The sequence below is a fragment of the Chryseobacterium sp. DT-167 genome, from assembly GCF_058310155.1.
The window spans coordinates 57,672-115,342 of the sequence record NZ_JBZEEQ010000005.1 but is presented as its reverse complement, the minus strand read 5'-3'; the positions used below and the strand labels follow the sequence as shown (position 1 = coordinate 115,342).

Sequence of the window (57,671 nt, the reverse complement as noted above, 5' to 3'; positions counted from 1 at the left end):
CAAACCACAAAAAACGGAAGCAAAAATCAAATACATTCTCGATAATTTTTATAAAAATGCTCCCGACGGTCTGATCGGAAATGAAGATTGCGGACAGATGAGTGCATGGTTTATTCTGAGTTCTATGGGAATTTATGCTGTAACTCCGGGGAAACCTGAATGGGAAACGGTGACACCTTATTTTGATGAAATTAAATTACATCTCGAAGACGGATCTACGAAAATTATCACTAAAAACACTCCTAAAAGCGAACTAAAATATTTAGGTTTTGAAAATGTAAAAGCTGCTAAAGATTTAAAATATCCTGAACAAACGGCTTCTCCGGTAATTGCTGCAGACCGACTTTTTGATTTTACCACGCAGGTGAAAATCACTCCGCTGAATGAGAAGGACAAAGTGTATTACATGACGTTGGATGAAAATGACGCCAATGTGAGAAAAACTTTTAAAGTCTACAAAGAACCTTTTACCATCAGCAAAACGACGCAGGTTTCAACCTATGCAGAAAGAAACGGTGAGAAAAGCGGAATCACAACTGCCAATTTCAACAGAAGACCCAATCATTGGGATATTACCATTAATGCTAACGTTAATCCGCAATATACAGCAGGCGGAAAGTTTGCCTTGATTGATGGGATCAACGGTGACGTAAACTGGCGAAAAGGCGAATGGCAGGGTTACCAGGGACAGACTGTGGAAGCGATCATTGATTTTAAATCTCCTCAGCAAATCAGCAATATTTCATCAACGTACCTTCAGGACAGCAGAGCATGGATTTTAATGCCTAAAAAAGTAGAATATTATGCTTCAATGGACGGTAAAACTTTTATTCTTCTAAAAACTTTAGAAAATAGAATCGATCCAAGAGACACAAATGTTCAGATTACAGATTTCTCGACTGAAGTTCTACCAACCGAAGCCCGATATCTTAAGGTAAAAGCTTATCACTTCGGTAAACTTCCGGAATGGCATCAAGGCGCAGGAGGAGAAGCTTATATTTTTGTGGATGAGATTTCCGTAAAGTAAAAACGGAATTTTTTAAAATAAATCAACCTCTTTCGATTTGGAAGAGGTTTTTTGTCTTATGAATATTCAACATATAGTTTGTCATTCCGGAGGAATCTCAACAACGTTTATATTTAAATAACAACGTAGAGATTCCTCCGGAATGACAAACAAACTGTAATATTTACATTTTATTACTAATCGTGAGCAATCATATTTTGTAATCGCAAATTGAATTGAATAGAAAATTAAAGGATTAAATTTAAATAAAATCAATTCATCCTCTCCGACCAATTCAACTCTTCAGGAAGTTCTTTATCTGAAAATTCGATATGAATCACTCTTCTTTTCTTTCCATTCGTTGTTCGGTTCGAACCATGTAGAAGCAAAGGTTTCATAATCATAATTCCTCCTTTCTCTACATTACAGATATTTTCTGTTTCCACACTCCAATCGATGGTTTCCGGTCTGTAAATTCCTTTTGAATGAGATTTCGGAACGACTTTTAAAGCTCCATTATTTTCATCGGTATCGTCTAAATGAATTCTTATGGTAAAAATATTTTCAAGAATATGTAAAGGCGGCTGTACGGCAAACTGATTTTGTTTTGTCGTCCAGGGTCCGAAGTTTTCCAGTTCAACTTTTTTATCTACAGAAATGGTCAGATCCTGATGATAAGCCACGTACCAGTTTGATTTTTCAGGTTTATCAAAGTAAATACTTTTCACAACAAAATAATTTACTCCAAAAATTTCTTTAATGATTGCTTTTAAATTTTCATTAAAAATCAAATCTCTTACGTCAGGAATTTCTTTTAAAAACTGACGTATCGCAAAAAGATCTTCCGACTTTCTGAAGGTATCTTTTGAAGTATCAATATTTTGAATGACTTCAATTATTTTGTCAATTTCTTTCTCAGAAAAAACATTGCTGATAATGGAAAATCCTTTATCAGCAATTGTATTTTTATGTTGTGGTAAATTCAACATTTTTATTTAAAGCTTAGTGTTCTTAATTAAAATTGAAGAGTGTTCAAATTAGTCATTACCAATTACACATTACTTATATCTTTACATATCTCCGCCATGATTATCAAGCTGTCCTTCCCATTTTGAAACCGCTGAAGTTGCTAAAGCATTTCCTAAAACATTGGTCATACTTCTTGCCATATCGCAGAAGTGATCGATTGGAAGAATTAAAGCGATCCCTTCCGGCGGAATGCCAAACATTGAACAGGTTGCTACAATGATTACCAAAGAAGCTCTCGGAACTCCGGCAATTCCTTTTGACGTTAACATTAAAACCAAAAGCATGGTAATTTGTTGTCCGACAGACATTTCAATTCCGTAGATCTGAGCGATGAAGATTGACGCAAACGTCATGTACATCATACTTCCATCCAGATTAAATGAGTAACCCAAAGGCAAAATAAACGACACGACTCTATTGTTACAGCCAAATCTTTCCAATTCTTCAACCAATTTAGGGAAAACAGCTTCCGAACTTGTTGTAGAAAAAGCGATTAATAAAGGTGATTTTATTCTTCTTAATAATTCAAAAAGACGATTTCCTAAGATCAGATATCCAACTATTAAAAGTACTATCCAAAGAACTGCTATTGCAAAGAAAAAGTCTCTGAGGTAAATAGCGTAGACTTTAAAAATCTCAAAACCATTAGTCGCAACAACTGCTGCAATCGCTCCGAGAACTCCAAGCGGTGCAAACCACATAATGTAGCCTACCATCTTTAGGATTGCATGGGCAATCACGTCAAATAATTTGATAACAGGCTGCGCATATTCATCACCTAAATTTGCCAAAGCAACTCCAAACATAATCGAGAAAACCACAATCTGAAGAACTTCATTCGTTGCAAAAGCTTCAAATAAACTTTTAGGAATAATATGTTTCACAAAGTCTTCCATAGAAAAGCCTTTGCTCGATTTTAAAAGTTCATCAACAGAAGCAGCATCCTGGATCGGAAGCTTTGTCACATGACCAGGCTCAAGCCAGTTCACCAAAATCAAACCGATGAAAAGCGAAACCAGTGAGGCAGAAATAAACCAAAGCATCGCTTTTGTACCTACCCTTCCGATCATTTTGATGTCGCTCATTTTGGCAATTCCAACTACTAATGTGGTAAAAACCAGAGGAGCAATGATCATCTGAACCAATCTGATGAAAACGGTTCCGAGCAGTTTGATATTATCTGAAAATGGTTTTGCGCTTTCAGGATATTGAATGTGTACAAATCCTCCAATTGCCACACCTACGATAAGTGCAACAATGATTGCTATGAATAATTTATTCTGTCCTTTCATATATTGAGTTCAACTGCCACAAATATAATGGTTTTTCAATTGAAGCCTAAACTTATGTTAAAATTGCGTAAAATTCACCAAACAAAAATTAATATGCAGATAATGAAACATTTAAAGTAAAACCCTGATATATTTATTCTTTTTTTAGGCAAATGGTATAGATTTTATTATTACATTTGAGTCTAATTAAAAACATTAAATTAAATCAATTATGAAAAAAACAATCGCAATGTCTGCCTTAGCTTTGGCAGTATCGTTTGGATCTATTTCGTGTAAAAAGAAAGTTTCTGATGCTGATCTGCAAACTTCAGCAACGACAATTGTAGCCGCTAATCCTTCAGCAACTGTAGAAGTAAAAGAAGGTGTTGCTCATTTAGGAGGAACATTTGCTTCGCAAGCTGAAAAAGATGCAGCTATTAAATCTCTAAAAGAAATCAAAGGTGTAAAAGATGTACACGATATGGCAACTATTGCTCCAGCGGTAACGGCTCCTGATCCTGTAACTACTACAACTGCTGTAGATCCTATGGTTCAGCAGAAAGTAAAAGATGCTTTGAAAGATTTCCCATCTGTAAACGTAGAAGTAGTAAACGGAGAATTGACGCTTACAGGAACTGCATCTTCTGCTCAGGCTAGAAAAATCAAAGAATCTGTGGATGCTTTGAAGGTTGGAAAAGTAAATTATAATTACACTGTAAAATAATTAGAGATGAGCACATTACAAGATAAATATTCAAGTGTAGTTTCTGCAGCTCAGTCTGCGGGGGTTTCAAATTTGCAGGTTCAGGAGCAGGACGGAATTCTTTATGTTTCAGGGAACGCCTCTAATACTGCAGCAAAAGATGCAGTTTGGAATGCTTTAGGGGCTATCGACTCTACTTATTCAGCTTCAGACATCAACATTGATGTACAGGTAGCTGGTTTAGCAGCAGGAGCAACTTTAACCATTGCTACAGAAGATTCTAACCTGAACATCAGACAAGAACCTTCTACGGAAGCTGCTGTTGTCGGTAAAGCAGCAAAAGGTTCTTCAGTAACATTAGTGGAACAAACTTCTGACGACTGGTGGAAAGTAAAAACTGCTGACGGACAGGAAGGTTACGCATACTCAAGATATTTAAGAGCATAAGTTTCTCAAAAACTCACGCTTTTTAGAAATATTTAACATTTGACATCCCCGATTGGGGATGTTTTTTTTATACTTTTGCGCCATCAAAAAAAATTAGATGAAGAAAATTTTATTATTGCTGTTCTTTGTTTTCAACGCAGTTATTCTCAATGCACAAAAGTTAAACATCGACGGAAAAGTATCAGACTTTGAAAAAAAACCTGTAGAAAATGCTACCGTTTATCTTCTTAAACAAAAAGATTCATCAATCATCAATTACACTGCGACCAATCGGGAAGGAAAATTTTCTCTGAAAGCTGATGAAGTACAAGAGCCGACCGTTCTGAAAATCGATGCTGATAAACTTATTTCTTTTTCTAAAAACTATGAAACAATTACACAATCATTGTCTTTAGGAGATATTGAACTGGAGAAAAATGCAGTCTTCAGTATAGAAGAAGTCAAAATATCTGCTTCTCCTGTTAAAATCAAAAAAGATACGATTGAATTTAATGCCTCTGCAATCAAAGTTCGTCCGGACAGTAAGATTGAAGAGCTTTTAAAGCAAATTCCGGGAGTGGAAATCAGCAACGAAGGGAAAATTACCGTTAACGGAAAAGAAGTCGATCAAATCATGATCAACGGAAAGCCGTTCTTTGACAAAGACGGAAAAATTGCTTTACAGAATCTCCCTGCAGACATTATTAAAAACATTCAGTTTACAACGACCAAAACAAAAGAAGAAGAACTCAGCGGTAAAACTGCCAAATCGAATAATACAACCATCAATTTTAATATAGATGAGAAAAAAAACAAAGGCCTGATCTCAAGACTTACACTGGGTTATGGTTCAGACAAACGATATGAAGGTAGCGGGCTTTTAAGTTATTTTAAAAAGGATACCAAAATAAGTCTGCTTGCATCATCCAACAACATCAATTCTCAGGGATTTTCTAATGATGAGGTTTTTGACAGTATGGGACACGGCAGAAATTCTTGGCTGATGCAGGGTGGAAGCGTTATGACCGTTGGCGGGACAACATTTTATAATCAGGGTGGAAGCGGAAATACCAAAGGAATTCAAAGATCAACCACAGTAGGTTTCAATTACAGCGATAAACTGTCTAATGATACTGATCTTGAGACTTTCAGTCTGATGCATTCTGATAATAATCTTGAAACGAGATCTAAAGTTTCACGAACTACCCTTCTTCCCGATTACACTCTAAAAACCAACTCGGAAAGCAAGGGTGAAAATGATAACAGACAGTATAACTTTGATACATCCGCAAGAATAAAACTGGATTCTCTGACCAGTATTTATATTTCTCCCTCATTTTCAAGAAGCGAAGGTTTTAATTTTAACAATTCAACATCAAGCACTTTAAGAGATAATCTTCTTCTGAATGAAAGTGATGCATATACAAGTACAGATTCTGAAAGCAATTCATTCACTCCGAACATTTATTTTTCTAAAAAATTTAAGAAAAAAGGACGGTCTGCATATGTCAATATGAATTCTACGATCTCCGAATCAAAAAAAGATCAATTAAACAAATCTCAAACTTTATTCTACCAAACGGGAGAGCCCAACGATATTAGACATCAACTTTCAAAAAACAAAACTCAAACAGACAGCTACAGATTCAGCGCGGGATATTCTGAACCCTTATCTGACTCGACATCAATAAGTCTTAACTTAAACTATGAAAACAGTGCTGACCGAAATCTGAGAGATGTAAGTGATTTTGATCAGAACACCGGTCAATATTCCAATTACAATATCGGATTATCCAACAGGATGAATCAAAAAATCGATAAAATCAGTCCGGAAATAGTCTATGAAATCAATAAAAACAAACTGAATTTGTGGGCAAATGCAGATCTTGATATTTCAAATATGAGAGTTAATTCCGTATTTGACGGAAAACAGTATGATCTTCAGAAAAACTTTGCACTTCCTGGCTACAATTTTAATGTACAGTATCAGTTTTCGCAAAACAAAAGATTAAGCTTTTACAATTACTCAAATTTTACAATTCCTACTGCTGAGCAACTTACTCCTTATATAGATTTTGTTAATCCTTTAATCGCTTATCAGGGTAATCCTGATCTTAAAAACTCATGGAGAAATCAGGCTTATCTCTATTTCAACAATTTTAACATGGTAAAAAACATCAGCTATTATGTAAATCTTAATTTCACCTATGGTAATAATGATGTGGTAAACTATTCGTATTTCGATGATTCCGGGAAACAATTTGTAACCTATGCCAATGTGAGCGGAAATAAAAACGTCAACTTCGGGGGTGGTTTTTCCAAAACTTTTAAATGGAAAGAAAATAAGCTTACGCTCAATCCAAGATTCAGCACAAGCTACAGTTATAATCGTGGATTTATTAATTCTGTACAATACACCAGTGATTCTTATTCAATCAGTCCAAATTTTAACATTACCTATGAAATTAAAGACAAAATCAATATAAAACCATCGTACAGAATCAGTTATAACTTTTCAGATTACACCAACTATGATATCGGAAGAGTGCAGACTACAAATCAGGTTGTAAAACTTGAACTTACCAACTATATTTTTAAAACAAAACTGGTCTTTGGCAACGATTTTGAATACAACACCAACTCAAACATAGCTTCTGGTTTCAAAAGAGATTTTTACTTCTGGAATACGAGTTTGGGATATTCATTTTTCAACAAACAGCTGACTGCAAAAGTGAAAGTATATGATGTTCTGAATCAAAATCAAAGTGTAAGAAGAACGATTATGCCTGCTTATTTTGAAGACCGTGAAGATCTTATCCTGAAACGTTATGTGATGTTTTCACTGACGATGAAGCTTAATAAGTTTGCAGGCAAAAAAATGGAAACCAAATAACGACCAAACCCACTTTTATATATATTTGAAATGATCAGGAGAAATTCTGGTCATTTTCTTTTCATAGATTAACGGAGACATTTATTTTAATAAATTAGCAACAAATTTCCACTATGAAGATTCCTTTTTCAATTGTATTTACTTTTTTTCTTATTTTAGGAAAATCTCAAAACCCAACACAGGCAGACAGTTTTGTGAAAGATAATTTCACCAAAAAAGAATTTTACATTACAATGCGTGACGGTGTAAAACTTTTCACAGCTGTTTACATTCCGAAAGATATTTCAAAAAAGCAAAAATATCCGATTTTAATGCAGAGAACCTGCTACAGCATTGCTCCTTATGGTGAAAATGAATACAGAACCAGGCTCGGTCCCAATCAATATTTAATGAAAGACAAATATATTTTTGTTTTTCAGGACGTTCGCGGAAGATATATGAGCGAAGGAACTTTCATCAACATGACTCCGCAGGTTGAGCGTAAATCGAAAAAAGACATCGATGAAAGCACCGATACATATGACACCATTGATTGGCTGATCAAAAATATTAAAGACAACAACGGGAAAGTAGGTCAATACGGAACTTCATATCCCGGATTTTACACAGCAGTTGGAACTTTGGCGCAGCATCCGGCTTTGGTGGCTTCTTCACCACAAGCTCCGATTTCAGATTTCTGGAATGACGATTTTCTTCACAACGGAAAATTTATGTTAGCTTATTTCAGAACATTCCCTGTTTTTGGAGTTCAGAAAACAAAGCCTGAAAACAAAGCTTGGTATTCTGATTCTATGATTAAGTCGACTTCAGAAGACGGTTTAAAATTCTATAGAGAATTAGGCACTTTGAAAGACGGATATGATAAATATTATAAAAATAATTTCTTCATGACCGAAATTATGAATCATCCGAATTACGATGAATACTGGCAAAAAAGAAATCTTCTCCCTCATCTGAAAAATGTAAATCATGCGGTAATGACTGTCGGAGGCTGGTTTGATGCTGAAGATCTTTCGGGACCTTTAAATATTTATAAAACTATTGAAAAGGCAAGTCCGAAAGCTAAAAACACAATAGTAATGGGACCTTTCTCACACGGCGGATGGTCAAGAGAAGAAGGAAAACATTTCCATAACCAAATTTATTTTGGAGACAGCATCGCAACGTATTATCAGAAAAATATCGAGACTAAATTTTTCAATCATTATTTAAAAGGAAATACAAAACAGGATGCAGGTTTACCTGAAGCTTTGATGTATGACACCGGAGCCAAAGCATGGAAAGAATTTGCACAGTATCCTCCGAAAGACGCTCAGAAAGTCAATTTCTATTTAGCAAATGGAACTTTAAAAAACACAGCAGGACAAGGCTCTTCAGAATATTACAGTGACCCAAATAATCCTGTTTTAAGTTCTGATAATCTGAAAGACTTTAACGGTTTTACCCCGAGAAATTATATGTCGGAAGATCAGAGATTTGCAGTCGGGAGACCTGATGTTTTGACTTTCACCACAGATGTTTTGACAGAAGATATAACTTTTGCAGGAGAAATTTTAGCTAAATTAAATATCGCTTCAACTTCTACTGATGCAGATTTTGCTGTTAAATTAATCGATGTTTATCCAGAAGATTTTAAACCTGTTGAGAAAAAAGAAGGCATCATTTATGGCAATTATCATCAGATGGTAAGAAGCGAAATTATGCCTGCAAGATTCAGAAATTCGAGAGAAAAACCTGAAGCTTTAGTTGCTAATCAGAAAACTGCAGTGAATTTCAGATTGCAGGATGTGGTGCATACATTTAAAAAAGGTCACAAAATTCAGATACAAATTTCTTCAACTTGGTTTCCGCTTTTCTCGGTGAATCCCCAGAAGTTTTTAGATAATCCGAACATGGCGACAAAAGAAGATTATACAAAAGCTTTTATCAAAGTCTTTGAAGATTCTACGATTGAAGTTGAGGTTTTGAAATAACTCTAAAAGCTGTTCGTTTTGAACAGCTTTTTCATGTTAGACTTAACCACAAAGTTTGTCATTCCGTAGGAATCTAGACTATTTTCTTAAATAAAGTTGTTGAGATTCCTGCGGAATGACAAACTAAACGTTTATTGAATGTTATAAATTCTTTCGCTTAAACACTACTCTTCAATCGTTCTGAAAGTTAAATTCACTCTCGGGGTTTTCACTTTTGTAGTCGGTGGAAGTCTGTGAAGCCAATTTTCCTGAGTCGTTCCTTTCATCACCAATAAACTTCCGTTTTCTAAAAATATTTCTATTTTTTCTTTGGATGTTTTATGTTTAAATAAAAACTTTCTTTCTGCACCGAAAGTTAAAGAAGCAATTGCCCCGTGTTTTTTAAGATCTTTTTCGGCATCACTGTGATACGCCATTCCTTCGCTGCCGTCGTGGTATAAATTCAGAAGGCAGGAGTTGTAAGTTTCGCCGGAAACTTCTTCACATTTTTGTTTTAATTCTAACAATTCGGGAGTCCAGAGTTTGGCATATTTTGTTCTGTTTGAATAGGTGTATTCAAATTGTTTTTCGCCAAACCATGCAACTTTTCTTTTGGTGATAATCAGTTTTCCAAAAATCACAGCTTCATCATTTTCCCACGGAATTTCACTGAATAAATACTGATAATATTTTTCGCATTCAGCATCAGAAAAGATCTTTCCGTAATACTCAACTGTTCCGTCTTTAGGTAGAATGTTGATAGGGAAATCTTGTATTTCGTCAAACAGATTGAGCATTATTTTATGTTTTTAACCTAAAAATTAATTGATTATTTCTAGACTTCGTTTGTCATTTCGTAGAAATCTAAAATAATATTGCTAAGATTCCTACGGAACTGTTAATTTTTTAAATAAAATCATCAGAATAAACCTGCGAACTTTCCCACCCAATCATCAACTGTTTCCTGTCACTTCCCCACATATAACCACCGATTTTCCCGGATGATTGAATCACCCGATGACAAGGAATCAGAAACGCTACAGGATTACTCCCAATAGCAGTTCCAACAGCTCTTGAAGCTTTTGGATTTCCAATTTTATCCGCTAAATTTCCGTAGGTTGATAATTTTCCCATCGGAATAGTAAGTAAACTTTCCCAGACTTTGAGCTGGAAATCGGTCCCTTTGAGATGAAGTTTTATGGTGTTAAGTTTCGACCAGTCTTCACTAAAAATCGATAATGCATTTTGTTGAAACTCATCCTTTTTTTCAAAAAAAGATGCATTGGGAAATTTATTTTGTAAATCTCTCAATGCATTTTTTTTATTTTCTTCGAAAGCCATATAACAGATTCCCTTTTCAGTGGAAGCCGTAATGATTTTCCCAAACAGACTTTCGGAAAAGCTGTAATTGATATGTAATTTTTTTCCTCCGTTTTTATATTCTGCAGGAGACATTCCTTCGATTTTCACAAACAAATCATGTAATCTGCTTGTACTTGAAAGTCCGGTCTCAATTGCAGCATCGAACAACGTGGCTTTTTCATCTTTCAGTAAATTTTTGGCATGTTCAAGACTGATGAACTGCAAAAATTTCTTCGGACTTGTTCCTGCCCAATCTGTAAATATTTTCTGAAAATGTGCCGGACTTAAATTTACTCTTTCAGCAACCTCATCCAAATTTGGCTGATGTCTGAAATTGCTTTGAATAAATTCTATCGCTTTGGCAATTCTCTGATAGTCTATTTTGTTTTGTATGGACATTACTTTTATTTTATATCACAAATTTCCAAAGAAATCCTGAATAAAAAAATCCGTTTCCTGCGGAATTTTAGTCTCTGTTGATGTGATAATATGCCAACATTTTATAATACAGTTTTGCTGCTAAAAATGCGCTTGGCTTTGAATACGCAGAATCCATCAATTCAACAATATCAAAGGCGACAACATTACATTTTTCGAAAACTTTTCTTAATAATTCCAATGTTGGATACCATTGTAAACCACCTGGTTCCGGAGTTCCTGTTGAAGGTGCGATTGACGGATCAAAAGCATCCAAGTCGATTGTGATGTAAACATTTCCTGAAACTTTTTCTAAAACATCATTTACCCAGTTTTCATTATTGGCAATTTCGTGGGCGAAGAATACCCTTCCTTCAGGTAAATATTCAGCTTCTTCAATATCCATAGAGCGAATTCCGACCTGAACCAGATTATGTTTCTGATTTGCTTCAAAAACCGCACAAGCATGATTAGAAGTAGAACCGTGGAACTCAGGACGAAGATCTGTATGAGCATCCAGCTGTAAAACCGTAAGATTTTCAAATTTTTCTCCAACCGCACGAATCGAACCGATAGAAACAGAATGTTCTCCACCAAAAAGCGTAAACAATTTATCTGTTGCCAAAAGCTCTTTTGTTTTCTGATAAACGGCTTCTGTCATTGCTTCAGGTGTTGAATTTTCTGAAACTTCTCCCGCCATATAAACTCCTTCAAGATAAGGCTCAGTTCCTGTTTCGATGTCGTACAATTCCATATTTTCGGAAGCATCTAAGAACAATTCCGGACCTTTGTCGGCACCTTTTCCCCATGTTGACGTTCCGTCGTAAGGAACTGTTACCAAAACTACTTTTGAATTTTCTAATGAAGCATTTTCTTCAGGAATTCCTGCGTATGTTTTCATATTTATTATTGAAAGATTAAATGATTTAACTATTAAAATATTTGTAGCAAAGATAAGAAGAAGTTGGGAGATAGATGGAAGTTGGAGGATGGAAGCTGGGAGTTTTTGAAGTGGATAAATTTAAATTACCAAATTTAAACTTCCATCATCACGCTTCGGGCTTCCAGCTAAATTTCACTACTTTTGTAAAAAATTCAAAACATGTCCTTAAAAGCTGTGCTGTTCGATATGGATGGCGTTATTGTAGATACAGAACCTTTGCACAGAAAAGCATATTTCAAAACTTTCAATCAATTGGAAATTGAAGTTTCAGAAGAACTTTACACTTCTTTTACAGGAGCTTCTACAAAAAGAGTTTGCGAAACGTTAATCAGCCAATTTAATCTTTCTCAAACCTTTGAAGAGATCGCAGAAATCAAAAGAGCGCACTTCAAAGATTATTTTTACAACGATGAAGAATTTGATCTGATTCCGGGAGTAAGAAAATTGATTCAGCATTATTACGAAAACGGAATTACCCTGATTCTCGCATCTTCAGCAACGATGACGACCATCAATATGGTTTTTGAGAAATTTGAATTGGAAAAATACTTCAGTGGAAAGATCAGCGGTGCTGATTTAAAAGAATCAAAACCTCATCCTGAGATTTTTATTAAAGCAGCAGAAATAGCTGGTAAACCAATTGAAAACTGCATGGTCATTGAAGATTCTACCAACGGAATTTTGGCAGCGCACCGAGCCAATATTTTCTGTGCGGCATATAAAAGTCTGCACACGCATAATCAAGATTATACTCTGGCAAATATGATTGTATCAGATTATTCAGAATTGGAAGTTGATAAAATTTCGAAATTCTTTTAAATAAAAAAACAGCTCTCGAAGGGGAGCTGTTTGTCTAAGTTTTAATAACCCAATATTTTCAAAATATCTTCCGGTTCCTGTCTTTCTCTGAAAATTTCATACTGAAATTCTCCATTTTCGTCTTTCTGAATCAGAATATGTCTCGGTTGCGGCATTAAACAGTGATGAACTCCACCATAGCCACCAATTGTTTCCTGATATGCTCCGGTGTGGAAGAAACCTATGTATAACGGTTTTGTATCACTGAAAACTGGTAAATAAATTGCATTCGTATGTTGTTCAGAATTATAATAATCATCTGAATCACAAGTCAATCCACCTAAGAAAACTCTCTCGTAAGAATCTTCCCAACGGTTCAGTGGAAGCATGATAAAGTGTCTTGAAATCGCCCAGGTATCTGGAAGTGTAGTCATGAAAGATGAATCGATCATATTCCATTTTTCTCTATCGTTCTGACGTTTCTGAGAAATGATTTTATATAAATTCGCCCCGCTTTCACCCACGGTAAAGCTTCCGAATTCTGTATAAATATTTGGTTCTTCTACTCCTTCCTCTTCACAGAATTTTTTGATTTGAGAAACGATTTCTTCTACCATATATTGGTAATCATAATCGAAATTTAAAGAAGTTTTGATAGGGAAACCTCCCCCAATATTCAGTGAATTTACTTCAGGAGCTATTTTCTTCAAACGTGCATATACACGAAGACATTTGTACAATTCATTCCAGTAATACGCTGTGTCTTTGATTCCGGTATTAATGAAAAAGTGAAGCATTTTCAGCCTTGCATTCGGATGTTCCGCAATTTTCTGACTGTAATAGGGGATAATATCTTTATATCCGATTCCTAATCTTGAGGTATAAAATTCAAATTTCGGTTCTTCTTCGGAAGCAATTCTGATTCCGATATCGAAAGTGGTATCGATACTTTCTGTCAGTTTATCAAGTTCACGGTAATTATCTAAAATCGGAGTGATGTTTTCAAAACCACTGTTGATCATATCTGAAATTTTAGCAAGATAATCATCGGTTTTAAAACCGTTACAGATCACTTCAATATCTTTAGTGACTTTCCCTTCATTATAAAGTGATTTTACGATATCCATGTCGTAAGCAGAAGACGTTTCAATAGAAATATCGTTCTTCAAAGCTTCTTCAATCACAAATTTGAAATGGCTGGATTTTGTACAGTAGCAGTATCTGTAGTTTTTTTTGTAATCGATTTTCTCAAAAGCTTCTTTGAACCAGCCTTTTGCTTTCTGAATATTCTGAGAAATCTTCGGGAGGTAACTTACCTTAAGAGGCGTTCCAAACTTCTCAACAACTTCCATCAGGGGAATATCGTGAAAAGACAAATTGTTCTCAGAAACATTGAATTCTTCCGTTGGAAAATACAATGTCTGATCAATAAGTTCCGAGTATTTTATTTTCATTTTCTGACAAGTGAATTAAGAATGCAAAATTGCTAAAAAAGATTGATTTTTTAGTTTTAAATTTTCTTAAAGTTTTCACAGATTTAAAATTACCAGGATCGTTATTTTCTATGTGAAATTCAGAGATAATTCTTTCCGATAAATACCAGCAAATCTCCTTTTTCATATTGGATGGAAACCTGGTCCTCAACTGCAAAATTCCTAGTCCCGATTCTTGACGTAATACTCAGATTTTCATCGGTTAATACCCAATTCAAACCTTTAGTTGTCACATTTTCAACCGTAGGAAAAGGATACAGTGAAATGAGTTTATTCTTGACATTTTTTAAAACAACAATTTCGGGAATAAAAAAATATTCAGAAAACTCATCATAAAATTTTATGTTTAAAGTATTCTTAAATGAAAAGGCAACCGTCAGATTTCCTAAAAAATGATCCTGCTCTCCTCCACTTCCGCCAAAAACATCAATATTTTTAAAGCCTTTTTCTGAAATAAGTTCCAAAGCTTTATGAAAATCTGTTTTTTCCTGATCCGGCGTATAAATGAATTTGTCTTCATAAATATTTTCATCAGCTCCGGAATGCGAATCAAAATCACCGGAAATAAAATCCAATTTTTCTAGTGGGAAATTCAGATTTTTCAGATAGTGAAAAGCGCCGTCTGTACAGGCAATCAGATCATAATTTTCAGGATCGGGAAGTGATTTTGGAGCATCACCATTGATGAAAAGAAGCGCTTTATCTCTCATTCGGATTCCAGTATTCTTCCGGTTCGTTGTTGATTTTTGAAATATATCTTGCTAAAATAAAAAGATAATCTGAAAGTCGGTTTAAATATTTGATCAGCTCCGGACGCACTTCTTCAGATTCATTTAAGAAAACCAAAGAACGTTCGGCTCTTCTGCAAATCGTTCTCGCAGCATGCAAAAAAGTTGCAGATTTTCCGCCACCGGGAAGAATAAAGTATTGTAATGGCGTAAGTTTTTCTTCAAAAGCATCCATCCAGTTTTCCAGTTCTTCAATTTCGCTATCCGAAATAACTAATGGAAGACGTGATTTTCCGTTCGCCAACATCAGTTTATCAACCGGAGTTGCCGCCTCGGAACCGACTGTAAACAAATCAAACTGAATTTTCTTTAATTGCTTTAAAACCTCATCATCTGTAATATGGCTTTTCGAAATTCCGATGAACGAATTGAGCTCATCAATATTTCCGTAACTTTCTACTCTCGCACTCGCCTTAGAAACACGGGTTCCACCGTACAAAGCAGTTTGTCCTTTGTCACCTGTCTTGGTATAAATTTTCATTGGTAAAATATAATTGTTTTCTGAATGCCGATAATCTTGGCAATTTTCATTTCACTAAATTAGCTTTTTTCGCAAACAGGAAAAAATGAAAAACAAATGTTCCGGAAAAAAACGAATTCTTAGCCCGGATAGAAACGACATCCTTTTTTGCGGCGGGCGGAGCGAAGCGGAGACCGCTGCAAAAAAGATACAGTGGATAGCCGGATCAGTTCCTTAAAAAAGTCTGACAAATTAAAAGACCAACCCAAAAGATTGGTCCCTTTCAAAATTATCTATACTACCGTTACATATTTACACTTGAAACATTTGTGTATCGGATGTTTGTCTAACGTGAAAAATATGTAATTATTTTAGAAGTTTATAAAAAAATCAGACTCAAATACAATCTGTACATTTAAATTAATGTCTGTCTATTTGGAGAAATCCCAATAGAGTTGATTTTTAAACATTTAGGTTTATACGGAAAGGTAAACTTTCTATTTTTTGTATTCTGGAAATTTGAAAAAAAATTATTTTTATCAAAATTTCAGGATATTTTTATTCCTTAAAATCCTACTGACAAACTGTTGTCATAACCTCACCCTACCTTTGTCTCAACATTAACAAACAAAACAAAAACATTATGACAACTACAGCAACAGCAACGAAACAGTTTATCTCTTCAGCACAGGTATTGGAACATTGGCAAGGACACAGAAACCTGACCAGAAGAGTAATCGAGATGTTTCCCGAAAAAGAATTATTCGAATTTTCGATTGGCGGAATGAGACCGTTTGCAAAATTAGCAGTTGAACTGATCAGCATTGCAGGCCCGGCTTTAAAAGGAATTGTAGAGACTCAAATCGAAGGATTTTCTGAAGAAGCTTTTCAGCCAAAAACTAAAGAAGACATTCTGAAAAAATGGGACGAAGAAACCGAAGTAATCAATCATTATTTTAATCAGATTTCGGAAGAACGTTTTCAGGAAACTTTCAATTTATTTGGTCAGTATGAATTTCCTGTTTATCAGAATATTCTTTATTTCGTTGATAATGAAATTCATCACCGTGGGCAGGGATTTGTTTACCTGAGAGCTTTAGGAATTCAGCCGCCTTTCTTCTGGGAAAGATTCTAAGGTTTCCCACAGATTCCACAGATTTGCACGGATGATTGAGAATAGTTTTTCTCATTTCTCTCGCAGATTTTGCAGATGTAGCAGATTTATTTTTAAAATCTGTGAGAATCTGTAGAATCTGTGGGAGATTTTTTTTGCCACGGATGCACTGATTGGCACAAATGATTTTGGTTTCCCACAGATCACAAGGATTTCCACTGATGAATGAGAATAATTTCTTTTCGAATCAATTTTCTCCCGCAGATTTTGCAGATTAAGTTCAAAAAATCTGTGATGATCTGTGCAATCTATGGGAGATTTTTACGATAACTTTTCTGAAAGTTTTTGAACTAAATCTTTCATTTTAGTCTTTAATAGTTCCGGTTCCAGAATTGTGGCGTAATCTGCAAAAGTGATTAACCAGCGCGGGAAACCTTCATCAATCCATTCTGTTTCGAAGGTCATCTCGATGCCTTTTTCGGTTTCTTTTTCTTCAATCAATCCGTAATAACTTTTAGAATTGATTAAATATCCCATTATTTTTTTATCGACCAGCAATTTTACTTTTGTGGTCGTTTTTGAGGCAACTCTTCGATGGTCATTTATTTTTCCGTATTCCTGAGAAAAAGCGATTTCTGTTTTAGAAATATTCAAAATCCTGTCGACTCTGAACTGTCTGAAATCTTTTCTCAACGTACAAAAAGCCATGATGTACCAGTAAGTAAATTCATAAAAAATTCCAACGGCTTCGATTGCACGATCAGAAACTTTTCCGTCAACAGTTTGATATTCAATTGAAAGCTGTTTTTTCTCGGCAATACTTTCCAGAATAATAGGAATCACATTTTTTATAGAATCATCAGATTTCGGACTGTAATCAAAAATATCAATCTGATTTTCAATATTTTGAATTAATTTTTTATCAGAATGCCTCAAGACCGAACGCAGCTTTTCCATTGCCGTTTTATAATGGTTTCCCAAACTTTGATGAGAAAATTTCTGCATCAGTTTTTCTGCGGTAATGAAACTTAAAACCTCCTCTTTCGTAAACATCACGGGTGGAAGTTTGTAACCATCCATCAGCGAATACCCACTTCCTGCTTCGCCAATAATAGGAATTCCTGCATTTTCAAGCGTTTTGATGTCACGGTAAATTGTCCTTATGCTTACTTCAAATTTTTCAGCCAAATCTTGTGCTCTGACAATCGGTTTTGATTGTAATTGAGTGAGGATTGCGGTGACACGGTCTAGTTTTTTAAGATAATGATCCTGCATTATTTGTAGGTATTAATCAAACGATCTAAATTTAAACTTCTCGCAGAAGCATCAAAAATTTCTCTGTACGATCCGTCTTTTTCAAAAAGTTCGTCATGAGTTCCGCTTTCTACCACCTCCCCTTTTTTCATCACATAGATTTTATCTGAATCTAAGATCTGAGAAAGTGAATGAGAAATGATGACAACCGTTCTTCCTTCTTTGATGGCATCCAAAGAGTTTTTAATCTGCTCAGTTGCGATCGCGTCCAGACTTGCAGTCGGTTCGTCAAGAAAAATGATCGGTGGATTTTTTAAGAATAATCTTGCAATGGCTATTCTCTGTTGCTGTCCGCCGGAAAGTTGGGTTGCATCATGATTGTATTTTTCAGGAAGATCCATAATCTGATCATGGAGGTAAGCTTTTTTTGCAGCTTTCTGGATTTCTTCAAAACTTGCATTCATATTTCCATAACGGATATTGTCTTCAATACTTCCCTGAAAAATGTGGTTTTTCTGTAACACCAAACCGAGATCATTCCTTAGATAAGCGTTTTCAAAATCATTTAAATCAACTTTATCCAGCAAAATTTCTCCGGAATCGGGAAGATAAAATTTACATAAAAGATTGATAATTGTTGATTTTCCGGCTCCGCTTAAACCAACCAAAGCAGTCGTTTTACCATTTTCAATCATCATGGAAACATTATTCAGAGCTTTTGTACCATTAGGATAAGTGAAACTGACATTTTTTAATTCAAAATTTCCTGTGATTTTATTTTCAATGAAAGTTCCGTTGGGTTCCTCTTCGTTTTCGGCATTTAAAATATCAAAATATCCTTCAGCATAAATCATCGCATCATTCATATCATCATAAATCCTGTGCAACTGTCGAATCGGTGCCGAAACATTATTAAACAACATAATATGAAGCATGATTGCACCGATTGTCATTTGCTGATCCAAAACCAGATAAACTGTTAAAAGTATAATTAAAACCACTCCAAATTGCTCGATAAAAGTTTTTAAGCCATCGTAGATAAAATTGGTTTTTCTGGTAAACATCTGACTTCCCATCAACTGCATCTGAAGATCATACTGCTTTTTACCTTCAAATTTTTCACGGACAAAACTTTTAATAACCATAATTGAATTGATCAGATTTAAAAGTCCGGAAGTTTTCTGCTCTCGCTGATTTCTCAAAGTTCTTCTTACTCCTCCTAATTTTTTAGCCTGTAACGAACTGATATAAAAATAAATAGGAACGATAATCGTAGAAACAATTCCTACATAAACATTCTGCATATACATGATAATCAAAGCAATAAATGCATTTGAAAATAAGGGAAGCATATCAATGAAGAAGTTCTGAACCAGTCTCGTCAGACTTTCAATTCCGCGATCGATTCTGATCTGAAGCTTTCCTGACTCGTGGTTCTCATCATTAAAGTAAGCGACTCTGTAGGTCAGAATTTTGTCAATCGCTGATTGCGCTAAAACCGAACTGACATTGATTCTGATCTTTTCACCATAAAATTTTTGTCCGAAATTGATGAAAATATTCAGTAGTTCTTTTCCTAATAAAATGATTGAAATAATAATTAAAATATGAACTCCTTCCGCCATAGGATTGGGCAAATGAGTCAGTTTTGTAACTTCATCCACCGTATATTTTAAGACCAACGGATTGACCTGCGCTGCCAAAGCTCCGAGAAAAGTAAGAAACAAAGTTCCGTAAATCATCGGTCGATATGGTTTTATGAAAGGAATCAGCTGCTTGTAAATTCCAAATAAAGTGACTGTTCTGTTGAAGGGTTTTGCCATGAATTGGTGTTAAAATAAAAACGTACCGTTTTTAAGAGAAAAAGGTACGTTTTATTATTTTTCAGGGCAAATAATTCTTTCGTTCTATTTTTTAAAACTTCCATCATCATCAATATATTTAAATTGGTGACTTTTATCTACAATTACACCTCCTGACTCCTTAAATGTACCAAACATCCCAATCCAATCTTCTTCATCTATTTCTTTCGGTGTATCCCATCTAATAATTCCAAAATTATTATTTTTTTCTTTATCAAGAATAACTCCATATTCGTTATCCAAAAAAACTTTACTTCCAGAAATAAAATCATCATCTATCTTCCAAATATCGGAAATATTAAATATTTGAGACCCTATTTCCATTCCTTTAGATTCGGTAAATTGTCTCCATTCTTTATCTGGCTTAAACCAATTCCAGATATTTGTAAAATCCGCAACATTATCTCCTTCTACCTCATAAATTTCTTCAATTAAAACATTTTTAAACTTCAAGAATTTCAAGTCCGAATTTGTTAAAGCAAGTTCTTCGAGTAATACTTCAGCTTGATGTAATAAATTGAATAGTTTATGAAGTTGATATTTTTCAAAATATTCAATCTTAGATAGATCACTTGATTTACAATAAGCGTTGGTCCTTCTTTTATTAAACAAGTTTTTAAAAAACATATTCTTAAATACTTATTAAGGATTATCCTTCAAACATATACGTTGTAAGATAATGCAGTTCAGGTTTTCCTGCAGCTTTCGATTCCGCTTCTGCCTGTTCGAGAGAATATTGCATATTGATTTCCTTCTTTTGGAAAACAAAAGCATTGTTGGCATTTTTATCTACGATATCATTGAAAATATACTGGATTTCTGAATTCCCTAATGATGAAAAACTGATGTCTTCAAATCCGTACATCAATCTCAAATCGTCAAACTGAGCGAAATTTTCATCTACAAAACTTTGAAACTGAGATTTAGAATCAAAATTTCCTGCCCAGATATTGTACGCATGTTTTTTCTTACTTGGTTTGTCAAAAATACTCTGGTAAACAAAATTTTCCCCTAAATAGGCTTCTCTTACCTGCGGATCGTTTGCCAGTTCTTCCGGTAAGCCTTCTTTTAAGATTTTACCTTCAAACATGATATACGTTTTGTTGGTGATCGCCAAAGTCTGCTGTACGTTGTGATCGGTAATCAGAATTCCTATGTTTTTGTCGGTCAGACTTCTTACGATTTTCTGAATATCTTCTACTGCAATCGGGTCAACTCCCGCAAAAGGCTCATCCAGCAAAATAAAACTCGGACTGGTTGCTAAACAACGTGCAATCTCGGTTCTACGTCTTTCACCACCGGAAAGTAAATCTCCACGGTTTTTTCGGACGTGTTGTAAAGAAAACTCTTCGATCAGTTCATCACATTTTATTTCCTGTTCACGTTTTGAAAGTTTCGTCAGCTGTAAAACACCCATGATATTATCTTCAACAGATAATTTTCTGAAAACGGATGCTTCCTGTGCAAGATAACCGATTCCTTTTTGGGCTCTCCGGTACATCGCATCGGTTGTGATCTCCTGTTTATCGAGGAAAATTTTTCCGGAGGTCGGCTTTACCAAGCCTACGATCATATAAAACGAAGTGGTTTTCCCGGCTCCGTTCGGACCAAGCAAACCAACAATTTCTCCCTGTTGAACTTCTACAGAAACGCCTTTTACAACTTTTTTGGGACCGTATTCTTTGATTAAGTTTTCTCCTCGTAAAATCATAAAGGCAAAGATAAAGTTTTTTTGAATTTAAATTTGAGATTAAAAAGCGGTTGATTCAGTTTTATGAAAATTTAAGGTTATTTTAAAAATTGTGAATTTAAATTAACTTTCAGTTTGTCATAGCATACGGATCTGAGAAGGTTGTGAAATAGTTTTGTCGTCCAGATTCCTGACGGAATAACAAACTTTGTGCTTAATATTAAGTGGATAATAACGGCTGGCTATAAATTTTACAATAATTTTATTTTACTGAATTATATCAATTGGTATTTTTCTTAAATTTAAGCATCAATCATCATTTAAATTTTATGGAAAACAACCAACAACTGACTGATTTGCTGGCTTTGGATCTGGGAATAAATCTGATCAACCGAAGACCTTATGCAAAAGAAGTTTTCAAATGGCAGGACATTGATCTTCTGCCCCATTCTTCTATAGATACTTTGCTCTGTGAAATCTACGAATGGAACGGAAGAAACTGGAGAACGACCAACAATAATCTGATAGGTTTTCTCTTTTCTGAAGGACAATTGAAAACAGTTAAAGATCAACTTTTGAATGTTCCAAAACATGCGGCGTTGATTCCCGATTTTGAATTTACAAAGGAAAATATGGTTGAATATGGTCTTTCGCTGCCTTCTTTATTCAATATTGGAGTCAACGGAAATATCAACAGTGCCAAAAGTTTTTCTATCCGTGTTAACGGAGTAACAAAATCAAGAATTACCAATATTGACTCTCCGGGAATTGAAATTCTTAGGAAATATTCAGAATTCACAGATTCAGAATCAAAAACTTACCGCAAGAATATTAAATTCAATTATTTAAGCACTTCACTTTTTTATGCTGAAAGTGTAGAAATTTTCCTGGAGAAAGAAACCGGCGTGCGTTTAGATGTGAGTTTCCAAACACAGGATGTGGAAGTTGAAGCCAAAGTTGATACGGATACTAAAAAACATTTCGTTTTAAAATATTCAGGAAATCAAGCTCCCTTTGCGGCAAAATTCACCAAAGGAAAAGATTTTGATATTATGTGATGTTTTTTTGTTAATTTAGTTTTTCACTAATCAAAAAATATTATTATGAAAAAGTTAACAAGAAAAAATCTAATGAAAATTAATGGTGGAAATATAAGATTTCCAGACGAAAATGGTAATTGCCAGCCAGGATGGTATCTATGCCCGTCTAATATATGTGTATATGACAACGGTGGACAAAATCCTATTGTTCCGGGATCTCTTCATTACAATGCATGTTTTGGATAGCAATATTTAAAAAAACCACTTCAAAATTGAAGTGGTTTTTTTAAATATCTTTCAGTATTTATCTGTTTAAAAGAATCGCAGCTTCTTTTGCGGCATACGTAAAAATCATATCCGCTCCTGCTCTTTTGAAGCACGTTAAACTTTCAATGATTGCCTTATCGTTGTCTAACCAACCGTTTTGAGCAGCAGCTTTCAGCATTGCATATTCTCCGCTAACATTGTAAACCGCAATTGGTAAATCGATGGCTTCACGCACTTTTGAAACGATATCCAAATACGGAAGTCCCGGTTTTATCATGATAATATCTGCACCTTCTTCCACATCTTTGAAAACTTCATTTAAAGCTTCACGGGAATTGTGAAAATCCATCTGATAGGTCTTTTTATCTTTCGGGATTTCCATATTATCTTTCGGAGCACTGTCTAAAGCACTTCTGAAAGGTCCGTAAAATGAACTTGCATATTTTGCAGCATAGCTCAAAATTCCGACATCATGGAAACCATTTTGTTCCAAAGCTTCACGAATTGCCAAAACTCTCCCATCCATCATGTCGCTTGGTGCCACAATGTCTGCTCCGGCTTCCGCATGTGAAACGGACATTCTAGCCAAAGCTTCGTTGGTTGCATCATTAAGTATTTTTCCGTTTTCTATAATTCCGTCATGACCGTAAATTGAATATGGATCTAAAGCTACATCAGGCATAATAATCATTTCCGGAACAGCATCTTTGATTGCTTTAATGGTATTTTGCATCAATCCGTCTTTGTTCCATGCTTCTTTTCCTGTGTTGTCTTTCAGATGTTCTGAAACTTTCATGTACAGATTGACTGCTTTCACCCCTAAAGAAAATAATTCTTTACATTCTTTAACTGTCAGATCAATGCTGCGTCTGAAAATTCCGGGCATTGACGAAATTGCTTCTTCTTTATTTTCACCTTCCATCACGAAGATTGGCATTACAAAGTCGTCTGTAGAAAGGCTGCATTCTCTCACCAATCCTCTCATAGATTCATTTACTCTCAATCTTCTGTTTCTTGAATATATCATTTTGGAATACTTTTTGAATAATTTATTGCAAATTTAATATAAGTTCTATAAAAAACTATTGTAGATGATTATAGAATTTATTACTTTTGTTAGTAATAATTATGCAAATAATACGTTAGATGAAAAAACTTTTACTTTTAATTATATTCACGGGCGCTTTTGTTGGTTTTTCCGACAATATTAAAGCACAGATAAAAGAGCCTTCTTCCACTTCTCAGAAGTCTGATGATGGGGTTCTTACTGCATACCCGAATCCTGCAAAAGAGTTTTTGGTAGTAAAAGCCAAAGATTCTTCTTTAAAAATTAAATCAGTTATTTTTTATTCTATATTGGGAACACAAGTTGCCAATTACAATGTGAATGCAAACAAAGCTGAGATCAATATTGAAAAATTAAAACCTGGAAAGTATCTGATCCGCTATATTCTCAGCGACAATACCCAAAAGGTTACTCAAATAGTAAAACAATAATATTAAATCCTGATAATCATCAGGATTTTTTCTTTTAGATTTCTTCTGTTTTAATAATTCCGTAACTTTCGGATTATTTTTATACTCATAGTAAAAAAACAACTTAATGCTAAAAGCTGAACACATTACTAAAACTTACAACGCCGGAAAGAAAACCGCTTTGGAAGATTTTAGCATTCATGTGCCCAAAGGAAGTATCTACGGTCTTCTGGGACCCAACGGAGCAGGGAAAACCTCTTTTATCCGTATTATCAATCAGATTACACAGGCAGATTCCGGAGATGTTTTCATCAACGGTGAAAAACTGAATCCGAATCACATCAAAGACATAGGTTATATGCCTGAAGAAAGAGGGTTATATAAAAATATGAGTGTGGGAGATCAGATTCTTTATTTCGGAGAACTGAAGGGGATGAAAAAAAGTGACGCTCTTAATGAAGCCAAAAAATGGTTTGAAAAATTACACATCGATCAATGGTGGAAGAAAAAACTTTCTGAACTTTCAAAAGGGATGGCTCAGAAAATACAGTTTGTGGTAACTGTACTTCACAGACCGCATTTGCTGATTCTTGACGAGCCATTTTCAGGTTTTGATCCTGTAAATGCTAATTTGATTAAAGATCAGATCATCGAACTTAAGAATAACGGGACAACAATTATTCTTTCTACGCACAGAATGGAAAGTGTGGAAGAAATGTGTGATTATGTAGCTTTAATTGACAATTCAAAGAAAATTATTGACGGAAGAGTTTTTGATGTACGAGAAAAATTCAAGAAAAATATTTTTGGAATTACGCTTTCGGATGTGAATAATGAGCAACTTCAAAATTTCCAGAATAAATATGAAATTTTCAATTTATCAGAACAAAACAATCTGATTTCTTTTGACCTTAAAAATACAGTGAATCAAAATGATATTTTACTTGATCTTGTACAGGCAGGAAAAGTAAGATCGTTTGACGAAAAAATACCGAGTATGAATGAAGTGTTTATTAATGCCGTAGGTAATCATTCTTAAATTTTATGAAAAATATTATTTTAATTACAAAAAGAGAATTTCTTACGCAGGTAAAGAAAAGATCTTTCATTCTACTTACTTTATTGGCTCCGTTAATGATCATCGGATTTGGCGCAGTGATCGGATTAATGTTTAAAGCTAATGAATCACATAATGTTATTGAAGTAGTAGACAACAGCGGACTTTTCAAAGGTCAGCTTAAATCTAATGATAAACTGGAATACATTTTCGTTCCCGTCGCTGATGAAAAATCTAAAATTAAAAATCTTAAAGGCAATGAATCTTTAGATGGAATTTTGATTCTGCCTCAGATTAACAGTCAGAATTTCGATGACTTAGAAAAAAACACAAGACTGGTTGTCAATACAAAAATCGGTCTTGACACGAAACAGCGTATTATTTCTGATATCAGCAACGTTATTAAGAAAGAAAAAATCAAGCAGTTAGGTATTGCAGAGTCTCAGCTCAACAATCTTGATAAAAGTTTTGAACTGAAAACCATTAATGTTTCAGAAGATAATAAAGAAGATTCTGACCTTGCTTTTGGAGTGAAAACGGGGTTGAGTTTGGGTTTAATGTATGTCACTTTCATGTTTATCATCATTTACGGAGTACGTGTGATGAGAAGTGTTTTGGAAGAGAAAAACAACAGAGTAGTAGAAATCATCATCTCCTCGGTAAAACCTTTTGAACTGATGATGGGAAAAATTTTAGGCGTTACAATGGTTGCACTTACACAGTTTATTATTTGGATTACGATGTCAGTAATTGGCGCATTAGTTTTAAATACAGGCTTTTCATCCATTCAAAAAAATATTCCTGGAGGCAATGAAGAATTATCTGATAAATTGGATATTACACAGATTGCAACTCAGGTTTCCCACAGTTTATTGGATTTAAATTTTCCTCTCATCATCTTTGTGTTTATTGTGTTTTTCCTTTTGGGATATATATTTTACAGCTCAATTTATGCTGCAATTGGTTCTGCAGTTGATAATGAGACAGAAACACAACAGTTTACTTTATTTGCTATTTTACCTTTAACATTAGGAATGTATGGGAGTTTTTCTTTAATGAATAATCCTGACGGACCTTTAGGGTTCTGGTTATCAATTATACCTTTCACTTCGCCTGTTGCGATGATTGCAAGAATACCTTACGGCGTTCCGGCTTGGCAAATTGCTTTGTCTATTTTCTTATTATTAGCCACGACTATTTTTATGATTTTCCTTGCTGGAAAAATTTACAGAGTAGGAATTTTAATGTATGGAAATAAAGCTACGTTGAAGGAACTTTGGAAGTGGATCAGAAGTTAAAAGCTTTTTCAAATAATAAAAAAACTCCCAAGATGCTTATCTCGGGAGTTTTTATGTTTTGAATTAAAAATTTTATTCGAAAATATAACTTAGGCTTAAGCTAAGAACCTGCTCAGATTTCTTTTTCCCGGCATTCGGGTCCTTAGTAAAATCCTCAACAAGGTCTGGATAAGTGTTTGAAACCCCGAAGTCATATTTTAAAGCCAATTCCAGCTGTCTCTTGTAGCTATAACCAACTCCAACACCTACTGCGAAGTTGAAGCTGTTGGCTTTTCCGCTGATCTGTGGATAATTGGGAACAGTTACATCCGGATCATAATAAGGTCTGCTTGCGGGTACGTTCTTAACATTCTGACTTAATAAAAAATTAAATCTCGGACCAATAATTCCAAAAAATTCTGATTCTGCTTCAGAAAAATATCCTTTGAAATAAATAGGTACGCTCAAATAATTATTCGCATACATTGCATCATAACCATCAGCATTTTTAGCATCTTTATCTTTCCCAGATTCTCCGGCTCCGTAATACGTTACCTCCGGTTGAAGATAAAATTGATTGGCTCCTCCCATTGGGATTAATGCTAAAACACCACCCTGAAAAGCAAATCTTGCTCCTGAAGGATTGTGCGCGTTCTTAACTCTCGAATAGTTTCCACCAGCAGTAACACCGAATCTTGTACTACTAAAATCAATCTGTGCGAAAGATAAAGTAGAAAGCACTAAAGCTGATGCTAATAAAATTTTTTTCATATCATTTTGTTTTTAAATTATCCTAAAACTTTTGCAACGGTAACACCAATATCAGCAGGGGAATCTACTACATTGATACCGTTTTCTCTCATAATTTCCATTTTAGCCTGAGCGGTGTCTTCGTCACCTCCAACAATAGCACCTGCGTGCCCCATTGTTCTGCCTTTAGGAGCAGTTTGCCCGGCAATAAAACCAACAACCGGTTTTGTAGAACCGCTAGCTTTGTACCATCTCGCAGCTTCAGCCTCAAGACCACCACCGATTTCACCGATCATTACAACCGCTTCAGTTTCCGGGTCGTTGATGAATAATTCCAAAGCTTCTCTTGTTGTAGTTCCAATGATTGGATCACCACCGATTCCGATCGCCGTAGAAACACCGTAACCAGCTTTTACAACCTGATCAGCAGCTTCGTAAGTAAGAGTTCCTGATTTTGAAACGATCCCTACTTTTCCTTTTTTGAAAACGAAACCTGGCATAATACCAATTTTAGCTTCATCAGAAGTGATGATTCCCGGACAGTTTGGTCCGATCAATCTGCATTCTTTGTCAGCGATATAAGATTTTACTTTTACCATGTCTGCAACAGGAATACCTTCAGTAATACATACAATTACTTTGATACCCGCTTCAGCAGCTTCCATGATAGCATCTGCAGCAAATGCAGGTGGTACAAAAATGATACTTACATTGGCTCCGGCTTTTGCAACAGCATCAGCAACCGTATTAAATACCGGCTTCCCTAAGTGCTCGCTTCCTCCTTTTCCTGGAGTAACACCACCTACTACGTTCGTTCCGTATTCAATCATCTGACCTGCATGGAAAGTACCTTCGTTCCCTGTAAAACCTTGTACAATTACTTTAGAATCTTTGTTTACTAAAATTGACATTTTATTGTTGTTTTAATTTATTTTAATTAATGCTCACAAATTTACTTATTTTTCTTTGATTTCAGATAAAACCAATGTAAATTGTTACTCAAGATTTCTCAGTTTCACCTCTTTTTTAAGGTAAGTTTTATAATCTTCTGCGAACATCCCGATGTACGTTCCTTTTTTGAGATCTCTGTTGACTCCGGTCTTACCTAAAAGTACAGAGCCTGATTCAATATTGTTCCCCGAAGCAATACCCACCTGTCCCCATAAAGTGACCTCATCACCAATGATGCAACAGCCTGCAATACCAACCTGAGAAGCAATTAGACATTTTTTACCAATCACAGTATCGTGACCGATCTGAATCTGATTATCTAAAACAGACCCTTCACCAATGATGGTAGAATCTGTTACTCCGCGATCAATTGTACAGCCGTTTCCGATTTCTACATTGTTTTCGATAATCACGTTTCCTACAGAGATTAAACGGTCAAAATTTCCGTTGACTTTTCTGTAATAAAATGCGTCGCCTCCCAAAACAGTATTGGACTGGATAATCACATTATCACCAATTACGGTGCGGTCTCCGATGACAACATTTGGGAAAATAATGGTGTTGTTTCCTATGGTAATGTTGTTTCCCAGAACTGCGGATGGATGGATTTTTGTGCCCTCTCCTATTTCCACATCATGAAGTGTTTCTGTGAAATTATAGATTTTGGTGAAATGGGTATTTATTTTATTGAAATTTCCGAACGGATCGTCGGAAATCAACAACGCTTTTCCTTCCGGACATTCTACTTCTTTATCAATTAAAATAATGGTAGCAGCAGAATTTAAAGCTTTATCGTAATATTTTGGATGATTAACGAATACAATTTCACCCGATTTTACTCTGTGAATTTCGTTGGTCCCAAAAACCTGAAAATCTTCGGAACCTACGAATTTCGCTCCGATAAGATCTGCAATTGTTTTTAGTTTTTGTGGCTGATGAAACGTCATATTTTAATGATGTTTTTTAATTTATCGATCTTGTCACGGTTTAAACTTAGACAAGTTTTGTTTTCGGTTTTGAGTTCGCAGCCCGACTTGAACGGAGCTCTTTTTTGCGAAACAACGTGTAGCAAAAAAGCGGGAGTGGAAGGCGGAAAAGCTGCCATAAATAAAAATGAAAGCCTAAAGATCAACTTCAGACTTCCATTTATATACTCTTTTTATTTTACTCTTTCTAAGTAAGAACCATCTTCTGTGCTTACTTTAATTTTATCACCCGGCTCGATGAATAAAGGAACCATTACTCTTGCTCCTGTTTCTACAATTGCATTTTTCAGAGCATTGGTTGCTGTATTTCCTTTTACACCCGGATCTGCTTCTACAACTTCCAGATAAACAGACTGAGGCAATTCTGCAGAAAGCGGAGTTTCGTCAGCTTCTTTCAAAATAATTGTCACTTCCTCTCCTGCCTTCATCAGGTTTGAGTTTTCAATCATTTCCTTATTTAGGTACAATTGTGAGAAATCTTCGTTATTCATAAAGTGGAAACCGTTCTCATCATCATAAAGATACTGGAATTTTCTTGTAATTACTTTTACCTCGTCAATTTTATGACCTGCAGAGAAAGTATTATCAATTACTTTACCGTTGGTTACCGATTTTAGTTTTGTTCTCACGAAAGCGGGACCTTTACCCGGTTTTACGTGAAGAAACTCGATTACTTTAAAAATATCATTGCTGTATTCTATGCAAAGACCTTTTCTGATATCGTTACTTGTTGCCATTAATTTTTATATATTATTTTTATTTTGATTTGTAAATCTGAATATTCAGTAGCTGCCTTCCGACTAGATCAACCGCATCAATTCTTGGTCTGTAAAAAGTACCTGCATCTACTGAACTTACAGAACGATTATTAATAATAGAATTAAAATTGATATTATTGATTAAAAGCTGATCAAGATTTTTATTGACTTCTGAAGAATTATGCAGATCTGAATTCAGATTTGAAAATGACTTTTTTGAATAATTCAGAATAGAATTCACATTTTTAACTGCCAGAGAATCTTTCACATTCAAAGACATATTTTTTTTCTGTTGTGCAAAGACAAAAGTAGATAATACTGTAAAGATTAAAACTGAATTTTTCATCATATTAAATTTAAATTATTCTTTCCCAGTTCCGTATCCTTTTACAATACCTCTAGGAGAATTCTGGATAAACTGTAAAATTTCATCTCTTTCAGCAGTCGGAAGCATCTCTTTTTCTATGTGAGAAACTGCCTGAGAAACATTCATTTTCATCTGAAAGATTGCTCTGTAGATTTTCTGAATTTCAAATATTTTATCGTTGGTAAAACCTCTTCTTCTTAAACCTACAGAATTGATCCCTGCGTAAGACATCGGTTCCCGCGCAACTTTTACATAAGGTGGAATATCTTTTCTTACCAGGGTACCTCCTGAAATCATCACGTGCTTCCCAATTTTCCCAAACTGGTGAACAGCACTTAAGCCTCCCATTACGGTAAAATCTCCGATTTCAACATGACCGGCAATACCACATCCGTTAACAATGATTACGTGATCACCAATAATGCAATCGTGAGCAATGTGAGAAGTTGCCATAATCAAACAGTTGTTGCCAATTTTAGTATAGCCCAAAGCTTTTGTTCCCCTGTTTACAGTCACACATTCTCTGATTGTTGTCTCATCACCAATGATTGTCTGCGTATCTTCACCATCAAATTTCAGATCCTGTGGGATGGCAGAAATTACAGTTCCGGGAAAAATCCTGCAGTTTTTTCCGATTCTCGCACCATCCATTATGGTAACATTTGAACCGATCCAGGTACCTTCACCTATTTCTACATCACCTGCAATGGTAGTAAATGGTTCTACAATTACATTTTTACTGATTTTTGCACGTTTATCAACGGCGGCTAATTGATGAATCATTTACTCAACTTTATTTTTTGCAACCTGAGCCATAAGCTCAGCTTCTACTGCTATTGTATCACCAACATATCCGTAACCCTGCATATGCACAATACCTCTTCTGATAGGTTCAATCAATTCAATTTTGAAAATCATCGTATCACCAGGAACGACTTTTCTCTTGAATTTTACTTTATCCATCTTGATGAAATAGGTAGAATAATTTTCAGGATCCGGCACACTCGCTAAAACCAAAATACCGCCTGTCTGTGCCAAAGCTTCTACCTGTAAAACTCCCGGCATTACCGGCTCTTTTGGAAAGTGACCAACAAAGAAAGGCTCATTCATTGTCACATTCTTTAAACCTACCACGTGAGAATCTGACAATTCTAAAATCTTGTCGATTAATAAAAACGGTGGTCTGTGAGGCATTAGTCTCATAATTCCGTTGATATCAAAAACAGGTTCTTTATTTAAATCAAAATCTGGAACGTTTTTCTTTTTCTGTAATTTCCACTGTCGGTTCAGCTTTTTAGCAAACTGAGTATTTACAAAATGTCCAGGCTTGTTGGCAATAATTTTACCTTTAATTTTAACTCCGCATAATGCCAAATCACCGATTACATCTAATAATTTGTGTCTTGCAGCTTCGTTTGGATAGTTTAAAGTCAAATTATCAAGAATACCGTTTGGTCTGATCGCAACGTGATCTTTTCCAAAAGCTTTCTTTAATTTTTCTGTGGTTTCAGCAGTTAGATCTTTGTCTACGTAAACAATTGCATTGGAGATATCTCCCCCTTTGATCAGACCGTGATCAAGAAGCATTTCCAATTCATGCAAAAAGCTGAATGTTCTTGCAGAAGAAATCTCTTCTTTAAACTCTGAAATATTTTTAAGTGTCGCATTCTGAGTACCTAAAACTTTAGTCCCAAAATCTACCATTGTAGTAATTTCGTAATTATCTGAAGGGATAATTGTAATTTCCGAACCGGTTGCAGGATCGCTGTAGCTTAAAACTTCTTTTACCACCAAATATTCTCTGGCTGTTTTTTGCTCTACAATTCCTACACTTTCGATAGCTTCTACGAAAAATTTAGAAGAACCATCTAAAATCGGAGGTTCTGAAGCATTCATCTCAAGATAGGCATTATCGATATCACAACCAACCAAAGCTGCTAAAAGGTGTTCACAGGTATTGATTTTTACGCCGAGCTTTTCAAGAGTTGTACCTCTTTCTGTCGCAACCACATAATTAACGTCTGCTTCAACTTGGGGATGCCCCTCCAAATCTGTTCTTACAAAGATGAAACCCGTATTTTCTTTTGCAGGTTTGATGGTCAATTTTACTTCTTTACCAGTATGAAGGCCAATTCCGGATAGAGTAACCTCTTCCTGAAGTGTTTTTTGCATATCACTCATTAGTCTGATCTTTTGAGTTATTCTCAAGATTATTTATTCGTTTTACGAGCTCAGGAAGATTCCTGAAATGAACGTAACTTCTTAGATAGTCGTTATAGCTGATTGCTGGTGAACCATACACTGTTTCTTTATCATTCACGTGAGAATTTACACCACTTTGTGCCTGAATTTTCACCTGACTTCCTATTTTGATGTGTCCCACGATTCCTACCTGTCCGCCGATCTGGTTCCAGTCGCCAACAATTGTGGAGCCCGCAATACCGGTTTGTGAAGCAATCACATTGTTCTGACCTATTTTTACGTTGTGTGCGATCTGAATCAAATTATCGATTTTTGTTCCTTTACCGATTACTGTAGAACCAATTGTAGCTCTGTCGATGCTACAGTTTGAACCGATTTCAACATCATCTTCAATGATCACATTACCCAATTGAGGAATTTTTTTGAAACCTTCAGCAGTCGGCTGAAACCCAAAACCATCTCCGCCAATTACTGTATTGGAATGAATTACACAATTGTCACCTATAATGCAATAATCGTATATTCTTGCGCCGCTGTCAATCTTGCAGTTTTTACCAATCTTCACCCCTTTTCCTATATAAACCTGAGGATAAATCTGCGATCCCTCCCCGATTTTAGCTTTTTCGGAAACATAAGTGAATGCTCCGATATAGGTTTTATCACCTATCACAGCGGTTTCGTGAATAGAAGCTCCGTCTTCCACCCCTTCCTTTCTTCCCTGCATTTCCTGATACAGATTCATGAGCACCTGAAAAGAAAGATAGGCATCTTTCACAGCGATAATGGTCTGATTATAGCTTTGCTTTGTTAAAATATCTTCCGAAACTATAAGAACGGAACAGTCTGATGTATCTAAATAATGAGAAAAACGTTCCTGGGCAATAAAAGAAAGATGCCCTGTTTCCCCACTTTCAATAGGTGAAACTCCTGTTATACGCGCATTGTCATCGCCTATAATTTTTCCGTCAATAAAACTCGCAATTTGCGAAGCTGTGAATTCCATATTCTGCAAAGATAACAAATTCTATTATTCACCAACATTTTTTAGATTGAGTAATATAGATTTTAATATTCTTTAAGAAATCCGAAGCTTTTACTTTCTTGGAAAAGTGAGGATATAACGTGTTGTTATGTTGGTAATCAGTCCAGATAAAAGCTGATCTTCTGACTCGTCAAGTCTTAAAATTTTACCGCTTTTCTGTAATAAATAAATAGGCTGCTTATCTGTATTGTAAGGTAAAAGTGTTCTTTCAATCTCGTGTACAAGTTCGTGAGCATTATTTATTCCAAAAAATGCATTGGTCTCTTTTACTTTTTCTTCTACAAATTCCGGGTCGAAAGGCTGTGAAGAAATGATCGTTCTGGGAAGGTTTCGCTGAATGACACATTCACACCAATAAGAAAGAATAAAATCATCAGATTTTTGCCACAACTTCATCGCATGAATAATATCATTATCATCCATTTGGGTAAATCTTTCTACATCTTCATCGGTTGCAGCACTTTTTTCACGATGCAGAAAGTATTTTAAATTTTCTGTTGCGGGTAAATCTACTCCCTGCGAAGCCAGATATTTTGCTCTTTCTAAAATTTTAACCAAAATAAATTCTGCTAAAGCCGATGTTTTGTGATAATATACCTGCCAATACATAAACATTCTCGCTGTAAGGAAGTTTTCAATCGAATAAACACCTTTTGCATCAATCACCAACTCATCTTCGCAGACATTCATCATCGAAATAATTCTTTGAGTATTTACATTTCCTTCAGAAACTCCAGTGAAAAAACTGTCTCTTTTTAAATAATCTAATCGATCAACATCCAATTGTGAGCTGATCAGCTGGTTAAAAAACTTTCTGTGGTATTTCCCCTGAAACATTTCGATTGCAATTGACAACTGACCGTTGAATTCATCATTTAATCTGTTCATTAATAATAAAGAAAGATTCTCATGATGCCAATCATCCATCAACATATTTTCCAATGCATGAGAAAAAGGACCGTGACCGATGTCGTGCATCAAAATTGCCAACATCGCCCCTTTTTCCTCCTCCTCAGAAATCTGAATTCCTTTCTGCTTTAAAGTTTCTAAAGCCGTAAACATTAAATGCATTGCTCCTAAAGCATGATGGAATCTTGTATGCGTCGCACCGGGAAAAATTAAATTCAAAAGTCCGGTCTGGGAAATCCTTCTCAATCTTTGGAAATAAGGGTGTTCTATGACGTCGAATAAAATCTCATGAGGAATTTTAATAAAACCGTGAACAGGATCGTTGATAATTTTAAGCTTGTTTTGCATTGAAATATACTGTGATAATTGCAAAATTAAGGTATTAATGTCAAATCTGAGATAATCATAAAATTTAATCGAATGAATTTTTATTAATAATGCTTTAAAACCTGAAGATTTTAGCCTATCTTCATACCACATATTACAAATGATTGCGACAGAATTTCTTTAACTAAGATTTAACTTTTAAACCCGCCAATTTGGCTTTTGTTAAAGGCTTTTGGTCGCAGTTTTGATACAATAACCGTAGAAAAAATTATACTTTTATGTCAGAAAAAATATTATGGATCGATGATGAAATAGATTTACTAAAACCTCATATCGTATTTTTAGAAAAAAAGGGCTACCATGTAACTCCTGTAAACAATGTGAATGAGGCTTTGGAACTGATGGATTCAGAAAAATTTGCATTGACACTTATTGACGAAAATATGCCCGGAATTTCGGGACTTGAGGCTATTCCTATGATCAAAGAGAAAGACAGCTCTCTGAAAATCGTAATGGTGACAAAAAGTGAAGAAGAACACATCATGGAAGAAGCGATCGGATCTCAGATTGCAGATTATATTCTGAAACCTGTAAATCCTAATCAAATTTTATTATCGTTAAAGAAAAACCTTCAGGAAGATAATCTTGTAGAGCAGAAAACAATACTTCAATATCAACAGGAATTCCGAAACCTATCAATGGAGCTTTCTTACCTGAAAACTTATCAGGAATGGGCAGAATATTATAAAAAAATCGTCAACTGGGAATTGAAATTTGACAAAGTTGCAGATAATGAGTTTGCAGATTTGCTGCAGTCTCAAAAAGAAGAAGCTAATATCCAATTCGCAAAATTTATCGAAAACAATTACGAAGATTGGTTGAATGGCAGTGATAAACCGCTTATGAGCCATACTTTATTCCGAGACAAAGTAAAACCTGAAGTTGAAAAAGATAAAGTTCTTTTGCTGATGGTTGATAATTTGAGATATGATCAGTGGAAAGTAATTGAGCCATTATTTACTAAATATTACAACAAAGTTTCTGAAGATTATTATTACAGTATTCTTCCGACTGCGACTCAATATGCAAGAAATTCATTCTTCGCAGGAATGCTTCCTTCAGAAATTGAAAAACGTTTCCCTGATAAATGGTTTAATGATAATGAAGACGGAAATAAGAATGAATATGAGCGTGATTTCTTAGAAGATCAAATGAAAAGAATTGGTTTAAATTCTAAATCAATGAAATATCTGAAGGTTTTGAATGCCGATTTTGAGAAAAAGATCTATGAAGATTTTAATCAGCATAAAAATAATGACCTTTTGGTTATCGTTTACAACTTTATTGATATCCTATCTCATGCAAAAACCGACAATCATATTGTTGACCAGTTGATCAGAGATGATAAAACTTTCCGTTCGTTGACATCGAACTGGTTTGAGAACTCATCTTTAATTAAAATCATCAAATTGGCGGCTGAAAGTGGCTATAAATTAGTCATCACTACCGATCACGGAACCGTTTACGTAAAAAAACCGAGTCGTGTTGTGGGAGACAGAGAAACATCCACCAACATCCGTTATAAGACCGGAAAAAGTCTGACGTATGACGAAAAAGATGTTTGGGCAGTTACGAATCCTGAAAAAATATTTTTACCTAAAGGAAATTTAAGCTCAAAATATATTTTTGCCAAGAACAATACATTTTTAGCGTATCCGAAAAATTATAACCACTTTGTCAATTATTATAAAGAGACTTACCAACACGGTGGAATTTCTCTTGAAGAGTGTATTATCCCGATAAGTATTTTAGAACCAAAATAGTTTTTTTCATAGTTTATTATTTGGGCTCGGGCGGAAAAAATCTTCGATTTTTTCCGCCCGATTTTTTATATTTTTGAATCATGAAATTAATCACCTACAACGTCAACGGAATCAGAGCCGCTTTTACGAAAGATTTTCTCGGTTGGCTGAAAACCGCCGATCCGGATATTATCTGCATTCAGGAAAGCAAAGCAGGAAACGATCAAATAGACATTGAAAGTCTTGAAAAAATCGGTTATCACAGTTATTGGCATTCAGCAATAAGAAAAGGCTACAGCGGAGTCGGAATTGCTTCTAAAACAAAACCTCATCATGTAGAATACGGTTGCGGAATTGAAAGCTATGACAATGAAGGAAGAATCATCCGTGCAGATTTTGACGGCTATTCTGTGATTTCGGTATACGTTCCGTCTGCTTCCAATATTGAAAGGCTGGAATTTAAAATGCAGTTCTGCCATGATTTTTTAGAATACATTAAAAATTTAAAGAAAGACATTCCGAATCTTATTATTTCCGGAGATTTCAATATTTGCCATGAAGCGATTGATATTCATAATCCGGTTGGTTTAAAAAATACTTCGGGATTTTTACCGATGGAAAGAGAATGGATGACCAATTTCATTAACGAGTGTGAATTGATAGACAGCTTCAGATATTTCAACAACGAACCCAATAATTATACCTGGTGGAGTTACAGACAAAATTCGAGAGCTAATAATAAAGGATGGAGACTGGATTATAATTTTGCTTCATATTCTTTGAAAGATAAACTGTCACGAGCTGTGATATTGAAGGAAGCGGTACATTCTGATCATTGCCCCGCATTGATTGAAGTAGACCTCTAAAAACATTAAAGCCAGCTGATCTAGCTGGCTTTATTAATTTTAAGAATCGTATTAAATTTAATCGACAATTTCGTACTCTACCGGGATAATACCTTTTTTGATTCCCCCAATTTCATCGAACGCAGCTTTAGACATATCTAATGCTCTTGATGAATGAAAAGGCCCTCTATCATTAATCGTTACAATTACCTCTTCTCCATTGTTCAGATTGGTTACCTTAATTTCAGTTCCAAACGGAAGCGTTCTGTGTGCTGCGGTTAGTTTAGAATTACTAAAAACTTCTCCGCTTGCTGTTTTTTTACCATTAAACTTGTCGTGGTAATACGACGCATAACTTGTTTTCTTCGCATCTTCGGCATTGTTCTTGAAAGAATAAATACCTAGTGTTGAAATCATCATTATGATTACGAGAATGAATCTTTTCATCATTTTGAATTATTTTATTGTTTGACAGGGCAAAAGTATAGTGAAACTTTTTACTCACCTATTTTAAACGTTAACAAGTATTAAATAAAAGTTAAAATTATCTTAAATTTAATTCTAACTGCCTATTATCAGGGGTTTTAAGTAGCTATGTTAAAAAACGTTAAAATTATAAGCAAAAAGTTAACGGATTTAACTGCTTTAAGCCCACTTGGAGGCGGATTTAGTTTTCAAATATTTGAAAATCAATCAATTAAAAAATTGTGATTTTACTAAAATCTGCTTGTAATTAATCAAAAAATTCAACTACTTATTGATAAAAAGCATCATGAAAAATTGAAAAACAACAAACATTATTCGTTTTAATTTTGGCTGTACTCCTAATCTAAATATTTTCTGAAGGAAAGAATTTGGTAAATATCTACATTAACGCTTTACCTAATGATTTTTTACTCTTTATAACATCGAATTGCAGCAGCCCGACCTGAGTGGAGCTCTTTTTGCAAATTCCGGCAAGGATAAGGCTTTGGCAATTTGCAAAAAAGCGGGAACGGAGGGCGGAAAAGCTGCCATTAAAAAAATCTTAACCTGCTTTTGGACTTTATCAAATTGATGCCAAAATAAAAAACAGGATATTTTGAATATATTTAAAAACCAATGACAGAATCATTGGTTTTCATTTTATCTTAAACTAGTTCGCCATACAAATCAAACTCCTCTGCGGAAGTTATTTTCACGTTGGCAAACTCGCCTATCGAAATGTAAGTATTATCTGCGGCTACCAGAACCGTATTGTCTACGTCGGGCGAATCATATTCTGTTCTGCCCACAAAGTAATTTCCTTCTTTTCTGTCGAAAACACATTTATAAACTTCACCAATCTTCGTCTGATTTTTCTCCCAAGAAATCTGTGACTGCAACTCCATGATCTCTTCTACTCTTGCTTCTTTGACTTCCTGCGGAATATCATCTTCTAAAACGTAAGCTCCGGTATTTTCTTCATGTGAATAAGTGAAACATCCCAATCTGTCGAATTTCTGCTCTCTCACCCAATCTTTAAGTTCCTGGAATTTTTCTTCAGTTTCTCCTGGATAACCTACAATTAAAGTAGTTCTTATAGCCATATCCGGAACTTTCTCTCTGAATTTGTCTAATAAAGCATTCGTCTTTTCGTGAGTTGTACCACGTTTCATCGATTTCAACAAGTCTGAATTGATATGCTGAAGCGGAATATCTATATAATTACAAACTTTTGGCTCTTCTCTGATGATATCTAAAACATCTTCCGGGAAACCGCTTGGAAAAGCATAATGTAGACGAATCCACTCGATTCCTTCTACTTTTACCAATTCTTTTAAAAGTTCGCCTAAAGCTCTCTTCTTATATATATCTAAACCGTAATAGGTCAGATCCTGAGCAATCAAGATCAATTCTTTCACACCAACTTTTGCCAGTTTTTGAGCCTCTTTCACTAATTTCTCAATCGGTGTCGAAACGTGACCACCCCTCATCAAAGGAATCGCACAAAACGAACAAGGTCTGTCGCAACCTTCCGAAATTTTCAGATAAGCATAATGCTTTGGAGTAGTAGTCAATCTTTCCCCTACCAATTCATGTTTATAATCCGCCCCTAAATGTTTTAGCAAGATCGGCAGATCCCTCGTTCCGAAATACTGATCAACATCCGGAATTTCTTTGATCAAATCTGGCTTGTATCTCTCAGAAAGACAACCCGTAACAAAAACTTTCTCAACTTCACCTCTGTTTTTTGCGTCAACATACTCAAGAATGGTATTGATCGATTCTTCTTTTGCGTTATCAATAAATCCGCAGGTATTGATTACCACAATATCTCCTCTGTCTTCATGCACCACCTCTTTACCATTGGCTTTAAGCTGACTCATCAAAACTTCTGAATCGTAAACGTTCTTGGAACAACCAAGCGTTACAATATTTATTTTTTTCTTTCCTACAGATTTTGTACGCATCTTTCTATTTTGAGTGTGCAAAGATACAAAATATAACTCTGTATCATAGACCTATAAAAACCACTTATAAATAAGTGGTTATGATTTAATTTTTTAAAAATGTTTTAAAAATATTGAGTATGTATACTTAAATGAAATTTAATAAGCCTGCTCGTCTCCTTTTACGATATTATAGAGTGTAAGAAATATAATTTTAAGATCTAAGAAAAAAGACCAGTTCTGGATATACCAAATATCTTTTTCCACTCTTTTTTCCATATCATTATGGGTAAAGATTTCGCCTCTGGATCCCATCACTTGTGCCCATCCTGTAATTCCGGGTTTCACGATATGTCTTGTCATATATTTTTTCGTGATTTTAGAATACATTTCTGTTTGTGAAATCATATGTGGTCTCGGACCAACTATTGACATATCTCCCAGAAAAACATTAATAAATTGAGGCAATTCGTCGATACTTGTTTTTCTCATAAATGCACCAAACTTTGTTACTCTCGGATCGTTTTTCGTAGTAATTTTTAGATCAGCGCTTTTATTAACAGCCATACTTCTGAATTTTATACACTGAAATGTTTCATTGTTAAGACCCGATCGTTTCTGCATAAAAAATACTGATGTCCCACTTTCTAATTTAATTATAAGTGCTACTATCGGAATCAGCCATGATAAAATAAATATCATTACAAAAAGTGAAAAACAAATATCGAATGCACGTTTCAAAATTTGTTTTTTAGGATTAGATAATGGCTCTCTTAATAATTTAAGAAAAGGAATTTCATGAATTACGTCTAAATAATTGGGTCCAAGATTTATATATTTAAAATTAGGAACCATATAAATCCTAATCATTTTGTGTTCAGCAACATCAACAATTTGTTTATATAATTCAACATCAATATTATCATCGCAAAAAATGATGCTGCTAATTTTGGTTTTTTCTAAATCTTCAAATAACTGATCAATACCACCTAAATATTTGTTTTTTATTTCTGTATTATTGGGTGTATAAGTTCCTCTGATTCCAATAGACCTTCTCAGATTATTATTTGACAATAATGAAGTTGAAATATGATTTTCACCTACAAGTACCGTATTAAAAGAAATAGATTTTCGTCCTAATTTGACCCTGTTTTTTTTACGATATAAGAAAAGAAGGAATCTTGTAAATGTCATAAAAAAACCAACTAAAAGAAAATAAAGTATCATATTTCTGTAGTCGATTTTCACAGAAAACACCAAATTTAAATAAATTAGTGAGATTAGAATTAATAGTATAAAAGATTTCGTCAATGCATTAAAGTGTAGTGACGATTCTTTCATTTTCAAACTTCTATAGGGCTTTGTTATGACTGTAATAACTAACCAAGAAATATTAAGAAGAAAAAAATGTGCTCTATAATTCTGTAGAAAATCTGTGTCGTTAAATTCGAAAAAATATAACTTTCCCACGACAAAAAAAAGATTGATAATGATATAATCACCTATCAGAAAAATTTTGGGTAAATGTTTTAAAAAATAAGCTAGCATAAAATCCGGCAATTATAGTTTTTAATCCTAAAAATACTATGTCTCAGTAGTTATTGAATTAAAGACTTTTTAAAATCCCTAAAATATTAAAAATTTTTCAAAGAAAATTCCGGTTGAATTTTGTCTTTATCAGAAAGTAAAACATCTTCCAAAGGAAGTCGCCAATCTATATTTAGTTCTGCATCATTCCACAGAACACCGCCTTCCGATTTTTTATTATAGAAATTATCACATTTATATGAAAATACAGCTGTTTTGCTTAGTACAGAAAATCCATGTCCAAAACCTCTTGGAATGTACAATTGCAATTTATTTTCTTCTGTAAGTTCAATAGAAAACCACTTTCCAAAACTTGGCGAATCTTCCCTTAGATCTACTGCAACATCAAGAACTTTTCCTTCCAAACAAGAAACAAGTTTAGCCTGTGCATGTTCTCCCTTTTGCAAATGCAATCCTCTAAGAACACCATAGCTTGATTTAGAAATATTGTCCTGAACAAAATGTCCATTCATTTCTGTCAATTCTTGAAATTTCTGCTCATTAAATTTTTCGTAAAAATAGCCTCTATCGTCTTCAAAGATAGTGGGTTCTATGATGTAACAATCTTTAAGTGGTGTTTGCTTTATTTTCATAAATATAAGTTTCAATAATTTTTTTTTAATAATCCGCTAGTGGTCATAACATCTGTTTATATCTTATAAGTTCTGATTTTCTAAACTAATGAGCGTTTTAAAGCTTTGTAAAGGTGTTTGCTTTAAAATGTTCAATATCACTTAATATCGGAAAGCTAAAATTACAAATTATGACAGACTGTGGATGTTCGCTTTTTTTAGTTAATTTAAAAGAACGCAATATTTTCTTTTTCTAAAAAAGATCTAAAATTAATTTTAAAAACATCCTGACTAAATTTCTTAGAATTTTCCCGAATTGTTACCGGATTGAAATGCAAGATTCTTTTTTCAAAAGCAACCACAGCATCTTCTATATCTTTAACATTTTGGTTATGGAAAAAAATGCCTGTTTCTCCATCTACAACAGTTTCCAGAACGCCACCTTTTCCATATGCTATTACAGGCGTACCACAAGCTTGTGCCTCTACTGGCGCTATTCCAAAATCTTCTAGAGATGAAAAAACAAAAGCTTTTGCTTCTTTTATATATTTATTAATTTCATAAGAGTTTAAAAAACCTTTAAAAATAATATTACTGTGATTTTTTGCCAGTTTTTCCAATTTTATTTTTTCAGAACCATCTCCAATAATAATTAATTTTTTATTTAAATTAATAAAAGCTTTTATTAGTAAATCAAACCTTTTATATTGAACTAATCTACCAACAGTAACATAATAATCTGAATCTTGTATTCTTATTGTACGTAAACTAAACTTATCAATAGAAACAGGTGGATAGATGACAATTGATTTTCTATTATAATTTTTTTCTATCCAATTTTGAACATACTCTGAATTTGCTATTATATGTTCTGGATTTTGTGCCATACTTTTATCAAAAGATTGAAGATATTTTCTAAGAGGCAAACACAATATCCCAAGAACTCCTTTAAAATAATTATCATATTCGTCCCAAACATATTTGAAATTTCTTGCCTGCATATAGCAAATATGCTTTTCATTATTAATTCTAAAACCCTTTGCTAAGCACCAAGAAGAACTGATAACCAAATCAATTGAATTAAACTTACTTTGCTGCTTATTAAATAGTTTACTAATTATTGGAAAAAAAGGTAATGCATAACGAAAATTCTTTCCTAAAATTTTCAATAAACGACTCGAAAAAACATTCGGAATTTTACCATTAAACATTTTAATCTTATCTCCATCTGTCATAATATCTGCATATGCAAAATAATAATCGAACTTTATATAGCTATCCAAGGAGTTTACAACTCTTTCTGCTCCTCCATATTTATCGAGCCAATCGTGTATTACAGCAATTTTCATTTATCAGTTATTATTTTTCAACTTGAGATATTATACCATTCGTTATAGAGATGTAATATACTGTTTTCGGATTCAAATTTTTCAGTTCGATCATAGAATTTTTTTTATTAACAATTATATTACCATTTTTTTCAAAAACTAAATTTTCTAATGGCTTTTCCCCAGTATCAGGTAAAACAAAAACATCAAATCTCAATCTTTTTTTATTTTTATAAATCTTGATCAAATTTTTTAAGACAATTTTGACATTTTGTATTTTTTGTCCGCTATTATTATTAATAATAAGGTATTCTCCATTTTTATCATAAGAAGCAAAGGATGATATACTAAATGAATTACTTATACTCCCAACTCTGTTATTTGTACTTTTATTATATAAGTAATAAGCCCACCAGACAGATCTCTTTTCTTGCTTATTTGTTAGCAGACCATTTATAGAATTGTTACAATTGAAGACACCGTCACTTTCTGCCCAACAAGCTTTACACGCCCCGTCAATATTATTATATTCTAGCATATTTAGGACACTCAGTACTTTCGAAGGAGAAAACTGTGCATATTGATTGATAATTTCATTCAATATTATACTTTTTATTTTGACATTCGGATATTTAGGAATAATATTATGCTTAAGTTTCTGTACATCGTCTGTAAAGCTTTGCGAATATTCGCCATCTCTTAGCTCGTGCCAACTAAGAATATCAACTCTTATTTTATTACCATTGCAGAATCTCAAGAAATCTTCCATCTCTTTTTCATCATATTTATCAAATGATGGACCTGTAATCAAGGCTTTATCTCCTCCAGGAAGTGCTCTTATAATATCATGAGCCTTCTTAAATATCTGGTAATACTCATCTGGATCAAAATCTCCGAATCCTGCCTGATGAAAAGGTTCATTCCAAATATCATAGATAACAGTATTTTTAAATTTATTATATACTTCTGTAATTATATTTTTCAAATTATCTGTTCGTAGCGGATGCGGCCAATTTTTATTATTTTTTATTCCGGGATAGCCGTACAAATCCGAGATTACCAAGATTGGAGTTATACCAAAACTCTGGAGGTATGCTATGTCATCCGGAGATTTTTCAGACCAGCGAATACCTGTACGCCAATATTTTGGTCTGAGTTCTTTTATATTTTTTTCAAGAAGTCTGATATTATCGTAATGTAAAAACCCAGACATAGACTTTACATTTCCAAGTTTTTTGTTAAAATCAACTTCGACTTTTAATGAGTCTTTGATTATCTGACTTTTGACAGAAAAAAACATCAAAAAAAAGATAATAAAAACAAAAAGCTTTTTGTTTGAAAGTCTTAAAATCATTGTTTTAAAAAAATTTGATTGATTTATATATTATTCAAAATTTTTATATTTATGAGGCTTTGCTGATTAACAATGACAGAACCTGGCTTCACATCTTTAAAAACTACACATCCAGCTCCGATAACAGAATTATCTCCGATTTTGACACCTTTTAAAATCATAACATTGGATCCTACCCAACAGTTTTCTCCAATTATAATTGGTTTTGAGTTATAACCTTGGTTTTTAATGAGAACAGCAGGACTTTTATAATTATGATTGTGATCATAAATTTTCACATTTTCTCCAAAAATTGTATTCTTTCCTATTTCTATTTTATTGATAGAGCAAACAGAACAATAGTTATTAAAAAATACACCATCTGAAATAATAACTTTCCCTTCTCTACCTCCTATCATGAGTGTAAATCCTTTTCTAAAAGTAACTTTTTTTCCAAATTGAAATGATTTGCCATATATTATTTTGTATAAAAATAAATAAAAATAAGCATTCAAATGAAAATATAATTTAAGTAAAATCATAATTAATAATTTATTTTTTTTAATACCCTAGTTATATTATTAATTCCGAAATACGAAAGTAGGCAAGTAATTCTTGATCTCATTTGCGCTTCTTTGTCCTTTATTACAGTTGACCTATAAGAATTTATTTTATTAATTAAAAATAACCGATTTTCATTATCGAATGGCATTGAAAGTAAAATGTGAAAACTAAAATTTAAAATTCTTGAACTTAGAGCTTTCTTAAATTGAGGAGCGTTATTAAAATCAGATTCTAGTTGATTTATTATTTTAATAGTACTATCGATTTTTTTTTGACTAAATGGAGACCCTTCTATACTAGTGGATCTTCTTAAATAAAAATAAGTTTCTTTAGTGGAAAAAGCAACTTTATCACTTTTTTGAAAAAGCTTATATGTGGTTGGTAAATCTTCAAATAATAGTCCTACCGGATAACGTAATCCATCTGAAAATAAAGATCTATGATACAATTTTGCCCAGGCACTGGTATCAAATTTTTGTTGATAAAACATTTCTTTAATAGCGTTGTCTGGAGAAAAAACATATTCTTTTATGACCTTATTACTATCTTTTAATTCATCATCTTCTCCAAATCTTATATAACCAGATACAGATATTTTACAGTCATTTTTTTTTATTAGTCCATACAAAGTAGAAACATAATCGTCTCTAACATAATCATCACTGTCAACAAATGTAATATATTCTCCTAATGCCATATCTATTGCTACGTTTCTAGCATCAGAAAGACCTCCATTTTTTTTATGAATCACTTTGATTCTAGAATCTTTTTTTGCATAAGATTCACATATATCACCGCATTTATCTGGAGAACCATCATCTACTAAAAAAATTTCCAAATTTGGATACTCTTGATTGATTACACTATCTACACATTTTTCCAAATATTGCTCTACTTTATAAATAGGTATAATTATAGTTATTAAAGGATTTTTCATAAATCTAAAATGCTTTTAGGAAATTATGTTTTCAAGTGCTTCTACAAATCGATCAGCAGAGCTTGCCCAATTTTTTTCTCCCGAAAAATACAATTTTTCAATATTCTGAGACATTTTTTCTAATAAATTACTGTTATTATACAGTTCCAGTATGGCATCCTTGATTGCTTCTGGGTTTTTGGGATCAATGATAATCCCAGTCAATTTATCTTTAACCATTTCTGGCAAACCACCGACATTGGTTGCAATGACAGGTTTTTTGAAGGCGTAGGCTGACATCACCACCCCACTTTGTGTTGCATCGATATATGGGCAAACAACTACAGAAGAATTGAAAATAAGATTGGCAAGATTTTCCGGATAAATATACTCATTCAGAATTTTAATTTCTGGATATTGTCTGTAATGTTCAAAATCAAAATTTCCACTACCTGCAATTGTCAAAGTAATATTTGGATATTTTTTGGTTGACAGAATTTCTACAAAAGCATCTAGCAAGAATTTGATTCCTTTATAAGGAGATATACGACCAAAAAACAAGATGTTAAAATTATCAGAAACAACAAATTCTTTCGTTTTGAAATAATTCAGAAAATCGTATACACTCAGAAAAGAAGTATGAATATCTTTTGAATTATAATTATAATGTGCTATAAATTCTTTTTTTTGATTTTCATTTAAAAGCATTTTTTGTCGAATCAAGCTAAAATGTATTTTTCTCAAAACTCTGTCTATGAACAAATTTTCTCCAGAGTGCAAAAAAGGATCGTGTACTACTAACAACATTTTTTTTCTTAGGGCTATTGTAGAAACAAAATAAGTGAGCATATTGTTATCGATGATGATAACATCTGGGTTGATTTTTTTTAGGTATTGATGGATTTGGTAAGATATATATAGCTTTTTGATAACATTGGAATTCCGAGTTCCTTTGATTACAAAAGTTTTGTCAAGATCAATCAAATCTCGAAAACGTTCTAGTTGATCGACCTCTGTTCCTTTGGATATGGTCTTCGTTAATTTTTTTTTATCAAGAAAATTAAATATTTCGTATAATGCTTCCGTAAAAAAATAAACATCACTGTTATGTTTCAGTGCATTTATTAGAGATATATTGGCATCCAAAGCAAATGTAGATAAAAAGGCAATTTTCATGTTTATTATTTCTTTTTAGGGTCAAGTACTTTGTCCACATGCTTATTAAAAATGAAATACGCTTTGGTAATAGTTGGTTTATCCCACAAAATATTTTCGTAATTCCTTAATATATTATTATTGGAATACACCATTTTGTAAATCCCAAAAAACAATAACACTACCGTAAACACAACCTTCAACTCTTGTTTTAGAGTTTCATATAAATAAGCATACAATATCCAATAGGAAAAAACAAACAAGGTTGTGATCCTGTCTATAAAAACAGAATATTCTGACAAAAAGAAATAACTGACGGCATAAAGAAAAAATGAATTATAAAAAATATTAAGTGTATTTTCGTCCTTTATCTTTTCACCAATTTTTTTATAGAATTGATATAAAATGATAAAAGTGAATACCTTTTCTAGATAACCAACAGAAATACTATAACTACTGTTGTATAGCTTATTGTTAGAATAGCCTTCTGCCAGTAATGCATATGCTCCACCAAAAAAATCTCCTACAGCAATTACAATTGGGGTTATGTATTTGATCTGTCCCAAAAATAGAATATTACCTAATAGAAATGTACCCCATACAAAAGGCATTGGAATTTTTTTATGCAAAAAGAAATACACTGGAAAAAAGAAAATTGCTGATGAATGAAATAAAATCCCAATTCCATTACATATAAAAAATTTTGCAGCATTTCTTTCTTTGATAAATTGAAGAGAATAGATAAAAAGAAATATGGATTTGGAGTTTCGTAACAAATTGATTTCTATAATTAATCCAGAAAAAATTAAGTACATAATAAAACCTAAAACATACTGAGGAGAATATTTCTTGAAAAAAAAATTGAGAAAAAGAACGTTTACAAATGAAGAGAAAATCTGGAGTGTTAAATAGTCCTCATTGATACTTTTTAACAAGACTAAAATTACTTTGAAACCTGGTTCAATTTTCAATAAAACATCCTCATTGATCTTTGAGAAAAACTTCGCAATTCCATTAGCATCATCTATGGTTGGAGCCATTTCATAAAGTGGATGATATACTGTAAAATCTGTATCCAAATAACCTCTAAATCCAAAGAAAACAAAAAAGACTAGCATACATAAGTATCTGACCATCTTAATATCCTCATCTTTCTTTCTCATTTTATTTTCCCAGAGAAAAAGAACAAAAAATATCAAGAAAAGAATAATATATGGATAAGAATACGTTGTACTAAAAGTCGGCTGCATAAATTATTGTATATTATTGATTTATTTTTTAATGAAATCAACTAAAAAATCTTTCTTTCAAATTGATTTTGAGTGTCCTCCAATAGATTCGTTTATAAATTATCCGTACGCGGGCTTACTGTTCATATACAAATCCAATCCCTCTTTATAAGATTTCAAAGCAAGGCGCCACTGATTACTTGGATATTTAAAATATAATATGATTAAAATATACAAAAAATTATATAACACAACATATCGAGCATAGAAAAAACTATAATTCTTCAATGAAAAATAGACCAAATTCCGCCACAAAAACTTAACATAAAAATCACTCATTTTTTCCGTAGAATTAGATTCGTTATGATGGATAAGCGACTCATTGATATACCATAGTTTCTTATTTTTATGGATAGCTCTGTGAACAAAGTCTGTATCATCATAATAGACAAAATAGTTCTCATCCATCAATCCTACACTGTCAAAAATTTCTTTTTTGATCAGCATAAAACAAGTGGGAGAATAGGTCACATCCTGATCTTTATCAAACTGCCCATTGTCTTCTTCTTCCTGTCCATAATGTATCGTGAGACCATTGCGTTTTTTATAACCGCCACCTGCGCACCATATTTTGTTGGTCCCATAAAAATAGATTTTGGGAACCGCCATATCTGCGTTATGTTGATCCAAACCTTTCAAAAGCTTTTCGATAGAGTCATCTTCTAAAGCGATATCATTATTAGACAACAAAACCAAATCACATTGATCCATCATTGCTCTTCTAATCCCGATATTATTACCTTTTGCAACACCATAATTTGCATCATTTGCAATAATTACGGTTTCAAACTGATATTGCGAAGCTAATTTTTGGCTTAATTCCAAAGAACTATCAGGCGACAAATTATCCACAACATATAATGTAAAATTCTTGTATGTCTGATTATTCAAAGTTCTGAAAAATTCTTCGAGAACAGTTTCACTATTGTATAAAACGGTGACTATACCAATTTTTCTACTCATTTGTACAGTCCTTTATTTTTCATTTCCTGGATAGATGCTTCATACTTATCCTCAGGAATGTCTTGCTCATTGACCCAGTTTGTAAAAGTTTCAATTCCTTTTTCGAAACTCCATTGAGACTCAAAACCTAGCTGTAATTTTATTTTAGAAATATCTGCAAAGTTGTGTCTGATATCGCCTAATCTATAATTTCCCGAGATTTGGATGGGTGTTTTGCGGTTATAGAATTTTGACAAAGTATGGGCAACTGTGATTACATCTGTCGCAACGCCCGTTCCCACATTATAAACCTGACCATTAGCATCATCTTTTTCCAATCCTAAAATCGTGGCATCTGCAACATCTTCTATGTAAACAAAATCTCTGGTTTCTTTTCCATCTTCAAAAACATTAATATCATTCCCATTTTTAATACGAGTGGAAAATATTGATAATATTCCTGTATAAGGATTGGATAATGATTGTCCGGGACCATATACATTTTGGTATCTGTAAGCTACTGCTCCAATGTTTAATGATTTACAAACAGTTAAAACCATTTGCTCTTGATTTTGCTTAGTAATACCATATACCGAAGTCGGATGAATTTTGCTATCCTCGGAAGTTGGAAGTAATTCTACATTCTTATTACAAGTAGGACACTTACACGAAAAATCTCCAACTTCCATATCTTTATCTTCCCTTTCTGTAGGATAAACAATGCCATGTTCCTCACATTTATACTTTCCTTCACCGTAAATAGCTCTGGATGATGCAATAATGACTTTTTTTATCTGATGAGTGTTATTTGTTAAAAAATCCAGCATTATTGCCGTTCCTCCAATATTTACATCAATATATTTTTGGATTTCGTACATTGATTGTCCTGTTCCTGTTTCAGCGGCTAGATGTATAATTGCGTCTTGTTCATCAATAGCTTCAGCCCATTTTTCTTTGGATGTTACAGAGCCATTAATAAAATTAACTTTATTGATGATACTTCTGTAAAGTGGTGAGGTGATTTCTGGATTGTCTCCATGAATTTGTGGTGACAGATTATCCAAAACGGTTACATTCAGTCCTTTATCAATAAGTTTCAAGGCGATATTTGAGCCTATAAAACCTGCGCCACCAGTAATCAATATATTTTTCATCTAGACACTGTCTTTGTTTTGACAAAAGTAATTTCCATACAGTCACCTCGTTTGAATAAATTGCTTAATCGAGCTATTTGATGGAAGATGATTCTATTATATTTGCTATGAAACCATCCATCACTACTTTTTTTCTTGTTTTTTAAATTAAGCAAAATCTGAATACCGCTAACAAAACTGGAATAATTAGCATTGTAGTCGATCTTTTCCATTTTGAATCCATATTGTTCGCATAATTGGATAAGATTGTCTGGGTTATAGGAAAATGGATGGAAAGGAACACCCAAATAATACCAATTTTTTCCAAACAAACGAAATGTCCAACTTTTTGTGTTTGGCACGCCAATAAAAAGCTTCCCTTTTTCTTTTAAAATTCTATTGATTTCTTTTAACAATTCGTGAGGTTCGGTAATGTGTTCAAAAGAATGATTACTTCTTATATAATCAAAAAAATCTGATTGGTAATTTGCTTCAAACAAGGTGCCTTTCGATACTTTTAGACCAAGCTTTTCGCCGATTATGCAGGCTGATTCTCGAATTTCCGTTCCATACGCTTCGGCACCTTGCTTGTGTAGGACATAAAGTTGTTCGCAATCTCCTACACCCAAATCTAGCACTTTCTTCCCAGCAAAAGATAATTTCAAATCTTTTGCTTTTGCTCCTATTAAAAAATCCTTAAGAAAATTTGGTTTACTTTTTTTTATAATATCATTTGCTGTTTGCATGCTTGTATCATAATAATCTTCTGGATATAGTGCAAATAATTCGCTGTCATCAATCATCGGATTCAGAAAAAGCAATTTACATTTTGTGCAAGAATAAACATCATAATTTTTTTCTGTGTGCCCATAATGTTTATCGTATGTATTTGTGTAAAAAGCAATATGATCGTCGCCACATACGGGGCAGTTTTTTCTGATTTCTTTCATTTTTGTTAATTTTCTTTATATAGAACTTGTTTAAGGTAAAATACAATTCATTTTTTTTAACCACAAAAGGCGCAAAAGTTATTTGAGTTTTATAGGTTTCTCTTTAAAGTTTAAAAAGAAACTGCCTTTTTAAACTTTAAAACCTCATTTATTTTCTTAAATCTTTGTGGCTTTTGTGCTTAGAAATTTACTTTAAACAAGTTCATTATTTATATTTTCTCCCAAATTTTAGTTTCTGAATTGTACTTTTTAACAATTTTCGCTGGCACACCAACGATGACACAATAATCGTCAAAATATCCGGAAACTACACTATTAGCCCCTATTGTACAATGTTTTCCAATTTTTGCTCCTTGCATAATAACAACATTATTATAAATTTTACACCCTTCTCCTATATATACAGGTTTTGTTGTTATGTTTTGTTGTTCTATTGGCAAATGAATATCATCATAAGGATGATGAATATCTGTTATGGTTACATTGGCCGCAATTGCAGTATTTTTACCAATTTCTATAGATTCTGCACAAGTCAAATGTATATTTTGTTGAATAGTTACACCATCATTAATAATAATTTTCGGATCAAATTTTTCAGCTTCATATTGTTGTACGCCTTCTATTCTTGCATTATTTCCTATAAAAACTCTGTCACCCAAAATAATTGATTGTGGAGTAATCTTTAATGGGTTTATTACAACACAATATTTTCCAATTTTTTTAAATAAGAACCGATACCAAAAAACAGCCTTAAGTCTATGCCACTTTTTGTTAAAAATCAACATCAAATTATATATTAATGTCATAGTTTTACTTTTTATGAAAATGACAATAATCTTCTATATTCAAAAATAATTGAGCATTTTCATCAATCCAATTAATACTTTTATCCCACCATTTGGATTCATTCAAAACATCTATCTGCTCATCTTTAAATCTTTTTCTGATAAATTTTGCAGGAATACCACCCATTATTGAATAAGGCTCAACATCTGCTGTTACAACTGCATTTGCAGCGATAATAGCTCCATCTCCAATTTTTACTCCATCCGCAATCACTGCATTGGCACAAAGCCAAACATCGTTACCTATCACAACAGTTCTTGTTGGATTATGCTGATCTTTGGTTTGAAAATTTTTGAGACAACAGTCTGGATTAGAATATATTGCAGGATGAGTACTAACAAAAGTATGCGTTGGATGTTTTCCTGGTGCTGTTCTGACATTGGGACCTATTGAACAAAACTTGCCCATAATTGTTTCATTAATAACTGAACCATCAGATATATATGAAAAATCGCCTATAGAAGAATTTATCATTAGTACATTATTCCCAGTCCAATTATATTTCCCGAAAGTAGTATTGAATAATTTTGACATATACCCAACCCGAAGATATTTATACTTAGACTGGTATTTTATTTTAGTCACTATCCAATTAAAATATTCTCGAAATGGATTTTGTAAATATGATCTATCAAACATATTTTTTACTTTTTACGGATGAAATTGTTTCTTTAACGTTTTCATTCTTTAAAATGAAAGGTAAATATAGAAAAAGTGTAGATAAGCTAATGGCTATTTTAATAAGTTTATTGTCAATAGGTACGAATAGATAAAATAAATTATTAAAAATAATAATTCCCAAACCAACTACTATTAACTTAAATTCTTCTTTTTTAAAAACGTCGAGTATACTAATTTTCAGTGTTTTATTATAATTGAAAATCAGAACCAAAGAACCGCCTGCAAGAGAAATAGCCCATCCAATAATAATTCCATATCCACCTGCATAAAGTCCTAAAATTATCCCAATGACTATATTTGCAAAAGCCATTCCTATATGTACTAATACTAATATATTTAATCTACCTTGCCCCATCGAACTGAAGTAAGCCGGACCACACATCACATTAAAAAAAGTTGCCACGGAAAGAATTAATACAGAAAAAATAAAATCAAAATTAAAACTACCAAGCCATAATAAAGAAATTAAAGGTGCGGCTATAATTAATGATGTTGATAATGGTAAATTAAATAAAAGCAAAACACGATTCATTTTTATATAAAAAGCTTGCATGAAAGAAGCTTCTTCTAATTTTGCTTTTTCTGCAACAACAGGAACTACAACCTGATTTGCATTGGTTAACAAAGCTCTGAACTGGCTCACAACTTTGTTTGCCATCTCATAATGCCCAAGAAATGCAAGCCCTCCATATTTACCCAGTAGCAACTTTGTTGCAGGTTCATAAAGCATTTGACATACAGAAACCAATTGGAATTTATAGCCATAATTGAATAGTTCTTTGAAAGATTGTGTACTCCATTTCCAATGACGGATTTTATTATTTGGATTAATTTTTATAGTAAATATCATGGCTGCTATAAAAATAAAACCCGATTGTAAAACTTGTGCAATGGCAACACCTTTTAGCTGGTATAATGGCGTTAATAAAATAGTCCCTACATACATTACAATACCAGATAGAATATATATAAAGTTTCTGATGTAATTTTTCTGATGGCCTTCTAATACAGACGTAAACACGCCTCCTATTGCATTAATACACAAAGAGCCTAATGAATATGGGAGTATTACTAATGCAATATCTAAAAATTTTTTATCAATTACATATCCTAAAAGAAATTGTGCTCCGGAAAGGATAACTAAACTAAGAAATATAAATAAAACGGACATCGATAAAATTGAAGTAAAAATAAGTTTACCTAGTTTACTTTTATCATCTTCTAGTATATACTCTGCAACAAATTTTACCAATCCTGAAGTTAGCCCCATATTAGCCAAGTTAGCAATCGAAGAAAATGATAATATTAGCGACCAAACTCCTAATTGTTCTACACCAATGGATTTTAATAAATATTTATACAGAAAAAAATATAATAAAGCAGTAAAGACAACCTGAACGACTGCCGAAACTGCATTAATTGTTAATTTTTTTGAAGAAAAATTCATTACATCATTTGGTATAAATTAGAGCAACTTTCATTGAACTTTAATTAAACATTAATCGTAAAATTAAAAATATTTTTGCCACCATTTTTTTTCTTCAGCATTATAGCCATACCCGTACTTATTGCCGTAGCCGAAATTAGATTCTTTGACTTCGTTTAAAACAATTCCTACATTTTTAAGTTTATTATCCTTAACAGAATTATTTAAAAACTCCAAATAACTTTTTTCTGTAACTTCAGATCTTGTAACGTATACTATTACATCTGCCATATCAGAAATAAGGAATGAATCTGTTACCAATAAAAGAGGAGCAGTATCCAAAACAATATATTTGTATTTGTTTAGCTCCTTAACAGTCGATAAAAGTTCTTCTAATCTACCGTTCTGCAGCAAATCTGTCGGATTGGGAGGAATAGAACCTGAATAAATAAAATCACAGTTTTCATTATATCCGCTTGGATGAATAATTTCATCAATCGAAATTTCTTCTCCGCTTAAAAATTCCGTCAAACCTTTTACAGATTTCATGGAAGGATTATAACGTTGTAATTGAGGGTTTCTTACGTCTGCACCAATTACCAATACTTTATTACGCGAAGAAGCCAAAATGATTGATAAATTTGTTGAGATAAAAGTTTTCCCCTCACCTTTTACAGATGAAGTAACCATGATGACTTGAGGGTTTTCTTTTGCAGGTAAGAGAAATCTTAAATTAGTAACAAATATTCTGAATGATTCTGCCATAGGAGAAACATCGTTAAATGCCACAAGAGCATTCTCTTTATTTTTAAGCTTAGGAATCTCAGCAATTACAGGAGTCTCAGTCAGCTGTGTGAGATCTGATCTCGTAATAATTTTACTCTGAAGGAGTTGTCTTAAATATATGATTGCAAATGGTATAGCCAAACCTAAAAACAGAAAAACAGCTAGTGTAAACATTTTTCTCGGAGCCACAGGTTTTTTAAATATAAATGCTTTGTCTAATACTCTTGCTTTTTCAGCAGTAATTTCCATACTGATTGCTGCTTCTTCTCTTTTTTGTAAAAGTAAAAGATATAGATTTTCTTTAATCTGCTGTTGCCTTTCAATATTTCTGAATAGTTTTTCCTGACTGGGAATTTTATCTATTGTTTGCTCAGAGCCTCCAAGTTGAGTTTCTACTTTTCTTTTAGCTAATTCTAAATTGGTTGCATTTCTCTGTAAAGACTGCGTTAAGGAAGATTTCATTTCTTCTATCTGTTTAGTCGCAGTTTTCACAAGGGGGTTATCTGGAGTGGCTTCCTCTAAATATTTATTTCTCTGCAAAACAAGTTCATTATACTCCTGAATTGCCTTACCAGCAGTTTCACTATCCAGACCAATATTCAATGGAAGAATATCACCTGTTCCTTTTCTGTTTAGTGAACTTTGCAATATTCTGGTCAGTTCCAATTGTGTATCCAATTCCAAAAGTTGAGCTTTACTTTGCTCTCTCAATTGGAGACCAAGCCTTGCTTCCGTAGGAAGATCAACCATATTATTGCCAGATTTGAAACCAGCTTTCTGAGTTTCTACATCTCCTAATTCTCTCGAAATAAGCATAATCCTTCTATCAATAAAATCTTTAGTACGCTTAGATTCAATATTTTTATCGTTGATCGCATAAACATTATATTGTCTTACCAAACCATTAAGAAAATCTTTGGCCTTATCTTTATTTTCAAAATCTACTGAAAGACTTATAATTGTTCCGTCTTTATCTAGCAAATCGACTTTTAAAGCTTCTTGAAAATCATTAACTGTACTATCAAAATCTCCATAATTGAAATAAATATCAGATAAATCTATTTTACGCTGTATTTTATAATCAGGATTCTTACGAATCATAATTATTGCAAAGGGCAAACTGATACTTGTATTGAATGAAGCTTTTATTTCTTTACTCCATTCATCAGAAGACAAGATGACAGTATTGCCTTTTGTTTTTACAGATATAGGTTTTTTAGGTAATTCTCTATCTTTTTTTTCCTGAATAACGTTGATGATGTATGGATTTGTTTCTCCGTATAATTCAAGATTATTAAATGTCTGCTTTGCATAAACAGGAGTTTGAAAATTATGATCTTTCACAACATCTGAAACAATTGTCTTAGATTCAAAAACGCCTACTTCATTTTCGATACTATTTGTTCCCATTCCGCTTAAACCGCCAATACTTTGCAAAACACCAATATCTCCAGATGCTGCAGACATTTTTTTCGCATCTTTAATGAGTACAGATGTTTGAGCTTTATAAACCGGTGAAGTTGATTTTATATAATAAACAGCTAGTACAAGCATCAAGAAAACTGTTGCAACAAAGTATTTCCAGTTTTTGAGATAAGGATTTAAAAGTTCTTTAAAATTAGTTTCTTTATTATTTTTTTGATCCATTTGTAGGATTATATTTTGAAAATTAAAATTTTTTATAGGTTTAATAAAACTCTGCAAATATATCTATATTTTATAAAAGGCAGACGTTATTCTTTATTTTAATTATTATTCTATAATCATGATGCTGTTAACCTTATCAGATAACCTATAATTATGCTAAAATACATCAATCTATTCTGTAAGTCAACATCAATCCACCTCTGGTCGGGATAATCTCACCACTTTTGTTCCACTTTTCCGCACCGTCGTAGCGTTCATTATTATCTTTAAGATATCCTCTGTATAGAGACTGGCTGATCCCAATTCCTGCAAAAACATCCAAACCCAACTTTTCATTGATCGTAAAGTGATAGCCACCGCTCATTCCTACTATAAAAGCCAGACCTTTTTGATATCTCTCTGTTACACGCACAGTGCCGTCTGCTAAAAGCTGAGGACTCCCGTCATCATTTAAGACCGGTTTTGCGTCAAAATAATTCCATTTCTGAAGATTATAGGCTGCAATACTTCCATATGCACCTAAGTACCAACCTTTCATCACTTCTTTAAAATAATATCTTCCTTCCAATGTTCCCATATAGATCTGAA

53 protein-coding genes and 1 pseudogene (2 of these 54 cut by a window edge) are annotated in these 57,671 nt (G+C 33.5%); 14 read left to right on the top strand and 40 right to left on the bottom strand.

Annotated elements, in window-relative coordinates:
- A protein-coding gene (locus tag AC4FQ5_RS08675; protein ID WP_491142493.1) for a GH92 family glycosyl hydrolase crosses the window boundary here: on the top strand, window positions 1–1,027 show its end. Its footprint begins 1,775 nt before the window's first position; only the last 1,027 of its 2,802 coding nucleotides appear in the window; the start codon falls outside the window, past its left edge; its stop codon occupies window positions 1,025–1,027.
- Window positions 1,028–1,278: 251 nt separating this feature from the next.
- On the opposite strand, the gene AC4FQ5_RS08670 is transcribed toward AC4FQ5_RS08675, so the two are convergent.
- Together AC4FQ5_RS08670 and AC4FQ5_RS08665 are read right to left on the bottom strand one after the other, a co-directional pair.
- On the bottom strand, window positions 1,279–1,995 hold the full coding sequence (locus AC4FQ5_RS08670; protein WP_491142492.1) for a phytanoyl-CoA dioxygenase family protein: 717 nt from the start codon (window positions 1,993–1,995) through the stop codon (window positions 1,279–1,281).
- Window positions 1,996–2,076: 81 nt separating this feature from the next.
- The gene (locus AC4FQ5_RS08665) at window positions 2,077–3,327 is read right to left on the bottom strand and encodes a dicarboxylate/amino acid:cation symporter (RefSeq protein WP_491142491.1); all 1,251 of its coding nucleotides are present in this window, start codon (window positions 3,325–3,327) and stop codon (window positions 2,077–2,079) included.
- Window positions 3,328–3,538: 211 nt separating this feature from the next.
- On the opposite strand from AC4FQ5_RS08665, the gene AC4FQ5_RS08660 reads away from it, so the two are divergent.
- The 4 genes from AC4FQ5_RS08660 to AC4FQ5_RS08645 all read left to right on the top strand — a co-directional run bounded on the left by AC4FQ5_RS08660 (window position 3,539) and on the right by AC4FQ5_RS08645 (window position 9,301).
- Window positions 3,539–4,030 (top strand): BON domain-containing protein, encoded by a 492-nt coding sequence (locus tag AC4FQ5_RS08660; protein WP_491142489.1) that lies wholly within the window; start codon window positions 3,539–3,541, stop codon window positions 4,028–4,030.
- A gap of 6 nt (window positions 4,031–4,036) precedes the next feature.
- Window positions 4,037–4,456, top strand: a complete 420-nt coding sequence (locus AC4FQ5_RS08655; protein ID WP_300353370.1) for an SH3 domain-containing protein — start codon at window positions 4,037–4,039, stop codon at window positions 4,454–4,456.
- A gap of 97 nt (window positions 4,457–4,553) precedes the next feature.
- Entirely contained in the window at window positions 4,554–7,328 is a 2,775-nt protein-coding gene (locus tag AC4FQ5_RS08650; RefSeq protein WP_491142486.1) for an outer membrane beta-barrel protein, read from the top strand.
- Between the two features lie 113 nt (window positions 7,329–7,441).
- Window positions 7,442–9,301 (top strand): CocE/NonD family hydrolase, encoded by a 1,860-nt coding sequence (locus AC4FQ5_RS08645; protein ID WP_491142484.1) that lies wholly within the window; start codon window positions 7,442–7,444, stop codon window positions 9,299–9,301.
- A 164-nt stretch (window positions 9,302–9,465) separates the two neighbouring features.
- Here AC4FQ5_RS08645 and AC4FQ5_RS08640 read toward each other — a convergent pair whose 3' ends face one another.
- From AC4FQ5_RS08640 to speB, 3 genes are all read right to left on the bottom strand, one after another.
- Window positions 9,466–10,077, bottom strand: a complete 612-nt coding sequence (locus AC4FQ5_RS08640; RefSeq protein ID WP_491142482.1) for an alpha-ketoglutarate-dependent dioxygenase AlkB family protein — start codon at window positions 10,075–10,077, stop codon at window positions 9,466–9,468.
- A gap of 109 nt (window positions 10,078–10,186) precedes the next feature.
- The gene (locus AC4FQ5_RS08635) at window positions 10,187–11,041 is read right to left on the bottom strand and encodes a bifunctional helix-turn-helix domain-containing protein/methylated-DNA--[protein]-cysteine S-methyltransferase (RefSeq protein ID WP_491142480.1); all 855 of its coding nucleotides are present in this window, start codon (window positions 11,039–11,041) and stop codon (window positions 10,187–10,189) included.
- Window positions 11,042–11,108: 67 nt separating this feature from the next.
- Complete coding sequence (gene speB, locus AC4FQ5_RS08630) at window positions 11,109–11,960, bottom strand: agmatinase (RefSeq protein ID WP_491142479.1); 852 nt, start codon at window positions 11,958–11,960, stop codon at window positions 11,109–11,111.
- Window positions 11,961–12,161: 201 nt separating this feature from the next.
- On the opposite strand from speB, the gene AC4FQ5_RS08625 reads away from it, so the two are divergent.
- The gene (locus AC4FQ5_RS08625; protein WP_491142477.1) at window positions 12,162–12,821 is read left to right on the top strand and encodes an HAD family hydrolase; all 660 of its coding nucleotides are present in this window, start codon (window positions 12,162–12,164) and stop codon (window positions 12,819–12,821) included.
- Between the two features lie 41 nt (window positions 12,822–12,862).
- On the opposite strand, the gene AC4FQ5_RS08620 is transcribed toward AC4FQ5_RS08625, so the two are convergent.
- The 3 genes from AC4FQ5_RS08620 to AC4FQ5_RS08610 all read right to left on the bottom strand — a co-directional run bounded on the left by AC4FQ5_RS08620 (window position 12,863) and on the right by AC4FQ5_RS08610 (window position 15,562).
- Window positions 12,863–14,254 (bottom strand): type III PLP-dependent enzyme domain-containing protein, encoded by a 1,392-nt coding sequence (locus AC4FQ5_RS08620; protein ID WP_047442472.1) that lies wholly within the window; start codon window positions 14,252–14,254, stop codon window positions 12,863–12,865.
- 119 nt (window positions 14,255–14,373) lie between these two features.
- Window positions 14,374–15,003, bottom strand: a complete 630-nt coding sequence (locus AC4FQ5_RS08615; RefSeq protein WP_491142475.1) for a thiamine diphosphokinase — start codon at window positions 15,001–15,003, stop codon at window positions 14,374–14,376.
- Window positions 14,993–15,562, bottom strand: coding sequence for a cob(I)yrinic acid a,c-diamide adenosyltransferase (locus AC4FQ5_RS08610; protein WP_491142474.1), 570 nt, complete (start codon window positions 15,560–15,562; stop codon window positions 14,993–14,995). Before AC4FQ5_RS08610 ends, AC4FQ5_RS08615 begins: the two co-directional genes overlap by 11 nt.
- A gap of 622 nt (window positions 15,563–16,184) precedes the next feature.
- Here AC4FQ5_RS08610 and AC4FQ5_RS08605 point away from each other — a divergent pair.
- Window positions 16,185–16,676 (top strand): DinB family protein, encoded by a 492-nt coding sequence (locus tag AC4FQ5_RS08605; RefSeq protein ID WP_491142472.1) that lies wholly within the window; start codon window positions 16,185–16,187, stop codon window positions 16,674–16,676.
- A gap of 300 nt (window positions 16,677–16,976) precedes the next feature.
- Here the strand turns inward: AC4FQ5_RS08605 and AC4FQ5_RS08600 are convergent, their stop codons facing one another.
- The 4 genes and pseudogenes from AC4FQ5_RS08600 to lptB all read right to left on the bottom strand — a co-directional run.
- Complete coding sequence (locus AC4FQ5_RS08600; RefSeq protein WP_491142470.1) at window positions 16,977–17,930, bottom strand: helix-turn-helix transcriptional regulator; 954 nt, start codon at window positions 17,928–17,930, stop codon at window positions 16,977–16,979.
- Window positions 17,930–19,651 carry an ABC transporter ATP-binding protein gene (locus tag AC4FQ5_RS08595; protein ID WP_491142732.1) on the bottom strand — a complete coding sequence of 574 codons (1,722 nt, stop codon included), beginning with the start codon at window positions 19,649–19,651 and terminating at the stop codon, window positions 17,930–17,932. Before AC4FQ5_RS08595 ends, AC4FQ5_RS08600 begins: the two co-directional genes overlap by 1 nt.
- Before the next feature lie 165 nt (window positions 19,652–19,816).
- A complete protein-coding gene (locus AC4FQ5_RS08590) occupies window positions 19,817–20,398 on the bottom strand; it encodes a hypothetical protein (protein WP_491142468.1) in 582 nt (193 codons plus the stop codon).
- Between the two features lie 358 nt (window positions 20,399–20,756).
- Window positions 20,757–21,482 (bottom strand): annotated as a pseudogene (gene lptB / locus AC4FQ5_RS08585) (LPS export ABC transporter ATP-binding protein); the annotation flags it as partial.
- Window positions 21,483–21,790: 308 nt separating this feature from the next.
- Between lptB and AC4FQ5_RS08580 the strand changes: the two are divergent.
- Both AC4FQ5_RS08580 and AC4FQ5_RS08575 read left to right on the top strand, forming a co-directional pair.
- The gene (locus AC4FQ5_RS08580; protein WP_491142466.1) at window positions 21,791–22,519 is read left to right on the top strand and encodes a hypothetical protein; all 729 of its coding nucleotides are present in this window, start codon (window positions 21,791–21,793) and stop codon (window positions 22,517–22,519) included.
- A 45-nt stretch (window positions 22,520–22,564) separates the two neighbouring features.
- Window positions 22,565–22,747, top strand: a complete 183-nt coding sequence (locus tag AC4FQ5_RS08575; protein ID WP_300353328.1) for a hypothetical protein — start codon at window positions 22,565–22,567, stop codon at window positions 22,745–22,747.
- 58 nt (window positions 22,748–22,805) lie between these two features.
- On the opposite strand, the gene hemB is transcribed toward AC4FQ5_RS08575, so the two are convergent.
- On the bottom strand, window positions 22,806–23,795 hold the full coding sequence (gene hemB / locus AC4FQ5_RS08570) for a porphobilinogen synthase (RefSeq protein WP_491142464.1): 990 nt from the start codon (window positions 23,793–23,795) through the stop codon (window positions 22,806–22,808).
- A gap of 119 nt (window positions 23,796–23,914) precedes the next feature.
- Between hemB and AC4FQ5_RS08565 the strand changes: the two genes are divergently transcribed.
- From AC4FQ5_RS08565 to AC4FQ5_RS08555, 3 genes are all read left to right on the top strand, one after another.
- On the top strand, window positions 23,915–24,265 hold the full coding sequence (locus tag AC4FQ5_RS08565; protein ID WP_491142462.1) for a T9SS type A sorting domain-containing protein: 351 nt from the start codon (window positions 23,915–23,917) through the stop codon (window positions 24,263–24,265).
- 106 nt (window positions 24,266–24,371) lie between these two features.
- Window positions 24,372–25,283: an ABC transporter ATP-binding protein gene (locus tag AC4FQ5_RS08560; RefSeq protein WP_491142460.1), complete on the top strand. Its 912-nt coding sequence runs from the start codon at window positions 24,372–24,374 to the stop codon at window positions 25,281–25,283.
- Window positions 25,284–25,288: 5 nt separating this feature from the next.
- A complete protein-coding gene (locus AC4FQ5_RS08555) occupies window positions 25,289–26,599 on the top strand; it encodes an ABC transporter permease (RefSeq protein ID WP_491142458.1) in 1,311 nt (436 codons plus the stop codon).
- A 72-nt stretch (window positions 26,600–26,671) separates the two neighbouring features.
- Here AC4FQ5_RS08555 and AC4FQ5_RS08550 read toward each other — a convergent pair whose 3' ends face one another.
- From AC4FQ5_RS08550 to AC4FQ5_RS08510, 9 genes are all read right to left on the bottom strand, one after another.
- On the bottom strand, window positions 26,672–27,349 hold the full coding sequence (locus AC4FQ5_RS08550; protein ID WP_491142456.1) for a porin family protein: 678 nt from the start codon (window positions 27,347–27,349) through the stop codon (window positions 26,672–26,674).
- Between the two features lie 17 nt (window positions 27,350–27,366).
- Window positions 27,367–28,239 (bottom strand): succinate--CoA ligase subunit alpha, encoded by an 873-nt coding sequence (sucD, locus tag AC4FQ5_RS08545; protein ID WP_129534654.1) that lies wholly within the window; start codon window positions 28,237–28,239, stop codon window positions 27,367–27,369.
- 84 nt (window positions 28,240–28,323) lie between these two features.
- Complete coding sequence (locus tag AC4FQ5_RS08540; RefSeq protein ID WP_491142454.1) at window positions 28,324–29,226, bottom strand: LpxD N-terminal domain-containing protein; 903 nt, start codon at window positions 29,224–29,226, stop codon at window positions 28,324–28,326.
- Between the two features lie 212 nt (window positions 29,227–29,438).
- Window positions 29,439–30,002 (bottom strand): elongation factor P, encoded by a 564-nt coding sequence (efp, locus tag AC4FQ5_RS08535; RefSeq protein ID WP_143883968.1) that lies wholly within the window; start codon window positions 30,000–30,002, stop codon window positions 29,439–29,441.
- A 19-nt stretch (window positions 30,003–30,021) separates the two neighbouring features.
- Window positions 30,022–30,369 (bottom strand): hypothetical protein, encoded by a 348-nt coding sequence (locus AC4FQ5_RS08530; protein WP_491142452.1) that lies wholly within the window; start codon window positions 30,367–30,369, stop codon window positions 30,022–30,024.
- Between the two features lie 15 nt (window positions 30,370–30,384).
- A complete protein-coding gene (lpxA, locus tag AC4FQ5_RS08525) occupies window positions 30,385–31,173 on the bottom strand; it encodes an acyl-ACP--UDP-N-acetylglucosamine O-acyltransferase (protein WP_491142450.1) in 789 nt (262 codons plus the stop codon).
- A complete protein-coding gene (locus AC4FQ5_RS08520) occupies window positions 31,174–32,571 on the bottom strand; it encodes a bifunctional UDP-3-O-[3-hydroxymyristoyl] N-acetylglucosamine deacetylase/3-hydroxyacyl-ACP dehydratase (RefSeq protein WP_491142448.1) in 1,398 nt (465 codons plus the stop codon).
- Complete coding sequence (gene lpxD, locus AC4FQ5_RS08515; protein WP_491142446.1) at window positions 32,564–33,595, bottom strand: UDP-3-O-(3-hydroxymyristoyl)glucosamine N-acyltransferase; 1,032 nt, start codon at window positions 33,593–33,595, stop codon at window positions 32,564–32,566. The genes AC4FQ5_RS08520 and lpxD overlap by 8 nt, the downstream gene beginning before the upstream one ends.
- Before the next feature lie 90 nt (window positions 33,596–33,685).
- Window positions 33,686–34,891, bottom strand: a complete 1,206-nt coding sequence (locus tag AC4FQ5_RS08510; protein ID WP_491142445.1) for an HD domain-containing protein — start codon at window positions 34,889–34,891, stop codon at window positions 33,686–33,688.
- A gap of 257 nt (window positions 34,892–35,148) precedes the next feature.
- On the opposite strand from AC4FQ5_RS08510, the gene porX reads away from it, so the two are divergent.
- Together porX and AC4FQ5_RS08500 are read left to right on the top strand one after the other, a co-directional pair.
- Complete coding sequence (gene porX / locus AC4FQ5_RS08505; RefSeq protein WP_491142443.1) at window positions 35,149–36,693, top strand: T9SS response regulator signal transducer PorX; 1,545 nt, start codon at window positions 35,149–35,151, stop codon at window positions 36,691–36,693.
- Between the two features lie 80 nt (window positions 36,694–36,773).
- Window positions 36,774–37,538 carry an exodeoxyribonuclease III gene (locus tag AC4FQ5_RS08500; protein ID WP_491142441.1) on the top strand — a complete coding sequence of 255 codons (765 nt, stop codon included), beginning with the start codon at window positions 36,774–36,776 and terminating at the stop codon, window positions 37,536–37,538.
- Window positions 37,539–37,595: 57 nt separating this feature from the next.
- On the opposite strand, the gene AC4FQ5_RS08495 is transcribed toward AC4FQ5_RS08500, so the two are convergent.
- The 18 genes from AC4FQ5_RS08495 to AC4FQ5_RS08410 form a co-directional block, all read right to left on the bottom strand.
- Window positions 37,596–37,967, bottom strand: coding sequence for a septal ring lytic transglycosylase RlpA family protein (locus tag AC4FQ5_RS08495; RefSeq protein WP_491142439.1), 372 nt, complete (start codon window positions 37,965–37,967; stop codon window positions 37,596–37,598).
- Window positions 37,968–38,647: 680 nt separating this feature from the next.
- Window positions 38,648–39,949 (bottom strand): 30S ribosomal protein S12 methylthiotransferase RimO, encoded by a 1,302-nt coding sequence (gene rimO, locus AC4FQ5_RS08490; protein ID WP_491142437.1) that lies wholly within the window; start codon window positions 39,947–39,949, stop codon window positions 38,648–38,650.
- A gap of 138 nt (window positions 39,950–40,087) precedes the next feature.
- Window positions 40,088–41,476, bottom strand: a complete 1,389-nt coding sequence (locus AC4FQ5_RS08485; protein ID WP_491142436.1) for an exopolysaccharide biosynthesis polyprenyl glycosylphosphotransferase — start codon at window positions 41,474–41,476, stop codon at window positions 40,088–40,090.
- 86 nt (window positions 41,477–41,562) lie between these two features.
- A complete protein-coding gene (gene rfbC / locus AC4FQ5_RS08480; RefSeq protein ID WP_491142434.1) occupies window positions 41,563–42,108 on the bottom strand; it encodes a dTDP-4-dehydrorhamnose 3,5-epimerase in 546 nt (181 codons plus the stop codon).
- 206 nt (window positions 42,109–42,314) lie between these two features.
- Window positions 42,315–43,436 carry a glycosyltransferase gene (locus tag AC4FQ5_RS08475; RefSeq protein ID WP_491142432.1) on the bottom strand — a complete coding sequence of 374 codons (1,122 nt, stop codon included), beginning with the start codon at window positions 43,434–43,436 and terminating at the stop codon, window positions 42,315–42,317.
- A gap of 10 nt (window positions 43,437–43,446) precedes the next feature.
- Window positions 43,447–44,769 carry a GH39 family glycosyl hydrolase gene (locus AC4FQ5_RS08470; protein ID WP_491142430.1) on the bottom strand — a complete coding sequence of 441 codons (1,323 nt, stop codon included), beginning with the start codon at window positions 44,767–44,769 and terminating at the stop codon, window positions 43,447–43,449.
- A 23-nt stretch (window positions 44,770–44,792) separates the two neighbouring features.
- Window positions 44,793–45,290, bottom strand: a complete 498-nt coding sequence (locus AC4FQ5_RS08465) for an acyltransferase (protein ID WP_491142428.1) — start codon at window positions 45,288–45,290, stop codon at window positions 44,793–44,795.
- A 2-nt stretch (window positions 45,291–45,292) separates the two neighbouring features.
- Window positions 45,293–46,249 (bottom strand): glycosyltransferase family 2 protein, encoded by a 957-nt coding sequence (locus AC4FQ5_RS08460; RefSeq protein WP_491142426.1) that lies wholly within the window; start codon window positions 46,247–46,249, stop codon window positions 45,293–45,295.
- 15 nt (window positions 46,250–46,264) lie between these two features.
- Window positions 46,265–47,404 carry a glycosyltransferase family 4 protein gene (locus AC4FQ5_RS08455; RefSeq protein ID WP_491142424.1) on the bottom strand — a complete coding sequence of 380 codons (1,140 nt, stop codon included), beginning with the start codon at window positions 47,402–47,404 and terminating at the stop codon, window positions 46,265–46,267.
- 5 nt (window positions 47,405–47,409) lie between these two features.
- Window positions 47,410–48,546 (bottom strand): EpsG family protein, encoded by a 1,137-nt coding sequence (locus AC4FQ5_RS08450; RefSeq protein ID WP_491142422.1) that lies wholly within the window; start codon window positions 48,544–48,546, stop codon window positions 47,410–47,412.
- 186 nt (window positions 48,547–48,732) lie between these two features.
- Window positions 48,733–49,635 carry a glycosyltransferase family 2 protein gene (locus tag AC4FQ5_RS08445; protein ID WP_491142420.1) on the bottom strand — a complete coding sequence of 301 codons (903 nt, stop codon included), beginning with the start codon at window positions 49,633–49,635 and terminating at the stop codon, window positions 48,733–48,735.
- Window positions 49,632–50,768, bottom strand: coding sequence for an NAD-dependent epimerase/dehydratase family protein (locus AC4FQ5_RS08440; protein ID WP_491142418.1), 1,137 nt, complete (start codon window positions 50,766–50,768; stop codon window positions 49,632–49,634). The genes AC4FQ5_RS08445 and AC4FQ5_RS08440 overlap by 4 nt, the downstream gene beginning before the upstream one ends.
- Entirely contained in the window at window positions 50,765–51,697 is a 933-nt protein-coding gene (locus AC4FQ5_RS08435; RefSeq protein WP_491142416.1) for a methyltransferase domain-containing protein, read from the bottom strand. The genes AC4FQ5_RS08440 and AC4FQ5_RS08435 overlap by 4 nt, the downstream gene beginning before the upstream one ends.
- A gap of 209 nt (window positions 51,698–51,906) precedes the next feature.
- Window positions 51,907–52,503, bottom strand: coding sequence for an acyltransferase (locus AC4FQ5_RS08430; RefSeq protein WP_491142414.1), 597 nt, complete (start codon window positions 52,501–52,503; stop codon window positions 51,907–51,909).
- 4 nt (window positions 52,504–52,507) lie between these two features.
- Entirely contained in the window at window positions 52,508–53,182 is a 675-nt protein-coding gene (locus AC4FQ5_RS08425; RefSeq protein ID WP_491142412.1) for a CatB-related O-acetyltransferase, read from the bottom strand.
- Entirely contained in the window at window positions 53,175–54,671 is a 1,497-nt protein-coding gene (locus tag AC4FQ5_RS08420) for a lipopolysaccharide biosynthesis protein (protein ID WP_491142410.1), read from the bottom strand. The genes AC4FQ5_RS08425 and AC4FQ5_RS08420 overlap by 8 nt, the downstream gene beginning before the upstream one ends.
- 63 nt (window positions 54,672–54,734) lie before the next feature.
- On the bottom strand, window positions 54,735–57,083 hold the full coding sequence (locus tag AC4FQ5_RS08415) for a GumC family protein (protein ID WP_491142409.1): 2,349 nt from the start codon (window positions 57,081–57,083) through the stop codon (window positions 54,735–54,737).
- Between the two features lie 166 nt (window positions 57,084–57,249).
- Window positions 57,250–57,671, bottom strand: partial view of a DUF3575 domain-containing protein gene (locus AC4FQ5_RS08410; RefSeq protein WP_491142408.1) — the 3' portion only. 184 nt of this gene lie beyond the right edge of the window; 422 of the gene's 606 nt are visible here — the last part of the coding sequence; its start codon lies off the right edge, out of view; its stop codon occupies window positions 57,250–57,252.

Coding starts and splice junctions, on each gene's coding strand:
- AC4FQ5_RS08450 (WP_491142422.1), bottom strand. CDS start 48,546: ATGAGAAAGAAAGATGAGGATATTAAGATGGTCAGATACTTATGTATG.
- AC4FQ5_RS08415 (WP_491142409.1), bottom strand. CDS start 57,083: ATGGATCAAAAAAATAATAAAGAAACTAATTTTAAAGAACTTTTAAAT.
- AC4FQ5_RS08575 (WP_300353328.1), top strand. CDS start 22,565: ATGAAAAAGTTAACAAGAAAAAATCTAATGAAAATTAATGGTGGAAAT.
- AC4FQ5_RS08445 (WP_491142420.1), bottom strand. CDS start 49,635: ATGAGTAGAAAAATTGGTATAGTCACCGTTTTATACAATAGTGAAACT.
- AC4FQ5_RS08620 (WP_047442472.1), bottom strand. CDS start 14,254: ATGAAAATAAAATACTCGGAACTTATTGATCAGACATTGTATTTTCCA.
- AC4FQ5_RS08560 (WP_491142460.1), top strand. CDS start 24,372: ATGCTAAAAGCTGAACACATTACTAAAACTTACAACGCCGGAAAGAAA.
- sucD (WP_129534654.1), bottom strand. CDS start 28,239: ATGTCAATTTTAGTAAACAAAGATTCTAAAGTAATTGTACAAGGTTTT.
- AC4FQ5_RS08475 (WP_491142432.1), bottom strand. CDS start 43,436: ATGAAAATTGCTGTAATACACGATTGGCTCGATAAATATGGAGGAGCA.
- speB (WP_491142479.1), bottom strand. CDS start 11,960: ATGAAAACATACGCAGGAATTCCTGAAGAAAATGCTTCATTAGAAAAT.
- efp (WP_143883968.1), bottom strand. CDS start 30,002: ATGGCAACAAGTAACGATATCAGAAAAGGTCTTTGCATAGAATACAGC.
- hemB (WP_491142464.1), bottom strand. CDS start 23,795: ATGATATATTCAAGAAACAGAAGATTGAGAGTAAATGAATCTATGAGA.
- AC4FQ5_RS08430 (WP_491142414.1), bottom strand. CDS start 52,503: ATGACATTAATATATAATTTGATGTTGATTTTTAACAAAAAGTGGCAT.
- AC4FQ5_RS08530 (WP_491142452.1), bottom strand. CDS start 30,369: ATGAAAAATTCAGTTTTAATCTTTACAGTATTATCTACTTTTGTCTTT.
- AC4FQ5_RS08645 (WP_491142484.1), top strand. CDS start 7,442: ATGAAGATTCCTTTTTCAATTGTATTTACTTTTTTTCTTATTTTAGGA.
- AC4FQ5_RS08650 (WP_491142486.1), top strand. CDS start 4,554: ATGAAGAAAATTTTATTATTGCTGTTCTTTGTTTTCAACGCAGTTATT.
- AC4FQ5_RS08605 (WP_491142472.1), top strand. CDS start 16,185: ATGACAACTACAGCAACAGCAACGAAACAGTTTATCTCTTCAGCACAG.
- AC4FQ5_RS08555 (WP_491142458.1), top strand. CDS start 25,289: ATGAAAAATATTATTTTAATTACAAAAAGAGAATTTCTTACGCAGGTA.
- lpxA (WP_491142450.1), bottom strand. CDS start 31,173: ATGATTCATCAATTAGCCGCCGTTGATAAACGTGCAAAAATCAGTAAA.
- AC4FQ5_RS08625 (WP_491142477.1), top strand. CDS start 12,162: ATGTCCTTAAAAGCTGTGCTGTTCGATATGGATGGCGTTATTGTAGAT.
- AC4FQ5_RS08660 (WP_491142489.1), top strand. CDS start 3,539: ATGAAAAAAACAATCGCAATGTCTGCCTTAGCTTTGGCAGTATCGTTT.
- AC4FQ5_RS08485 (WP_491142436.1), bottom strand. CDS start 41,476: ATGCTAGCTTATTTTTTAAAACATTTACCCAAAATTTTTCTGATAGGT.
- lpxD (WP_491142446.1), bottom strand. CDS start 33,595: ATGGAATTCACAGCTTCGCAAATTGCGAGTTTTATTGACGGAAAAATT.
- AC4FQ5_RS08500 (WP_491142441.1), top strand. CDS start 36,774: ATGAAATTAATCACCTACAACGTCAACGGAATCAGAGCCGCTTTTACG.
- AC4FQ5_RS08595 (WP_491142732.1), bottom strand. CDS start 19,651: ATGATTTACGGAACTTTGTTTCTTACTTTTCTCGGAGCTTTGGCAGCG.
- AC4FQ5_RS08600 (WP_491142470.1), bottom strand. CDS start 17,930: ATGCAGGATCATTATCTTAAAAAACTAGACCGTGTCACCGCAATCCTC.
- AC4FQ5_RS08495 (WP_491142439.1), bottom strand. CDS start 37,967: ATGATGAAAAGATTCATTCTCGTAATCATAATGATGATTTCAACACTA.
- rimO (WP_491142437.1), bottom strand. CDS start 39,949: ATGCGTACAAAATCTGTAGGAAAGAAAAAAATAAATATTGTAACGCTT.
- AC4FQ5_RS08425 (WP_491142412.1), bottom strand. CDS start 53,182: ATGTTTGATAGATCATATTTACAAAATCCATTTCGAGAATATTTTAAT.
- AC4FQ5_RS08565 (WP_491142462.1), top strand. CDS start 23,915: ATGAAAAAACTTTTACTTTTAATTATATTCACGGGCGCTTTTGTTGGT.
- AC4FQ5_RS08670 (WP_491142492.1), bottom strand. CDS start 1,995: ATGTTGAATTTACCACAACATAAAAATACAATTGCTGATAAAGGATTT.
- AC4FQ5_RS08510 (WP_491142445.1), bottom strand. CDS start 34,891: ATGCAAAACAAGCTTAAAATTATCAACGATCCTGTTCACGGTTTTATT.
- porX (WP_491142443.1), top strand. CDS start 35,149: ATGTCAGAAAAAATATTATGGATCGATGATGAAATAGATTTACTAAAA.
- AC4FQ5_RS08640 (WP_491142482.1), bottom strand. CDS start 10,077: ATGCTCAATCTGTTTGACGAAATACAAGATTTCCCTATCAACATTCTA.
- AC4FQ5_RS08635 (WP_491142480.1), bottom strand. CDS start 11,041: ATGTCCATACAAAACAAAATAGACTATCAGAGAATTGCCAAAGCGATA.
- AC4FQ5_RS08470 (WP_491142430.1), bottom strand. CDS start 44,769: ATGATTTTAAGACTTTCAAACAAAAAGCTTTTTGTTTTTATTATCTTT.
- rfbC (WP_491142434.1), bottom strand. CDS start 42,108: ATGAAAATAAAGCAAACACCACTTAAAGATTGTTACATCATAGAACCC.
- AC4FQ5_RS08610 (WP_491142474.1), bottom strand. CDS start 15,562: ATGAAAATTTATACCAAGACAGGTGACAAAGGACAAACTGCTTTGTAC.
- AC4FQ5_RS08580 (WP_491142466.1), top strand. CDS start 21,791: ATGGAAAACAACCAACAACTGACTGATTTGCTGGCTTTGGATCTGGGA.
- AC4FQ5_RS08520 (WP_491142448.1), bottom strand. CDS start 32,571: ATGAGTGATATGCAAAAAACACTTCAGGAAGAGGTTACTCTATCCGGA.
- AC4FQ5_RS08655 (WP_300353370.1), top strand. CDS start 4,037: ATGAGCACATTACAAGATAAATATTCAAGTGTAGTTTCTGCAGCTCAG.
- AC4FQ5_RS08465 (WP_491142428.1), bottom strand. CDS start 45,290: ATGATTTTACTTAAATTATATTTTCATTTGAATGCTTATTTTTATTTA.
- AC4FQ5_RS08590 (WP_491142468.1), bottom strand. CDS start 20,398: ATGTTTTTTAAAAACTTGTTTAATAAAAGAAGGACCAACGCTTATTGT.
- AC4FQ5_RS08540 (WP_491142454.1), bottom strand. CDS start 29,226: ATGACGTTTCATCAGCCACAAAAACTAAAAACAATTGCAGATCTTATC.
- AC4FQ5_RS08615 (WP_491142475.1), bottom strand. CDS start 15,003: ATGAGAGATAAAGCGCTTCTTTTCATCAATGGTGATGCTCCAAAATCA.
- AC4FQ5_RS08550 (WP_491142456.1), bottom strand. CDS start 27,349: ATGAAAAAAATTTTATTAGCATCAGCTTTAGTGCTTTCTACTTTATCT.
- AC4FQ5_RS08455 (WP_491142424.1), bottom strand. CDS start 47,404: ATGAAAATTGCCTTTTTATCTACATTTGCTTTGGATGCCAATATATCT.
- AC4FQ5_RS08665 (WP_491142491.1), bottom strand. CDS start 3,327: ATGAAAGGACAGAATAAATTATTCATAGCAATCATTGTTGCACTTATC.
- AC4FQ5_RS08435 (WP_491142416.1), bottom strand. CDS start 51,697: ATGAAAGAAATCAGAAAAAACTGCCCCGTATGTGGCGACGATCATATT.
- AC4FQ5_RS08440 (WP_491142418.1), bottom strand. CDS start 50,768: ATGAAAAATATATTGATTACTGGTGGCGCAGGTTTTATAGGCTCAAAT.
- AC4FQ5_RS08420 (WP_491142410.1), bottom strand. CDS start 54,671: ATGAATTTTTCTTCAAAAAAATTAACAATTAATGCAGTTTCGGCAGTC.
- AC4FQ5_RS08460 (WP_491142426.1), bottom strand. CDS start 46,249: ATGAAAAATCCTTTAATAACTATAATTATACCTATTTATAAAGTAGAG.